Genomic DNA, 54,456 nt, shown 5'->3' on the forward strand with positions numbered 1-54,456 from the left:
AAAGGAATCAAACGTATAGCTTAAATTCGACATCAGCTCATCCCCATTCATTTCCTTTTGTTACTCGCCTAATGTCCATTGCGGGTTCCAAACCACTTCCCACAAATGACCATCGGGGTCTTGAAAGTAGCCAGAGTATCCTCCCCAAAAGGTATCATGCGCTGGCACAGTTATTGTTGCTCCAGCTTCACTGGCTTGATCCATAATCAGATCAACCTCTTCCTTGCTTGCAACATTATGACCTAAAGTGAACTCTGTTGCGCTTCGTGGCATAACCTCTAAATGGGTATCATGAGCGATATCTTTTCGAGCCCATATCGCCAGCCTAAGTCCTGGTTGCAAATCAAAAAATGCTACCGCACCATGTTCAAATTCACGTCCTATAATACCTTCTGTAGGAAATCCAAGACCATCGCGATAAAAATCGAGCGCGCGTTCCAAATCATCAACACCTATCGTAATAACGGTTACTCTAGGTTTCATGCCTGATCCTCCTCTCCCATTTATGAGTATTGAAATATATAAAAAAAACAACCTAAGATTTTGCTCATATCTTAGGTTGTTCAATGGCTGTCAGGAGCTGATCCCATAATTATACATCTCCCGTCACATATTTCAACACTTTATTTACTTCTTTTATAATGGATAAACAGATAGCGGATTCCGTAATACACAACTGCCATTAATAGAAATACGGCAACGGATACCGACCAATTAAGTCCACTGTTAGAGGAAGTTATAACAACATTGGATGGAAATGCATGATCTACAGCCATCGTACTGTCAAAGCTATGAACGATCTTCTTTGTTAGAAAATAGCCCTGTACGATTTGCCATATGAAGAAGATTGCCATTAAAACAAATGCTACGATAAGAGATTCCACCAATAATCTTACATTGAGCTTCATTACACTTCTCCTTTCAAAATTGATTCGAGCTCATGAGCATGCTGCCCTAGCCACTGTTCCATGTGCTCCAATTGATCAACGATAAATAGAAAATATTGCTCTATCTCTCGTCCGGAATAAGCCTGACCAATATAAATGTAAATTAGTGCAATATAATATAAACGTATCAAAGCTGGCACATATACTATTTCCACAGGTGTAAGCTCCATAAAACGCTTATACTCGCTCCAAAAAACAGCGATCGCTTCTAGAGGCTGGCTATTAACCTGCACGAGATGGGTGATGCATATAGCAGGCTCTAGCGCTCTTACGTCATAGGAGGCGAAATCAAAATCAAGCACTCCATTCATCTTTCTAGTCTCGGGGTCAATCAACAAATTGAACAGCAAGAGATCATGATGAACAACCTGTTTGGGCAGCTGGTCAAGTTTGGGTTGAATGTGCTTAAGCTCGTTCATAATTTCGATGATTTTGTCCAGCTTCTGTTGTGCAATGAAGAATGGTGGTTTTGATAGGAACTGTAGAACATGGTTATTATTAGCCAACGGGTGCAAGCTCTCCACCCTATTAAAGCTAATATGAGATGATGATTGTGCTGATGGTAGATACGCTTGAAGAGCTACAGAAACTTCACCTACAACTCGTCCGTATTCTTCAACATCCAATAAACGTTCTAAATCAGGAGCTGCCCCTTCAATAAAAAGCATCATTACTCCAAGCTGTCCATTAGATAATTCCACGTAAGTTGAATCGTTGATCGTCCGTAAAAAGAAAGGTACGTCAAATGATAATTGCTGCTGGGTTAAGAAGGCTGTCAGCTCAATCTCATAACGTAATCTATCAATCGTTTTAGTGCTTTTATCATAGATTCTAGCAATGTAGGATCGGTTATTTATATCGACTATCCGAGAATGATTCGTCAGTCCAAAAGGTACAGGGCGAAAAGCTTCTGGTTGAAGCTCGAAATAATGTGAGACCAACTCATTAAAAATGTCCATTAGATTACACCTTCCATGCATTGACTTCTCAGCCTCTTGAATAACTATTCTGAGTATTCGCTATACCAGTTAGGTCTCATGTACTCAAATCCATGATGATCCTCAATTACCCGATTAAGCCGTTCTAGCATTTGCTCTGTTTCCTCCGGCTTTACCTGCTGAATCCAAACGATAGAAGAAAACATGCACATGGCTTGATAGAGCGCATACCTTTTCCAAAACAGCTCGTCAGGCTCTTGCTTAAAGTAGCCTCTGATTAGTCCAATCGAAAATGGTACGCTGGTTTCTACACTAAACATTCCCAGCTTCAAAAACTCATGATCAGGGTCCCCCCAATCGAATCGATTAAAATCAATGACCCCGGCAAGTCTCTTCTCCTGCATAATTAAATTGCCTGCGTGAAAGTCGTCATGCTGAAACACATTTGGCCGATGCTTCATAAGAGCAAGATGATCCTCTATAAAAGACGCGATTGCAGTATCATATGGAATCCGCACACTGGAAAAGCGATACTTCTCCATATATCGTTGATGCTTTTTCAGCTTGTCCTCATACCAAGTAGAAGCAGCAGCTGGTTTCGTATAGAGGTGTATTTTGCGCAACTCCTCTCCCGCTTCAAATCCGACTTGATATTGCTCGCTGCTGCTGCAGCTTGGAAGCTCCTCTAATGCATCACGGCCCTCTATGTACGTGAGCAGCATATAACCGATTCCCTTAGATGGTATTGTTCCAAACTCAAGAGGCCTGGAACATTTTACAGACAAGCGCTTCATCTCGCTAAGTGCAGCATACTCGAGTTGTTTTTGCTCAATATGAATAGAATCAAACGTCCTAAGCAGGTATTTGTTCTGTCCATCTTCGACCACAAATTTGCGATCTTCTGAATATCCTTTGTAAATTGGCTTTATGACAAGCTCTTTGTTCCTTAAAAATGCAATCTCATGCTGTTGAATGTTCATATCTCACCCTCGCTATAATCAGATTAGGACAGCGCAACGAGCATTAGAATAACTAAAAGCACATATGCAGCAATTGCTATCCATTTCATTAGTCGATAAACTGCATGAGTACCATATTTAATGACCTGGTCTATGAGCACGTATATTCCTGCCGCTATTGCTCCATTCCAATAATAACCCCATATATTTACAATACTGCCTCCAAGCAATCCGAACGTCAGATGCAAGACAATATATAACGCTCTCGACCAACTGGAGGATAATTTTCTTAACAAAAACTCCAATAAAAAAGATACAGCATTCCCATAAAAGAATACGATGGGGAAGACAAAAAATGCAGCGTAAAATACGGAGCTCAAATAATCGCCCCATTCATTGCCGAGAAATAGAAGCGGAAAAATTAATGTAGATATTGAGGCGGAGCCTAATGAACTGATAAGTTTTCTAGTAATAATGGATTTCATGAAAGCACCTCTTGTTGTCTTATTGCGTATGACTGGGCAGCATATGGTCTTCAATTAATTCAATTGTACGTGGCCGAAGACGATACGCTTGTATCTGCTTCACCATATTCGGATATAAAACAATGTTATCCAAATTCTCAAGGGCTATCCACTTCACTTCAGTCTGTTGAAAATCTACTTGGTCAGGCAGTCTAGGGACAGCGCCATCTTTAAGTCTGCATTCAAACACAACATGTATCGTATGAAAATCCAGTGAATAGTCACCCGATTGATGATGAGGGGCCATCTCATATACGAATGCGATTGGGCCTACATCTACTTCTACCATAGCTTCCTCATATACTTCCCTTATTACACCTTCAATTAGTGTTTCTCCTTGTTCCGCTCCCCCTCCTGGAAGGTTGTAATGTACGCCGTTATGATCGGTGTATTCGATTAATAAAAGCTGCTCGTTTTCGATAATTAATGCGGTAGGCCTAACTCTAATATGATAAGACATCCTGCTCACCTCTATTAGCTGAATTTTGCTGTTTTAACAAGGAGACAAAAAAGCTCGCCTAACAAGCAGGCTGAGCTATTGTTACTATTTATTTCTATAAAGCCAATGCCCACCTTAATCGTTCTTATCTAAGGTAGGCACATATGAATGGATGTCAGCTACAAGCATTTTGTAGAAACTACTAAATATTAACTTTTTGTTATTTCTATAGTATCTTTCAATACACGATGAAAGTCAACAGGATTGTTGCTACTAATCACATACGTCGAACCATCGATCAGCTTCAGCTTAATGGCACCTGTACCATTAAATATATATCCTACAGCTTCTCCGTTCAAACGAATCCCCCAGCCACCAAATTGCTGAAGTGGATTCACCTCTTCTATAGTCAAGAGTTGAATCCGCTTCAGCTCGAACGTCTTTCGATAGAAGGGAATGATTCGAATGGTTAGCGTATCACTACCGACTTGGATACGAATACGGATCAGAGCAAGCAGCAGTGGTAGAAGCAAGCCAAATATACAGGCAAAAACTACTACTCCCGCGTTCGACATCGGTTTGCTTCCAACTGGCTTGCCTAATCCCAGTTGAACGTATACCATCCCCCAAAAGAACATGACGAACACTACACATATGATCCATGTCCATCTCGGCAACGTATGCGTTTCCTCATAGCGTATATCATTGCTCAACGATGAACACCTCCCCGTCTCCCTTGTGAAATTATTTTAACGCTTGAATGCTAGCTGAACGCTTTACGACCGAGATAGTATTTCCTTAATAAGCCGCTTCTGTACCTCTGGCATTCCTTCAGGCCAATCATCAAGGTCGCAAAACATAATGTCTGATATTTCAGAGCTTGGTACAAATGTCCCTTCTACGATCTTCCCTGTATAAATGAGATCAATACGTACTGGGTTCGAGCCATATTTCGCTTGAGCGATACCTGTAATGGTTACGTTTAATTTGGTTTCCTCATATATTTCACGCTTTAACCCTTCTTCAGGTTTCTCCAGCTCCATCCAGCCTCCAGGTATTCCCCAAGGTTCTTCACGATACACGTGCTTCAAGAGCATAATTTGACCTGATTCATTTGTAATAATACCTAGAACAGAAACAAGAAATTTATGCTGTGCTCGATATACGATCCAGTTTTTAAGTCTCTTAAAAGGAAAATGCTTATATAAATAAACCAGCCAATCACGAGGCAGTAAATTGATGATCCTTCCTAGCAAGCTATCACCGTCTTTCTATCATTTCTTCCGTTTGATCATCAACTAATTCCAGCAACCTATGCAATTAATGTCCTCTACTAATCCTATTTTTCATATTCGTATATGCTTAATTTGTGTAATCAACCGATCCATCTTCTTTCTTAGCTTGCCTCGATTGTCTGGCTGAAGCTCGATGCCGCATGCTTGAGCAATTTGATTAATGATTTCCTCTGTCGTAAGTTGATCCGTGTAGAGATGCGTTTGAAACATCTCGAGAGACAAGCTTGATATACATCGTTCGATCTGCTGTGCAGGCCACGATTGCTGGCCATCCCCTCTGCTTCTTAATCGCTTTAACAGCGTCTCCTTGCTTGCCAGTAGAGCGAAATGTCGGATATCAACATGTTCGTCCCTTAGCCTCTGAATGATCTCATCAAAATATTGAGGATTTACAATGGTCATTGGCACAATAATTACACCTTGAAATTCGCGGCTTAACGTTTGAAGCATGGATACATTCATCGCTCTCCACGCTTCATGATCTTGAAAATCATTCTTCCATAAGCGCTTTGGCATGTTTTTGCGCAGAAAATATCCAATATTTTCAGGATCATAAACATAAGAACCTGGTATCCTTCTATGCAGCTCGTAAGCCGTCGTTGTTTTGCCAGCACCGAACGCTCCATTAATCCATATGATCATCGGTTCCTCTCATCCCTCTCCATTGTTACTTGAACATCATTCTATTCCGTATAAACTCTCTTTTTTCTGCCAAACATGATAGATAAGATCAATGGTAACGCCTTACATTAAAAGTTTCAATCTTACAATAGGGAGAGCTGATTATGTCATCAAATTCAAACGAGACGCTATGGGATGCCAGTCACCGTCCTTGGCCGCTACCAAAGCTTCCATGGGTGATGCGACAGGACTGGCATCACGTCTTGTTCATTCATTATCCCATTCGAGTAGAGACGCTGCGCAAGCTCGTGCCAGCGAATTTACAGCTTGATATCTATGAAGGTTGGGGATGGATCGGCATTGTTCCTTTTTATACGGCGGAGGTTCGATTGCGCGGCATTCCATGGGCAACAGCATTTCCAGAAGTTAATGTAAGAACCTACATTACGATAAATGGAAAGCCTGGCGTATACTTTTTCAGTCTGGATGCCACGCATTTGCCTACTGTTCTGTTTGCAAGCACCTTTTGTTTCGTCCCTTATTATCATGCGAAGATTGAATTTCAGAATAAGGAGCAGCATTCATGCCGCTTTATATCCAAGCGTCGAATCCATGAATCTGTGATTCAACTGGATTGCAGCTACTCTCCTATTCCAAAAGCCAAGCCATCCCGTGCTGAAAAAGGGTCATTCGATGAATGGCTAACGGAGCGATACGGCTTCTTTACTACAACTTCGAAAGGTACGATTCTTCGCTGCGATCTTCTTCATCAGCCCTGGCAGCTGCAGCGAGTAAAAGCTGAGATTCATGCAAATACGCTTTTGTCCGAGCAAGGGATAGACGTGGAACAGGTCGATCCTGTGCTGCACTATTCCCAGGGCGCATCAGTCCGAATTTGGCCATTGCTTAAGGAGTGAATATCCCGTTGTTCGCCTACTTATCGTGTTTCTAATGTCCAGCAGGCTTAAGTCAATCGTCTATTGCCGTTTATTAGAATGTCTGCAGCTTCATACAGATTGGTGCATATTATATCAGCCTGCATCGTCTCTGGCAGTTGCCTGTTCAACCTATTCAGCCAGATCGTTTGGATGCCAACCTGATGTGCGCCGTATACATCATTCGTAATCGAGTCTCCAATGTGTATGACCTCATGAGGATGAAAGCCGCTTCTTTTCAATGCTTCATGAAACATCTCTGGACGCGGCTTATAGGACCTCACATCTTCGCTTGTAATAATTCCGTCTGCTGTTATATCATGATAATCCATTGCTTGAATAAGATCGGAGGTGTCAATATTGGACAAAATAAATACAGACACTCCCTTTAATGCTTGCAGAAATGGCATCGTATCATCATATCCTTTTGGCCTGCTCCAATGTTCAAACTGGCTGCGAATAAGCATTTCCGCATTGCATTCCGCTTGGAATTGATCAATGGTTTGCTGTAAGGAGCTTATCCCGATTGTTCGCTGAGTTTGAAAGTCCGCACCAAAGCTAATTCGGCATGTGCTCGAAAATTTTTCCCACCAATACCGCCCAATTTGTTCAGCGGTGCATGGCAGCTCCGTGCTTTGTTGAATGGCTTCACAAATTAGCGGTACGATCGCATCATCTTCATGTACCAAGGTTCCATAGAAATCAAGAAAAACAGCCTTATACAACTCTGCTCACCTCACGATAATGCTGTACTACCGGAAACGGATCATAGTAATGATGCAGGAGCTGCTTCCAGACCTGGTACTCATCCGATTGTCTGAAGCCAATCTCGTGATCTTCAATCGTTTCCCATTTTACGAGCAGCACATATTTATCCTCTTCCTCTATACACTTCTGAAGCTGATGATCAATGTAACCCTTCATACTCGATATAATAGCGGATGCTTCATGAAAAGATCGCTCAAACTGTCTGCTCATTCCTGGCTTAATGTTCAAAATCGCTACTTCCAGTATCATCTTTACCGCTCCCTTGTTTAATACCCATTTAATTGAACAGACTTCTGCACTACTTTTCGGCTAATATCGTAAACTCCCAAGGAATCGGTTCCTTTTTCCACCCGCGATGCTCATCAAATCTCTTCATTATAAATCCCGCACCTAAAAGAGCATTGATAATCTCACTTAACGTATAGAGTCGCAGTGAGGTATCGGGAAAGTCGAGCTGTTCCTGTTCGTCAAAGTATCCCTTATATGCCACATCTCCGCTTCTAATCGAAGTGTCAAAGTAATTAACTTCCCCATCTCCAATCAAGCATTTTCGCAATGGATGAAAGTCACTTAGAATAAGCTGTCCCCCATCCTTTAGCAATTGATAGAGGATCGTCATGAACTGCTCGATATCATGGAAATAATGGAGAATACCACCTTCCAAGTACAGGATATCGAATGCTTCTCCATGCTGCTGCATATCAATATCATAAATATCTGTCACGATATATTGGATGCTTGTCTGTGCTTCTGCTGCTAATTCCAATGCATAGGCCTTATTTTCCTCAGAGATATCGAAAACTGTAACCTCTGCTCCTAAGAGAGCAAGAGGAACGGCCTTTCGACCATTGGAACCACATAAATTTGCAATCTTCATTCCTTGGACATGCTCAAAGTATTGCTGATGCTTTTTCAGATTCCCGAGCGGGTCCTCCATAAGCTTCTTAGCCTTCTCCTCTGGCCTGCCATCTCGTTTATTCCAAAATTCATAAGCACGATATTCCCAAGCCTTTTTGTTAATACGACTTTGCTCTTTCATCTTTAACCCTCCCTATCATTTATTAGCATCTGCATCTAGGGCGCAATCAGATATGCCCTAGTCATTGCGCTGCTTATACATATAGTCCTTTACGCTTGATGATAGAATTAATAGGAGAATACTTGCTATAGAAACCATTAGCATGACGATTGTAATGATCGTTAGGTAGGTTGGAACTTTGGACACGATTTGCCCGAACATTAACGCAACAATAATTTGCAGCACATTCAATGAATTAATGACTATATATATCCACTTAGCAATATTGCCTCCAAAATAAATAAACACACAAAGAATCATCTGAATGACTAGGCCAAGCAAATTGTTAAAAATGCCATTGATTATGCTCAGTACAAGAACCGATGCATATAGGAGTAGATTTGCAACTACGATAGCCTGTAGAATGATCCTTCCTTTATTCTCTTGCTTTTGAATATAATCCAGTTGCATGATAAAAATGCCCCCTACATACTACCTTGTTAAATAAGTCTTTTGTACAACTTAGCGGACTATCGCTCAGCTTCAGAATGATTCTCGTAAAATATAATTCTGTTTCCAAATGGATCTGTTACAGTGCATTCATCGCTTCCCCAAGGCATACGCTCCAGGCCCGGTCTTGAATACTTATTTTGCTTTTCAATAAGGCTACGGTGATACGCTTCTAAGCCTGCCATTTCAATTCGTATTGCAGCTCCCGGACTACAGTCTCCATAATGCTCACTTACATGCAGCTTGATATCATCCTTTGAAAGCTGCATATACAAGGGCAGCTGCTCCTCAAAACGATGCTCCCAATCGATCTTAAACCCCAAATAACCCACATAAAACGACTTTGCCTTTTCTTCATCGAATATCCGGAGGATAGGCGTAATTCCTTGTAGTTTCATCTTAACGAACCTCCCAAGTTTTATAGTGTGTGACAGCTTTATTCAAGCATTCAGCCTGATTGATCAGGAACAGGCTATCCAGCATTAGTTTAGAGCATGACAGGTATGATTGATAAACGCATGGCAACAATGTTAGGGGGTGATTTCTATTGAAAAAGAAACTGTTCATGCTTCTATTCCTCTGTTTCGCATTGCTATCTTGTCTTGTACCCAGCTCTTCTGCTAAGACTGAGCTAAAATGTGAGCTGCTGGAGCAGGCGTTGCTGCAGCAATTACACCCGATCATTTATAAGACGCTTCAATCGCTATATAACGAAGCATATCCGCAGTTTGAAGAGGTTCGGATTATTCAAATTGATTCTTATGTAACGGGAAATACAACTGAGACTAATAGCAATCGCGAAGCATCTGCAAGCGGCGGGGCAAAGGTATTTCATATTGTCGTTCAAGCAAGAGCCGTTCATCATCAGCAGCTCATTCAACTCTATATGGATAATGAGCAGCATGGCTCAAACTACATCGTGTCAAAAATTAAACAAATCAAAATTAACTAGCAACAGGTCACGTTTTCGAGTTTATCGCTTTAATCATTAGAAAGTTCGGTCTTTTCATTAAGGTTTGATAGGAAGTGGGGTTAAGCTCTCTAAATTGTTCTGTAGGAATGGGCTCCACTAGCTGGACAAGGCTAAAATACTGATTTGTCGTATTGATAATATCTTGCAATGGTCTTCTGTAAAATTGAACTTCAATCAACTCATCGTTACGTTTCCAGTGATCAACTAGCAGTTCGGTGTCGTTATAGCAATTCGCACCTTGTATTGAAATATCCATTATAGGATGATGGACTGAAAAAATGAACACGCCATCACGCGTCAACACTCTGGAAAACTCCTCAAATGTTTTATGCCAGTCCTCTAGGTAATGAAGCGTTAAAGAGCTAACGATAAGATCAAATGTATCTGATTCAAAAGGCAATTCCTTAGATAAATCGACGCACAAAACCTCCGCATTTCCCTTCGTTCTTCGTTTTGTGGCTTCAACCATCTCAGGGCTAATATCTAGCGCTGTCGGAGCTGCGCCTTTGGATAATAAGTAGTCCGTATACCAGCCTGCCGCACAACCAGCATCCAAAACCTTAAGACCCTCCAGATTTTTTGGGAACAGATTTACCATAGCCGGTCTTTCGTAATACATATTGTAGGTGCTATATCGAATATCCTCGTGTTCATAATAAGTAGACAGCTTATCAAAGGCGTTTGTAACGTTTTCTTTCATACATATCCCTCTCTTGTTAATGGCCTTATAATTGTGTATAGAATCCGCCGCTTGGATACAAACACCCACCTTAGATAACATCTATCCGTGGTGGGTGTCTATGCTGGTTAGCTACAATTCAAATGTTTCTTTAATTTTACTTGCTACTTCTTCTGCACTTAGCTTGGAATTATTAATTCTCATGTAATTCGACCTTGCCAGCTCGCCTGGATCGGAATTGAGCCTATGATTATCCATCGTTTTAATTAGATTTTGCTCCGATTGTTCAACATTGCGCTTCGATGGTTTTTGCTCCAATCGATATGGCGTTTTATTGCGTCTTAATCTTTCATCCAGATCGGCTTCAAGCTCAACAAAGTAAATTTCAGCTCCATGCGATTCAAATATCGCACAGGTTTGCTTTACATAATCCCAATCTTCTTGCAGGTCGAATGCCCAGACGTAAGTAAAAATTAGACCATACTGATCGCTTTTTGCAAAGGATTCAAACAGTTCCTTACGCACAAGATTCGCCAATCTCCATGTTTCGTTGCCGAATCCAAAGAAAGGTTGAAACAGTTCGATCGACATATGGTTATGGAATAATTTCAAGTCAGTTATTTTCGTTAATTCATGTCCAACTGTCATCTTACCGACAGCTTGAGGTCCAAAAATAAGTATAAATTTCATCCTAATCACTCCATATTGATCGGCTAATTCAGTGATCTTGATATAGCTTTGAAGCTTAATTCTACTCATTGTAGCATAGATTACCATATTTATGCAGATCGTTTTTTATTGTAGAGTAGAACGCTCAGAATTCGTCTTCACATCCAATATCATTCCTGTACGTTTTGTCAAAGTTAGCATAAGTTGTTGATTTACCTCATATTTGCCTATTTCTGATTTTGTGATACGTATTCTACGTGCTTTCCCATTAGGCTTGTTCACTAATATAATGCGATTCTCTATATGCAAAATTTGAACAATCATTAGTTTTACATTTTTTGTTACTAAATCCGCCGTCAATAAGATCGTGTAAATCAGATAACCAATAAAGAAAGCACCAAAAAATACAATTAAGAAAACCCTCTCATAGTAAACGTTGATAGCAAGCTGAGATCCGGTTAGGATCAACATGCTAATACATGAGAACAATAGATATCGAACAGAGCTAATGTACGTTTTGAACATTAACGTACACCTCCTATATCGTATTATGCCCTGAATGAATCCACACCACCTGTTAATGTTGTATATGCTTAATCGATTTTAACAGCTGTAGAATTGTTATCGTAAACCCTAGGGAAATAATTGCAATAATTAAGGATACATGCAGAAATTGATCTGAAAGCAGTAATAAGCCATACCACTGCCCGATAAAGAGGATAATGAATGGAAGAGCCCAATAAACTGCAGCTTCAGTTGCGTTGGCATATACGCTAGTAATCGAAGAAAACAAGGTTAACCACCAGATGACCAAAAAGCTAAACAGTACTACGTTGCTTCTTTGCCTTCCTGCTGCATAAATCAGATAAATCCAGCTCGCTGCATAACATACCGTTACAACGACATTTTTACTGTTTACCGCAGTTCCCATGTGAAACTCTTTAAAATTAAGCAGCATACCTAACACAACGATCACAATAGACAGCATAACTAGGAGTACTTTTTTCATTGTTACCTCCTACAAGACTGAATTTAGTCCAATTTCCTTGCCCAATATTCCTCTATAGCGTGAAGCAGCAATTTTTTATTGAAATCAGGCCAGTTTATTTTTGTGAAACAAGTCTGTTCAAATTTTTAATTGCAGCTGCTTGTAGTTATTTTTCATATAGCTAAAGCCAGAGTAGACGGTTAACAATACTGCTAAAAGCATAATTGTATAGTCAACCGGGAAATCTGTAACAAAAGCAAATGGATAATTCCCCATCAATACAGCAGCTATACCACTCACTTGCAGAACCAGCTTTAATTTACCATGCTTGTCAGCAGCCAACGCGACTCCTTTAGATGCGGCTAATATTCGAATAGCTGAAACAAAAATCTCTCTTCCAATAATCGTCACCGCAATCCAGCTTGGAATAGCATGTTGCTCCACCATCATAATCAAGGCGACACTTACTAGGAGCTTATCTGCCAACGGGTCTAATAGTTTTCCAAAGTTGGTCACCAAATTGAATTTTCTAGCAATATAGCCGTCTAACTTGTCAGTAGCGGAAGCAATAATAAAGATTGCAACTGCCCAATACACCCCGTACTCGTTAACCTTACTTAAAAATGGGTATTGTTCCACCAGCCAAACTGGATATTGTAGGTACGCTACTATGAAGAAGGGGATAAGACAAATTCTTATCAGCGTGATTTTGTTGGCGAGATTCATTCCATTTCCTCTTCTTTCACAAGTTTTTGTTGCGTTTCTTTCAATCTTGATCCAGCTTTATGGTCAATGATCGGCTCAGACCAGCTGAATCCATCATGTTTATAACGAGGGATGAGGTGCATATGATAATGTCCTAAATCATTATAAATCCCGCCATTCTGACAAATCGTGATACCGTCTGGATTGAATACCTTCTTTAATTTCCGAGAGAGTCCCACAGAAGCTTTCATTATTTCTGTAAGCGTGATTTCATCAATTTCTTCAAGATCATGATAGTGGTTTTTAGGAAGGATGAGGATATGTCCTTCATTAAATGGGGCGATGTCGAGCACTACAGAAAGGTATTGATTTTCATAGACCACGTGTACATCAGGCTCAATCTGATGAGCAATTCTACAACCTAAACACTCCAAATATCTCAACACCTTTCGTTGTTAACGTTCTAAAAGAAGTTCTCTAAGTCGATTAGCATGCTCGATTGATATCTCGTATCCCTGATGAGTATTCGATGTATTAACCAGTAAGCCAAGCATCGTTCGATCTGTGCCTAATGATAAATGATAGGTTCCAATTTTTTGCTCTGCATTGATAAATTCAAGCTTATACTCAGCCACATAATTAAGAATACCAGGTCTTTTTTCAGCCTGATTGACGATGTCTTCAAACGTTGCAACTATCTCTTCATCCTGTGAAGTAAATTCCGTATCGAGCTTTTGTAGATATTTCACTTTAATAGTTTTGGTGTTATTGGTCTGAGAGGGTGTTTGATCTGAATAATTACTTGGTGTTTGAGCTAAATTGCTACTTGGTGTTTGGTCTGAACAACCACTTATTAAAAGCACACCTATGAGTAACACCACAACATATCTCATCGGTTCATCCACCCTTCTTAGCTTATTTACATTATCTCGAGGCCTTTTTCGTTATCAGTACGACTACATTCCCCACGGTTAATAAGAATGTCATGAGGGCTAAACTCATTAGTCCACTTAACGCAGTATTTTCTTTATTCGTCGATAATATATAATAAGACAACATCATTGAAGCGAAACAAATTACACCGAACAACCAGGTTAACCATACTCTTACCTGCTTCGATTTTTTCATCAGATGTTCCCTTCCTTTAAAAACTGCTTTATGGCTTGCTGAATCTCCATGCCAGCCGTGTTTCTAATATCATGTCGACTATCTTTCAATTCTATAGACGACAATAAATTGGGAAAGGTTTCCTTGTATCTTTGCAATTCTTCGCTTGGTAATCCTTTGAATCCAAATAGGCAATTTGAACTTCGCTTTTCGTCTTTAATACAGATAAATCCATCAAGAACTCACCCCATATCCGATATCACTTCGTAATGAAATACAACATGACCCGGCCTTCGATCTCTCTTCTTGGGCTGGGTCATGTTTCATTTAAGTTCGTACCAATATTATACATCTTATCATTGATGGGGCAAGGTTGTATAATTATTGTTCCGCTTCTTCATCTGCTCTATATTCTAGAATATCTCCTGGCTGACAGTCTAACGCTTTACATATTGCGTCTAATGTTGACACTCTAATCGCCTTCGCTTTTCCATTTTTCAAGATAGACAGATTAGCCATCGTTATTCCGACTCGCTCTGATAGTTCCGTTACGCTCATTTTTCGTTTTGCCAGCATTACATCTATATTAATAATAATCGCCATGTTATTCACCTCAGACCGTTAAATCATTTTCTGATTTAATATGAATGGCTTCTTGCAGGAGTCTTTGGAGAACAGCTGCGAACACTGCAATAACGACAGATGCAAAAATAACGATTAACCCCAGTAAAATAAGACCTGGTGCATCATCAATTTCTGCCAAAATATATAGCAGCGGTAAGTTAAGCACATATAAACCGCTTATGGTTAGCGCACACTGCTTAATACTTTTTAATGCCTTAACAGACAACTCTGAGAACGCCTTGTTTGTATCAATATAGGTAAGCAACCGCCATGTTTGATACAAAGCAATGTAAAATGCTACTGCCGATGCATACATCACTACATATACGGGATACTGTACGTACTCCCACTTCGGATAATTCTCAACAATTCCCCGTGTTATCATCGGTAACCAAATTACACATAAAGCAAGTACTGGTATCCCCATCAGAATCACAACGGTTTTCAAGAAAAGTGTTGATCCCCTTTTCAAATCGCGCACCTCACATCATTAATGTCATATTGAATTTAACACACTATTTATCGTTTATCAATAAATTTATATTAATTAATGATGTGCTATGTCATGACACTCGTAACAGCGTTGTATTTATTTTCGAACCGTTCCTTGAATAAGAACGACTGAATGTAACATCATTCGTTCCATATGCTCTATAATAATCCCGGCTTCCTGCACCATTTTCAATATATCTCTGTCTTGATGACAGCCTACGAATTTTACGGATAAGCGATCCAAGCGATGCTGAAACCATGCATAGATGGGATTCGAACTAATTCCGTGCTCTAACAAAAGTATTTTCCCACCTGGTTTTACCCATAACTGTAGATTGCTTAATACCTGATTTGGATTCTCATACGCGCATAATGACAGCGTAGATACGACTGTATCAAAGCTATTCTCTGAAAAATCCAAGCTCTCTACATCAGAAATCACTAGCTCACAACTTAAACTGTATTCCTCAGCGGCCTCTGCCGCCTTTTCAATCATTTTAGAGCTGAAATCGACTGCCGTCACATGAACATCCGAGGGATAGAACGGAAAGTTGTTCCCTGCCCCAACTGAAACTTCCAGCACCTTGCCCGTTGCGTGGCGCAATAATCTTCTTCGTTCACTTGCCAGCTGTAAGTTTTTTCTGCGCTTTTCATAGGATTGTGCTTGTCGATCGAATAGTCGAATACGATTATGATCGGCCAATTTACTGCCTCCTTTGCTCTAATAATAATGATCAAATACTGAAACGATGAGGCTTGCTAGTTTACACACTATTATAATCATGTCTCATTTACTCTAATTATGAATCCTTCCACAGTCTCGTTAGGTAAATATCTTCTTGCAGGAGGATATCCTTCACCTTGACTGCATCACATTTCCCTTTTTCTGATAAGCCTCTTGCTCGTTCCATACCAGCAATATAAGGTGATTCTGCATGTCTAACAAAATATACGTACGTATATATGATCATCACTTCCTTTTGAAGAGGTGCATGCGATCTATTTCTTGCGCTACTCTACCATTTATTGTTCATATCTTCTTTAGTTAATTCAATTAGCCGATATATTGCAGTTTCTGTATCTTTAGATTGCTGCAGCTGCTTGCGGAGCGTAACACTAATATCAAGAAGCGTAATTAATATTAACGTCATAAATATAAACCAGAGCATACCCTTCTACCTCCTGACTCAATTCTACAAACGTATTATCTCATCCTTACTTTTCAAATAGGTAAAGTTCTCCATTGTTTGGTTTGAAAAAATACTTCCCTTTATATCCTCTTCTTCTCAGTTCTCTTCTAAGTACCGTCATAAAGGCTCCATGACTGGTCACCAATACGTTACTGTATGGTGTTGACTCGATTTCATCTATGATTTCCTTTGCACGGAGCAAGGTCATCTTTTTTTCCTCTTGCGTAGGGTGATTAAGCAACCATCCTATTCTCCCTACTACAAGCCAAACAGAACGATGCAGCTTCAATCTCGTTGTTGTAATTGACCTGATATTAACTTCCCTCAGCAAAGCCGTCTTGACAATCTCACCGTCATAAAAGTGTACGGCTGTCTTCACTGCGCGTTGTTGGTCACTTGAATAACAGCAATCCCTCTTTGCGCGCTTAATATTATCGTGGATTGCAATGTCACACTGTTCATAATGTTCAACCCAACGGTCAAATTGTTGGGAGGTCATCAAAGCCCTTTCGTATCATCGACTACTTTAAAGTGTCTGACTAGACCGATCCTCATTATAATTCTCCTTACTGTAACGACTGGCACTAATGTGTCTAGCTTTCGATAGGCTTCTCTTTATAGTGTGAGATATCTCCATGCAAAACAATGGCCGGACGTTGATCTTCATATTCAATCTTGCATAGGCATGTTGGATATATATATGGGGGATTCCATATCTCTTTAAGTGGACGTCCTTCGAAATAGCTCATCAGTAGTTTAACGACTACCGTATGGGTTACAATCATAATAGTTTTTCCCTCATGTTTAGCAAGAATGTCATGTAATATGTGCGTTGACCTTGTTAAAACTTCTTGGTATGTTTCACTCCCAGGCACTGAGAAATGTTCTGGGTCATTCCAAAAGTTATGAAACTGTTCAGGGTAACGTGTCTTAAGTTCTGCTTGAATCTGACCTTCCCATTCACCTAAATTCATTTCTCTCAAATTTTCTGCTTCAATAATAGCTAGCCCCCGATTCGCTTTAATGATTTCTGCTGTCTTCACCGCTCTTGGACTTGAACTAGAATAAATTACGTCTATCTTTTCCCCCGACATCGCATCTCTGAGCCATTCTGCTTGAATGATGCCAAGAGAGGTCAAAGGAGAATCCTGATGCCCTTGCATTTTATGCAAGACATTCCACTCTGTCTGCCCATGTCTTGTTATGTATATAATGGTTTTCTGACTCATCTTGTGGCCTCCTTTTTTAATCTAAAATAAACGATAATACTTCCTTCGTATATTTTTCTGGTTCTTCTAATCTTGGAAAATGAGCACTTTTCTCGAACACGATGATTCTACTATCTTCAACCTGTTGTAAATAAGCATGTTGTTGCACAGTGCAGCACACAGGATCAAAAGCACCTGCCATAAGCAATGTAGGACAAGACAATAAGGATAGAACAGGAATTAAATTCTCGAATAGTTTTCCTTCTTCTTGCAGCTTGGAATGATGGATTTCATTTTGGCTCCACAAGTCTTCTGTATGTTCTTGGCTTTGAAAGATTTTATTATATTCGTCTGGAGTCAGTCCTTTAAAATATAAAAGATCCTTATCTTCACCCAAAAGTTGAAAAATCCTTCCCATTGCATTCCACATCTCATTCGGATTAAAATCCCCATTAAGATACTTATCACATTCTCTAGTCCCATCGGAATGAACATGTTCCATGAAATGCTGTCTTGCTTTAGATATAATAGATCTCGTCGAGCTTTGCGTATCAAAACAAGGCGTTTCAAATATAATCTTTTTAATAGCATTTGGGTATTTAACAGCATATTTCACCGCTAAAATCCCTCCAAATGAATGACCTAGCAGGTTCCATTTGCTTATCCCTAACTCAATTCTTAGCTCTTCAAGATCTTGAATAATATCATCAATCCCAAATTGCTCATTCTCATGAATAGGGTCAGATCGTAATACTCCTCTTTGATCTATTGCAATTACACGTAATGCACGAGATAGTTCCTTTGCCTGATAAAAACAGAAGTCAATACAACTTGCCCCAGGTCCACCATGCAAATACAGCAAAACTTCTTCAGCTTTTTCGTTATATTGTTCAACATAAAGCCGTGTCCCTCGAATGGAGTATAATGACGAATTCATAGTGACCTCCTGTGTAATTAATATATCGATAAATGGCAGAAGCCCGCCTAGGATAGCTCTATTTAGGCGGGCTTCTATGTATGTGAGCTTCATAACCTTTATTAATTTTTGACTCAAATCTTAACCGTATATAAAATATAGCGAATGTAATATTTATACGATTAAATAACGTAGACGTCTCATATCTGTATTAGCCAATTCAGTAGTAACATAACCAAAAAATGAAGAGGCTATAAATAGTAGCAGCAGATTTTCAAGCTATTTCTGCATAGTGTCCATACATTCTTCCACAAATGTCAACACTTCCTCAGAAAGTGGATACAAGCCACGAACGAACGGGATCAATCATCCCAGCTATCATTATACACGCCGTATTTAATACCATAGCAGTTATTCTAACCGCATTTGGCTAATGATGGACTAGCTACTGTTTTGAATTTAGGCGCATAGGTCACTCCTATACGCCTAATCTGTTTATATGGGAGAAGAACGTAACCCATCAACAAATCCAGCTATAAATGAAATAACAGGCACTAAGATATCCAACAGCTCATTGCCGTGATGATCTGTCCACGTGAGTTCTACATAAGATGACTCTAGTTCATCTCTTCCTAATTTATTCTCGCCAACAAAAGGATAAGCAAAGCATATAAGGCTTTAACCTTAATCTGAATTCACTCCTTATTTTAGGCGGTATTAATATTTCTTGGAGAGAAATATAATCCTCTCAATTTCTTCAAAACCATTTTTCTTGTAAAACTGTTCCGCAGGAATATCGCGATTCGTTAATAGCGTCATAGTTTCTATGCCTTCGCTTTTTAGCTCCTCGGCAAGATAATTCAACATGCTCGTTCCTATTCCAGATCGCTGCTGACTTGACTTAACACACATTTCATTAATAAAAAATTCGTCAGCACTCCACCAACGCTTGCTAACCCCAAAAATAAAGCCGTGTATAACTTCATGCTCCTCTGCAATTACCCCTTTGAAGCCTGGCGTATGAATATAATCATGTAAATAGGATTCGGCTTTTACTCGAGACCAGTTGTCATTCCATGGCTCGTTATTAAAAACCTCAATAAATAAATGAATGCATTGCTCAAAATCACGAGAGGAGTATTTTCTTATATTCACTAACATTCATCTCTTTTCAAATTAAATGGATACTAATAAGATTTCTCCTTACGCAACCTAATCGATTCTTTAATTAGGTTCACCAGCATTCGAACATAAACAGCAATACAAATGAAAAGGATTACACCGTAGAGTACATTTTTCAGTTCAACATTTGAGTTGCTTATCATCTTATGCAGATTTCCTATTAAAGCAATCGTTAAAACGGTCGTCACGCACATATACAAAATAAATTTCAGCTTCATAAGGTCACCTCGACACTAAATGCTATGCAAATCCCACTTTACCACTTCGTAATATATCCCGCTCTTCTCAAATAATATTCCGTAAATGAATTGAGATCTTCGACCGGCTCATCCAAAGAAAAGTATTTTAATTCATAACTTTCATCATCGTTCACTTTCGGAATTCCCTCGATCTCCTTGGCTTCAAAAACAGCCATAACATTGTATACCTCATCACCGTGCGGGTATCGAAAATACATATCCTTACCTGACAAAACTGTAATAAATTTAAATGATTTTGCAATCAGGCCCGCTTCTTCATAAAGCTCTCGTGCAGCCGCCTCTTCTAGTGATTCTCCTAGTTCTAACGAGCCGCCTATCGTTCCCCAGTCATTCGTATCCGTTCTACGTTGAAGCAGCAGTTCTCTGTCTTGATTGAAAACGAGTACACATGATCCTGCCATAATTAAAGGTCTTGAACCAACAACTTTTCTTAAGTCCATAATATATCCCATTGTATTCCCCTCTAATAGTTCAGTAGTTTTATTCTCCGTAAGCTCAGATTAGTGTTACATCCAAGTACTGATTGTTTTCTACAAGACTTTTTACTCTGCTTATGGTTTCTTTTCCTATAGGCAGATCGATTTGTCTATTAAGCAATATCCATCTAAGACAGGCTATTGCTTCAAACAATTCTAATTCTTCATAGGTATATGGATTCTGTTCGAGATATAAGGACCTGTAATAATCACTATATCTCTGCCCAACGTATATCCTGATTAACACCATGAACCATGCAATATCATACCTAGGGTCACCCAATTGACCATTGGTCCAATCAATTACGGTATACTTTCCTTGCGACTCTAACACATTTCCTAAATAAAAATCACCATGAATTAGTTTGTTTTGCTGTAGATCACACTTCCCTACGAGATTGGTCAAAACCATATGTATATCTGGATGTTTTTCGATGTCGGGATAAAAGTAAGCTATAAAATCATATTTATGAAGCTTCAGCTCTGAGTAATTTTCATGTGGAAAATCGTGAATAGTGGACAAAAGTTTTGCAAAATGAATAAAGGTATTCTTTTTCACTTTATTCACTGGTACTCCATCAAAGCTGGTTAATAGTACATAATTGGCTTCCTTATCGGTTCCCCAGCCCAAAGGCTGTGACACAGCTATGCCTTGTTGATACAGTACCTTCAGCAGCTTATATTGGCTCTCGACATTCGGCTTAGAGGACTTATTCCATGTTTTCAGCACATAACTATTCTCATTAATAGAAATTTTCCTTACTTCTGCTTCCAGCCCTGATTCTAGTGAGGTTACGTTAAGTAATTCACTGTATTCTAGCAGTGCTTCTACTTCTTGACTTTGTTCCTTCCAAGCAATGTCTGTAAGTATATTCATAGATTTAATCCTTTCGCGCTGTACGCCTATATACTTTTCTCTAAAATTGCAACATCCTTGTACATCGATTACATTCTAACCTTTATGCCATGATGTCTGCTGTACTCCATTATGTTTCGCTTGAATTGTTCAAGCTCATTGATTTCCTTGAGCGTTAGTCTAATATGAGAAAGCATTCCTTTTTTTCTCTTAATATCTACTACCCAATTCGTGAAAACAATTTCGTCTATATCATCTGGCATTATCTCTTGTTCCTCATAAATTATGTGATGGTCGCTCACTATAATAGTAGAGGTTCTCATCATTTCTTTTATCTTAAAAACAAATAAAATTAAAGAAGTAATGACTAGGATTACACCGAGCATATATTTGACTTTAGTATCAATAAACACATTTATGCCGATTAAAACCAATAAATTAACAACCATCCCCATCGATAAAGAAAAGCTCCTCCATGAAAAAATATTAGTAAGCTTAAACTCTGATTGATTGCGCTCGATTGTCATGGATTTACACCCTCCGACTATGTCAGATCACTGTTTCTTCATTATTTTCTCGTAAAAAGCTGATACCAGCTTATAACCCCCATATCCAATCGTAAATCCAAGTGCATTTAACAGATAATCATCAGTATCTAAGCTTCCCCTTTTGGTAAGGAGCTGCACTAGCTCTAGAATCACGATCCCTAATGTAAATATTCCGAGCGATCTACCATAACGGCACCTAAACACAATCGGTATCAGCACACCAAATGGCATGAAAACCCCAACATTTCCAAGTAAATTAATAATCCATGTACTCGTATTGAATTTATCAATGTCTAGATAAAGCTTTATCGTTTGGAACGGAACTAGATTGTACATGTAATCCGTTCCTACACGCCTTCCAAAAGCAAACAACATCCAGTAAGCGACTAAAAGCGTGTAGCCAGCTAATATTAGATGGTAGAGCATTCGCATCATCTGTACATTTCCTCGATTTCATGAGTTATATTTTCGGCAAATAATCTAGTAATTTCTCATTGAACACTAGCTACTCCATATGTGCTCTGTATCACCTTTTCGTAATCTTCCCACTTAAAATAAAAAGGTCCAATGTTAATCGGACGGCCTTCCGATTCCAGCTTGAAATCCTGCCAGATCACAACATCATCTTCTCGTACAATGTTCACGGAAATAAAACCGCACTCTTCATCTCCGCACCAAGGGCATACGAGTATAGGGTATCTGTAGTACATGTAAGTGTGCATTGTGTTTAGTAGAAAGTAGTCAATCATTCGTTTTTGATAGGCTTCACTTCCCCAGCCTAACGATGGGATTTTGTCGTATTTCTTTAGCATTTGGTAGAGTGAGTTTCCATCAATCAATAGATCTGTAAATTTTGTGTTTTTGTTGCCTTCTTGCGTAGGATCATTTTCATCGAATCGAGTCGATGCTTTCACCTGCAAATGATTTAAGTTTCTCATCGTATTTTGATTCTCCTTATGGGAGCAATTGACTGCGTATTATTTTTAATATTATGAAGCAAGTTCTTCAACTAATTGGATAAGCTGTTGCAGGTTTTGTATGGTGTAGGTTGGCTCTCGATCAGGAATGATCCACTCTGAAAACCCGCTTAACCATACTCCTCTAATACCAGCAGCTTCTGCACCTGCAATATCATTGATCGGCTGATCTCCCACAAAAATGGTGTTTTGGGGATTCGATTTCAATTTCTCCAATGTGATTTCGAAAATAAGCTTATCAGGCTTTTTGATACCAACCTCATCTGATATAACAATCGTATCGAAATAGCTCCGTATGTTAACCTGATCTATTTTGGAACGTTGCGAACGAATAGCACCATTTGTAATTAGGCCGAGCTTAATGCCTTTAGCTTTTAAGTAATCTAAAACCTCTATCGCTCCATCCATTAACACGGAGCACTGATGAAATTCAGAGAACCAGTACTCGAGTAACTGCTCAATTGTTGGCATTGGTTCTTTAAAGCGGAGTGAAGAACGTATTTCTTCGTATAATTCCTTTTTCTTTCTATAACCATCTCTATCCGCTTCAACCAAGTAGTTTATGATGGATTTCCTCTCTGTTTCATTTGATAGTTGAATGAACTTGTCGATGAAACGCTCAGCAAATACTAAAAATGCTGCTCTTCGATTTAAGAGCGTATTATCAAGATCAAGTAAGACAGTATCTACTTGCATATGCTCACTCCTTCCAAAGGGCTCGTATTTTTTCATACTAACTACTTGACCTCGATCATGATTGGTTCTGCGTAGATTCTATAATCTTTGTATTCACCCTTTACCTTTATTTGCAAAGGTGCTGCGGCGATAATTTTATATATTCCACGTTCCAGCTTTAATTTTTTACTTTCCTCATAGATCGCCAATCCTTTAATAGTATCCGGTGTACCTGGCATATCGATTCCATCCAACACAAGAGATACTTCACCCTCAACTCCATCTATTGTTATTTTGTTGGCTTCGGTATTATAGCTTTGAATTAAGATCAGATTTCTGCTTCGTAACACTTCAAAATTTGAGGAAGATTTATTCTCAAAAGTGGCCCTGACTTCAAACTCTTGCTCGGCCTTAATATCCTCTTGCGACAAAATCAATTTTAGTTCAAAGCTATCCTCGCTTGGATAATCGTCTGCAATATTAATGCTACAACCAGTAGATACTGTTAATAAAATAACAACCATGAAGATCCGTAATGCAGAACGCCTCATCATCTGAATCTTCCTCCTAACATTTATAACACGACACCTGCGAAGCAGGTTCTACTTCAATACACCAAGACCTTCCTTCACGACCTTTAAAAAGTGATCCTTATATTCCGGATGACAAGCTATTAAATACGGCTCGTCACTCATCCCTTCAAATACATTTCCATCAAAGTCCACGACGATTCCCCCTGCTTCCTTTACCATTAGAACACCAGAATACAAGTCGTCTCCCTCCGAGTTATACAATACAATTCCATCAATATCTCCTTTAGCCAGCATGCACCACTGTAAGGTTGGTGCCCATAAACGCATCATTCGTTTAAAGGATGTATCTACATGCATTCTTAGTCCTACAGCAGACTTATCATTTTGGACGATATGACCTTGAACCCAGCCTATCGTTCCTTTCCTTATCTCTTCCTTTTTCTTGACCTGAAGCCTTCTCCCATTGCAGAATGCTCCTTCTCCTTTGAGCGTTGTATATAGTCTATCTACTAATGGCTCATAGATCACTCCTAGTACGGGCTCTGATCTATACATCAGCGTAATCGATAATGAAAATACAGGTAGTCCAATGGCAAAATTATTGGTTCCGTCTAGAGGATCAATCATCCAAAGCCATTCACTGACTACGCCATTATCTCCGCTTTCTTCACTATGTATGTGATGATCTGGGAATACAGCCATAATTTCATCCAATATAATCTTTTCTGCTTTATGATCAACCTCGGTTACCACATCACCAAAGTTATCCTTCTCTTCTATATCAGTTACATTGTCAAAGTGTTCCTTAGCAAGCTGTCCCGCTTTCAATATTGCTTTAATCGCAACTTCTTTTGCTGTTTGAATAATACGTTCTTCCATCTTCTCATCACCTTTAATGTTTTTTATGCCTCTACAATAGTACAGACACCCGTCTTAGATAACTTTAACTTATCTTAGGTGAGTGTCTGTGTTAGTAGCATTTCTTTGCAATTTTTCCTTTAATTAAATCTAATATCTATCTCTTGAACGTACGCACCCGTTCCAGAGATATAAACATCCATTCCATTTCCAGTTCGATTTACATGAACATAAACTCGTCCGTCCTTCTCGATCTCCTGGCCTTGTTCTACTATAAATTCAACACTCTCTAGATGTTTGTTGAGATAGGTTAAGTAATAGGCGCCCATAACCCCTGATGCAGTTCCTGTCACAGCGTCCTCAATCGTTCCTGAATAGGGGGATGAAAAATGCCTTGCATGCATCATTGCTGCTGCATCAATTGTCTTGAACGTAAATGGATGTATGGAGGTTCTTGGTTTCTCTGTTAAAATCTCTGGGAACATGCGGTTATCAGGCTTCATGCTGAGAAAACACGATAGGTCCTTTAGAGGTACTAACAAAGTCCATGTACCCGTGCTCCCGTACACGATTGGCATCGTATCATCAATGTCTTGTACGCTTATACCGAGACTAGCCGCCAATTTTTGTACAGAGCCTGAAAAGGGACTAAACTGAGGTTGATCTTGCTTCATTGTCACGAAGAGCTCTTCGTTTCTAGTATCAAATTTGATAGGCAATATCCCTACTTTTGTTTCAATTGTGACGCTATTACAGTCATCATCAATTAGCCCCATCGTTTTCAAACTATACATAGCAGCTACTGTGGCATGTCCGCATAAATTTATTTCATGTCCCGGTGTGAAGTACTTTAATTGGTAATCTGCTTGATCTGAACGTAATATAAAAACAGTCTCATTAAACCCGACTAATTTGGCAATGGCCTGCATCTCATCTTCGCTCAAATCATCGGCTTCCCACACAACTCCAGCAGGATTACCTTTATTCGCTGTTGATGAAAATGCATCGAAGTGTAGTACTTTTCTAGTTTTCATAATTTCTCCTGCCTCCGTATTTATTTAGCTTTAATCGCTTCAAATGTGATCATCTGTCCAGCCACGGTAGGTTTATTCAAATAATGATAATCAGCTGATACGGTCGTTTCTTGAAATCCGTTTTTTTCGAGCAACATCTCGAATTCGTAACAGCCATACCAGCTTAACGGTAAGCGTTGTAGTTCGGAATTTATTAAATTTCCGTTATGCCATTTCTCATACTTTAGTAAGGATACGATTTTTTGTTCAAGCACATTAAGTTCAATTCGTTTATCTTCTAACACAATTACCTCATCGTTAGCGGTAGTCCATGTCTTCGTAATCGGAAGACTGAGCGTTAAATCAGTGGGAATAAACAAATCCATAATCAACCTGCCACCTGGCAATAAACTGGAGTAAATGCGTTCTAGTGTTAAATTTGCAAGCTCTCTACCCTCAATTAATTGAAAGGATCCTGCTGGAATGATAACCGCATCATATTGACACTTTAGAGCAAAGTCGTGCATTTCAGCTTTTATAAGTACTGGAGACAGGTCAAGCTGCTTGCATCTCTTTCTACATGAGTCCAACATAGCGTCTGAGTGGTCTAATCCATCAATTGAGATTCCCGCTTGAAGCAATGGAATCAAGACTCTCCCTGATCCACAACCTATTTCAAGCACATTGCCTCGAATATCAGATAATCGTTCAATATAATATTCGACGTCCCCATAAGAATAGCCTAGTGGTTTACTAAGATCGTACACTTCGGTGCAAAGCTCTCCATATGAACTATACATAAATCACTCTCCACATTTGTATTTGTATCTTGCTGCTCTGAAAATCTTGTCCGATCTTCGAGCGGCTGTCAATTCGTTTGAGCTACCTGTGTATTCAACTATTAATTTGTAATCATGGATTTCATCACTAAAATCAAATACCTTGTCCATATCTGTGTAGTAACCAATAGCTGTGCAACATCACATCTCTAGTTAAGATATCGCGGTTGTCCTGCAAATCTTTTATCGGCAATCAAGTTACCGCTTTCATCAAAGCCTCTAATTGTCCATGTCTCCTGTGTATACTCATCAACGACAAACATTGCGTAATGCCCCACAACTGATTTCCATTGATATATTTCCGGGTTTTCTTGAACCTCTGCCATACTCAGCTCATAACTTTCATCATAGCCTACATCTTCCATGTCATTACCAATCGCAATATATTTAATATTAGAGTCTGCAGCTACTTTAACTCCTATTACGAAACTGTCTGTTGGGGGATCACTGGTTCCATATCCAGTTGCTTCGAATGGCATGCCTTTCTTTACATCATGACCGTATGAACTTCCTCCAAAACGATAAAAAAATGCTAAATATCGTTCTAATCTTGCGACACCAAAAGTGTGATTGTCTTTATCTTCAAATAAAACCGCTTTTCCATAAATCGTTTCATGAGATTGTATGATCTTCACCTTGCCAGGGATAGCATGTATCCCAGTAAACCATACGTAAAGTCCGAAAATTAAAAACACGCTACATAACAAAATGATTAATACTTTTTTCATTGAAACCTCTCTTGGTTTAGCCTTTAAACATTTATTCTCTCGCTACTGTCTCTCAACTTTAATCTTAAGCAACAATACGGTTAAATCTTCTTCTATGATCTGATTGATTTGATCAGTATCCTGGTAATCATACGTTTTAATTATTTTATCCACTTCTCTGGTTACCCCTAGTACTTTTATTTCTCCTGACTGCAAGCCTAATTCTTTATCCCCGATTGCGAAGTCCCAAGCAATTGCTCTTGCAGTTTCAGTGTCAAAAATATTGTTCATTGTTCTTGGAGGAATGGATGCTCCAGATGAGTATAGAAAAAATAAGGGATCTTCTTCTGCTCGAGATTTAATAATTCCGAATCCCAGAGGTCCTTCGGTTACTTTTTGTAGAGATGAACCATATGACAGTTCTATCAACCGAAACGGTTCTGTTGGTTCTCCATGCTTATAACCTTCAACCCAAAGTGTCACCCAGCTTGTATCCGCCTCTGTTAGTCTCAAATTAAAATCATATAAAATCCCTAAATTTAATTCTTTAAAGGTTTTCTTATATTGAGAATTCTCATTAATTGAAATATATGCAATATTCGCATCACGTTTAGCTTCGTTGTTGCAGCCAGAGCAAAACGCCAATAAAAATAATAAAATCGTGAAAAAAGTGACTCGAGATGTTCTTGATATCATGCTTTCACCCACCTACCTATCTGCGCTGACAAGCTTCATTCTTTTTCCTTAAATGCAACAAAAAACGGAGCTGTAAAAATAACAATTAATGCTCCTATAAGATGGATTAGTATTTCGATTAGAAACTCCCATTCAACTTGTATGAGAAAGACCATTGGAAGTACAATCATAATTGATAGGAGACATCTAGATACGTTTGTTAAAACATAATGCTTCCCACACCGCATGCAAGTAACCGGCTTATAATACCACGAAAATGATTTTAATATTTGAGTGTAATCCATTCTTTTGTCGCACGCAGCACAAGATTTCATGTTAACCTCCTTCTGCCGCTAGAATCTTTAAAATATGATTTTTAATGTCCTCTGACTCGTTGCTAGTTAAATCAACACTTGAAAATAGATCATCATGATCGGGTGTATGTATGGTTAGTGGACCAGCAACTTCATATTTTTTATCATAGCTAGTCACATAATGATTAATTTTCAATTTCTCATAGAAGCTATCTACCACTACTGTTTTATTATAGTTATCATTCAGATCATAATAGTCCTCGACTGCTCTAACGTGAGTGATGATAATATGTTTATTTTCTTTAATATAAGTAATAGAATTTACTTTTGTATATCCAACTGGCTCGTATAAGCCATCGTTGTTCATTTCTAATTCTCTTGTGCTAAAGCTTTCAATCGTTTCCTTTTCGACAGCTACTGCATTTCCATTGTCTGATTGACAGCTAATTAAAAAAAGTGCACCTATCAGGTAAATTAAAAAAGCGTATTTCCTAATGTAGACCAACTTCTTCCTATGAGGCTTCATTAAATTGCATCATAATCATCCAACTTATTTTTCAACACATCCATTATTTCCATTTCATTTTTGCTAAAGGAGATAATCTTTTTCGTTCCATTCTCCAGATGCAGTTCTATTGCGGATTTTCCTACGTTACTGTAATTTAGGATAATATGAGACTTCAAACTTTTGTCGTTAGCATATTCTACTCGATCCCCATTAATGAGAAGGCTATGCCCATAAATGAGATCAGACATTGAAAGAATGAGGAGAAGCCAACCGAATATATAAGGTGTGCTTTCGAAAAAATAAGGAAATAACAATAATCCACAAATTAAGATGACAACTCTTATTCGATTCAGAACTTTTTGCACGTTATAGATCACTGCATGTCTATTTTTTCGTAAATAATAAAAAATCTGTGAAGTAATCAAAATAGAGATACTAAATAGATAAACAATCGTGTTTCCAATGGTCATCACTGTCGTCATTACGGTGTCGTGATTCAGCAAATTTGCTATATAAAGTAGAGGAAATACTAAAATACTAATACTGACAAAGACAATTGAGATTATTCCCAGGTCCTGTTTACCCATTGTTATATCCTTTCTTAATGAAGTTTACCGACATCTCGCCCATTTCGTTTAGGGCTGTGCCTAAACGTCCTAGAGGTGTGCTCCATCCTTATCAGGCTGCTGGTATATGGAAACCTCATTTTTTCTCAATATGAAATAACACATGCTTGCTTAATTCACTGCTTCGTTCTACTTTGGGATGGTCAAACATTTTAATAAAACTCATACCGATTTTATTCATTACATTTTTTGAAGGTACATTGATATCCGCTGTAAAACTATAAATTTCCTTAAATCCTAAAGTATCAAATCCATACGTTAAACAAGCTTTCGCCCCTTCAGTTGCATAACCACGTCCCCATGCTTCCTTTTTTAATCGCCATCCAATTTCAATACAAGGTGTAAAGTCAGCATCAAAGGTAGCCTTATGGAAGCCAATAAATCCTATGAATTCATTATTTTCCTTCGATTCAACGGCATACAAACCGAATCCGCAATCAAGAAATCCTGAAACAATCACTTCATAAAGCTCATTGGTCTCTTTTTCTGAGAGAGTTTTAGGAAAATACTTCATAACCTGTTCATCTGCATTCAGTTGACAGAATGGTTCCAAATCAGAGTCTTTCCAGTCACGCAATATTAATCTCGAGGTTTCTATATAAATCATTTCGTCGTCTCCTTACATTTACCGATTGGATTTTCAATACCTTCCTTCTTGTCTCTTACATTAATGGAAATTGGATAATTCGTTAATTGGGTTAAGGTTAATTCAATTTCTTGATCTGGTTGCAGCATGTCTTGAACTGCTTTATTGAACATTCTATATTTTTTCACTACACGTTTGTCGGTGACAACGGTTAGCAGTAGTCCATTATTTTTTAGTATTTTACCTATTACTATTTTTTCTTTTTTGGAAATTAAGTCGAATAATACTGCACTAATTAAAACGATATACGTTACAATCAGGATTATATTAATTATCAAATACAGTTGGAATCTTTTGACCTGAAAACTAAAGAGTACTTCTTGAAACGTGACCACAGTAACAGCGAGAAAACAAACAATTAAAACTATTAAGAACTTAACCATATGTTTTCGTGGATCTAATTCAATTTTTTCCATATTAATCCCCCTTCTGTCCAGGGTACGAAGATGGTTCGATGTCATTTTATATTCTAAATTCAATTCATTCAAATGGCTTAATTTCTTTAAGTCTGCCTGTTCCAGGAGTACGAGAATTCCAAACAAAGCTTATTACATACCGTTTATCTACTTCAACTAAATGAAACTCGTTATTTGTAACCCGAATCTTCTTATCATCAAGTAGCAGATAATGATGATTATTCTCTTTTACTTTTCCCTTGACCTCAAATATTCCAACCGTCGATATTTCATGAAATTGATATAAGGTAATCGCAACGATAGCAATAATGGATATTACTATTAATGTCGATTTAAATATTGTTTTTGCATTAAGCTTTTGTTTACCTCTTTTTCTTAAGTACTTGATGACAAGAATAAGATAAATAAGAAGTACAATGGGACCAAAGTATATTGCTATATTAAACGGCAAATACATTAATTCGTGAAGCGTAAAATTGAAATCTGTTATGGCTTGTACTCTGCCAAGCTGTGCTCCTATAAACGCAGAATATAAGAGACCAAGCAAGCAATATAAAGCAGTTTTTTGAGAATGATATAATTGTTGAATATCGTTCTTATCTTTATTTTGCTGAACCATTTGATCCCCTCCTCTGGTTTAGGATTCATTTACCTCTTACGTTCAAAACGATTTGACCTAACAACCCTATCAAAAAAGATAAGCTTACAAATAAGAAAAATGTGTTTACATTAAAGTATTGATTGTTAATATGAATAGATAGCCCTGAAGTAATTGAATCTATATAATGCCAGTCAATTTCTCCAAACTGCTCTTCATACACTTCTGATAAAATAATGCGATATTTCTGAAAACTAACCACTTGATAATATAGCCCAATTGCTTGATGACAGATAACAGCAAAAGCCAGTATAATAGCCGTCCTTGTATTTACTTTTTTTGGTTTTAACAGTTTGAACCATTGAAAGATTAATACTATAAATAAAATAAATAGAGGTACGAACAGTAATATAGCAGGATTACCGTTTCCGGAAGTCTGGCCAGGTGTTGTCGTCATAAAATATCCAAACATAAATAGAACAAAACTGATCGTTAACGTAATAAATAAAGATATTACTGCTTTCATCCTACCTCCGTGAATAACGTGTTAGACGCCTCATACACCTAGAGAAAATTTGTTATTAACCTTTTGCTTTCGGTTTCCCTCCACCAAAAACGATGACATATCCATCTAGATCCTTTACACCAAATTCAAGCCAATCTTGATCACCCATATTCTCAGGCACGGGATCATAAGCAATAATTGCATTCTTCGCTTTATATTCCTCATATATCTCTAAAACGCCATCATAATCGGTATAACAATAGGTATCCCAACCAGTAGGCGGACCTGCCCAATTTGCACTATTATAAACCGACCTTTTATTGGGATTAATATCTTCAGGATTAGATGCTTGTTGTAGCAAGAATCCCACCTGATCTCTAACCGCATGTCCCCAACTATCAACAGTAAATCCTAAACTATTCGTATAATAGTAAATTGATTTTTGCAGATCAGAAACAAGTCTCACTTGATTAGCACTTCTTAATCGTGAACTCATTTAATACCTCCATGTATTCGTAACATTTATATTGATAGTAGTTAATCTCAAGGTTAACACTACTCTAGCCACTGTATTGGTCCTATAGTCTGAAATACTGCTTCTGTGCTAGTAAGTGATTGAATAATTCTGTTATAAGTGAAATTCTTCATTGGTTTTGGTAAATCATCTATGGAGAAATAGCCGCATTCTAAAATTTCTGGTGAACTCGGGGTCGGCTTCGCATTCTCTTCATGTTTCGCAATAAAAACAAAGTGATGCATATCGTATTCTGGATCATAATAGACACCAGCTAGTCTTTCAATCATTACGTTCAATCCGATCTCCTCGTGTACCTCTCGTTTAGCTGTTTCTTCAGCCGATTCCTTATCTTCAGACTTTCCTCCTGGCAGATCCCAATTACACCTACCATAACTATGCCTTACAAGTAATATTTTTTCCTCATGATTTAAAATGATTGATGCTGCTCCGATTAATTTATTCATTATGAAGTACCCTCCTGTACAATAGCTTCATTCCAAGATATACCCATTTATGTATTTACCCATTATCTCATTAGACTTATTTGCAGCTTCTTGTCTATTAGTAGCAGGTACGGTAATCATTAGACCATCTGCTGCACTCCAACTAGATCCTGTATTTTCCTTTGGTTCTAATAGAGCAATAGTAGCGTTATTAAAATGTTTATCGAAATAGATTGTTCCAACTGAATGATGTTTTGCTGCACCTCTATCGTTATAGGCATAGATTATAACAGCTCCAAATTCCTTATAAAATTTAAGTTCAAGCTGTCGCTGATTTTGAGGTACTGGCAGCTCTTCACCCTCAAGCTCAACAATGCCTTTAAACGTTCGATCTCCTAATAAACTCCTATGAACTTTACCTTTAATCGTTACGTGTATAGGCTGCTCCAACGCATCATTACCTAGACGATATTTAATTCCTTGAGCGTTAATGGTCACATCCTTAGGGAAGTAAAAAACTATAGCTATTACAACAACCGCTAATAATATAAGAAAGATTAAGGTCCTTTTCATTTAAATTCTCCTTAGCTCAATTCTAGGAAATCATAATAAAATAAAAAACATGTTCTTTTGGATGTTGATCGCAACCACCAATTTTTTTGAACATGCTTTAAATATTGTCTATTTAATTTTAACACAACTTACCATATACTGGTTCATTAAACTAATCTTTTTCAAGTCCATCTCCATCCAGTCTAATTCCTGTTAGTCAATTGAGCTATTGACTTGCTTCGTTATACGTACTCTAGCCGCTCCATATATAAACCCAATCAAAAAGATTATTAGCATAAAAATATATGAAGTGACAATGATCTGAGTGGAATGTAAGACGTCTGTAAATAGCGCAACAAGCTTAGTCGGAAACATTATGGTAAATAAAATATAGTACTGTGAAATTCCAGCTAAAAAGAAATTGCGTTTTGAATCATCCACCACTATAAATTGCCAAATAAATAGCATAAATGAAATGATCCATATAATATTACCTATCAAAAAGCTAAATAATCGATTAAGTTTTAATTGCCCAAATTGCTTGCCCACCCAAAACCAATAGACGATAAAGCCAATATTTAAAATCCACATTATAATGCTAGAGATTGGTAAATACACAATTGTGGAATTAAATAGCCAGCCTACAAACAGCGGTAACATTACAAGAATGATGAGCTTATAGTGCTTAACGACTTCCAAACTCTCACCTCTTTATCAAAATATAAAAATAATGACTCCAGCAAACAGGAGTACAACGATTAGAACCGTGATAAATCCTAAAAATCCATACTTTAATGTATCTATATAAGGTTCTGGAGATCTATCTCCACAATGAGGACAAATATTTGCACTTGAAGAAACGGGCTTACCACACACACGACAACTAATTAGTTCTGCCATATTATCTCCTTATTGTTAACATCAGTTATTAATGTTTGGCGCTTAATACGTTCAATTCCTTTTGTAATCTTTCCCAGTATAATCAGCGGTAAATTAGTTGCCAGGGCTCACTTCGATATAAACAGTTTCCGCTTTGACAAGATATTCTTTAGATTCACTTGTATCTGGATTAGTTATATCAAAAAACGATGAAGCTACTAATTTATACATCCCTGGCTTTTCTAGTTTATATTTCTGTGGCTCAACTCGTTTATCGTTTCCTCTAAGTGTTACTTTTTTGATAGCACCCACTAGAAAGAGTTCCTCTTCTCCCTGCTCATATAAATTCATATGAATTAGACCGGTTTGACTAAATGTGGCTGATGAGCTTAGCTTGTAACTATGCTCGGAATGATTAATAAAGACCCCTTCAACTTCCAACTCTTCCCCAACGGTAAATTCTTTCTTATTTACTTCGACAAGGAGTTCAAATTGATCCTCGTCAGGAAAAACAAAAGAGTTACTACAGCCTACCAAATACAATAGTGTAGCTGCCACTAAAAAGGCTACGCATGCTTTTCTCATTATTTTGTACTCCCGGGTTTTTCACTCGAACCTTAACGATTCATAGAACCCTATTAAAATAATAGTTTATAAACGAAATACCCTATAATTACAACTAAAAGTAGAATACCCGTTCCTTTCCATCCCAAGCCTCCAACTAAATCGACTAAGCTTCCAGATTGAGCTCTGTTTATTCCGTCACTGAACGTTCCAAAAGGATTATGTTTCAATTCTTCTTGTCTTAATCGTTCTCTTTTCTCTTCGGGTGCTTCTTGTTTAGATTCCATTTTCTCTGCCTCCTTGAAGCTGTTAGTCACTCCATTTTAACATATGTTACCATATTCGACATATTCATCATACGTTTTATTCGATTGTCTCAATAGAGTTCCGTTATCTTTAAAATGAATCAGAGAATACTCCATTCTCAATTTTTTCATGCTATTAATTAGCAACAATTCAAAAATCTATTAATCGCTTTCCATTATCCAACGGACTGCTTTAGTAAAATCATCTGCGACATAATCAGGAGTAGTCTCTGCCCATTTATCCCTATACTTCAATAAAGAATCATTGCCCCACCCAGTCTTGACTAATATCTTCATAGCTCCTACAGCGTGTGCCGCTAGCATATCTGTGCTGCCAACATCTCCTATAACTACACATTTACTCAAATCAAGGCTATACCTTTGGGCAGCTTCAAGTAACATGCCTGGCTTGGGCTTCTTACAAAGACATGCATCATTGTCACTATGAGGACAAATAAACCAATCATCGAAGCCGAAATCTTTAAACTGTTGCGCAAACTCCTCTTTCGTTGCTTGATTTCTGGAAATTCTATGCTGGTTCGTAAATGCAAAAATTTTTATGCCTGCCTGTCGAAGCTTTTCTATAGCTTCAGCAACGCCATCGAATAATTGAAAGTCATTAGGATGGATAAAATGACCTGTGCCACCAATTGTACCATCTCGATCTATGAAAACTGCTTGGATCTCCTTCATATTATCTCTCCTCGTTTTAGTAACTGATTAGTTAGAAGCACCAATTGCTATGATCCGTTGTATGATTTCGGCAGTACTTTGAGGGTTCGCAATAACAAAATAATAATCTGCCTCTTTTTCATCTGGTAGAGCCTCTGTCATGTTTTTTGTCTCTTCAAAACTCCCATAAAACTTGAAGCGCTTCTCAATATCTCTTTACTTCTTTATAACACGTTCTTTTAGTACATCTATGGGCATTTCCTCTTGTCTACTTCTCTAATCTAATGCTTCAAGTTTTTTTGCTCGCTCATATGCTTTATGCAAAAACTCTTTAACCGACAAATGCTCATAATCCCAATTCATCGCCTCTATTGCAATCGGACCCGAATAATTCGCTGCCGTAATATTTTTCATAATGGTAGACCAATCAAGCGATCCGTCATAGGGTAACCCGTGTTGGGCATGACTTCCGTTATTATCATGTAAATGTATGGCCATCATCCGCGAGCCAAACATTGATAAAAAATCTTCTTCTGGATAATAACGATAGTGGTGTCCACAATCATAGCAGAACCCGATACGCTGAGAATCTACCTGTTCCAGCACGTATGCTAGGTTAGAATAGTTCCATAAATTCTCCAGTGCAACATTAACACCAAGTCGTTCTGCTGTTTCGGCTATTCTCTTCATTCTTTCCAGTCCTAATGTGTTACATCGATTCTCTTCGTTAGGCAGATGCACGACCATAGTCGGAATTTCAAATGTTGAGCAGTCTTCAATACATTGCAAGTAGCTGTCAAATACCGTTTCGCCATCAAGGTTGTCAAGCCAAAGGCTATTCTCGCCATGCACCGGTACATGGATATTTTCTATAAAAAGCCCCGCTTCTCGCGCAATTTGTGGTCCTTTTCGATAGTCGTTTTTTCCAAAACAGTCACGATCAAAACCATCACTCCACCATAATAAAACACCATCAAATCCAGCCTCTTGGATTAACTGAAAACGTTCCTTATTCGATAATCTACACCCAAACCAATCATAAATCGTAATCATAAGCTAATTCTCTCCTAACTTTTTGGTCAAGTAATAGCATTAGCAATCCATAATAGATTCAGCAAATGCAATACTCTCCATTAATTTTGGATACTCATCAATCGTTGCTCCGCTCTCTAGGCACCAGCATGTTCCCATGACCGTCTCAACATAAAGACATTTCCTTATAACTTCGTTGGGAATATTTAAGTTAGCTTCAAAATTAGAAATAATTCTGTTAATTTTAGTGTATAGCTCGGGAGTAATGTCATCACCAAATTCATTTAAGATAAACCTTGGAATATCAAATACTGGGTCGCCAATTACACCCTTTGGATCGATAATCATATAATCGCCACGACTACCTAATAAAATATTATCGTGGTGAAAATCGCCGTGAAGCAACATCCTGCGAGAGTATTCTTTGGAGATAGACAAACATATTTCTTTTGCTTTTTGCATATGCAAGTAAAACGCATGACAATCTTGTCGCGAACTCATATATTCTGTAATTCTGATTACCCATTCTGTGTATGTCGGGTAGATTTCTGAATTTGAAGGTTCTTTATGTAAATTTCGGTATATGTTCAGAAAAACAGAGAGCCTTTTATCTAGACAATCCTCATCCCTAAGAGGCGTACCTGGGTGTATCCACTCTGCCAACATAACATTATTGCTTAAATCAGCTTCATATACCTTACAGAATGGCTTGCCGTTATACTCAAGCAATGTGTTGTATTCCGTAAGTATTCCTCCTATAGCTGGCCCACCTATTTTCAGAAGAGCATCTCCATTGTCGTCAGAGTAACACTTAAACACTAGGTTAGCAGAATACGATTGTATTAGTTCAATGATAGAGAGGTTCCATTTAAACGAGTATGCACTGATATCTGTTAAGACCTTATTATAGAAAGACTTGCCAAATCGGTTGAAAATATTTTCAGTTTCGATTGAATTAAAACGATATGTTTTTTTCATCTTAAGAACATCACATCCATTGAGGTGGTTTTTAGGAAATATGAATTCGTAGTATAGTTATGTATAATATAGGGAGAGGTGAGAATATGAACTGGTGGATTGCTTTTTCTATACTGCTTGTAGCTTTAGGATTAGTGTTAATTTTTAATGGATTAAGGAAAAAATCGATGCTAAGTATGTTCTTTGGAATAACAAGCTTACTAGTACCGATTTTTTATTCGCTCGAATGGTTAAAACCCTTTGTACCATTTATCCCACTTGTTTCCATGGGGATTGCATATCCTATGAAGAAGAGGCTAACAACTGATTAAAATTACTCTTCTTTCTGGTCGTTCTGGATGCTCTGATTTTCTAGTTTCTTCAAAATTTCCTTTTGTACTTTTAACATATTAGATAATGCCATTAATATGATGCCCAGCATAATGAATGTGACGATTTCTCCTGTGAAAAATGAGACAATACCTAATATAGCGGCATAAATAACATATTGCAGATCCTTCATTGTTTTCTCCTTTTTAAATCGATTTAATTATCCCTATTCCACTATAAATTGTTTCCAATCACTCGAGATATTGATGAGATCTTCTTTATCCTCATTTAGAACCGAAAATTCAACATTTGTTTTCACCTTATAAACTCCTGGCTCTGTTATTAGAAATTGATAATATTCTATACTTCTTTGATCTTCCCCATTATTTCTATATTCTTCATACGAATCAATCGTCACTGTATAACCGACATCGTTTCGAAAAAGAACAGTATTACTAGGAAGAATTTGAACTCCATCTTCACCATAGATTTCATAGGTAAACATTGCTGAACCATGTGAAATATCTAGTGCTTTCTTTGAATTGTTTTGTAGATATCCAGTAATTTCAAATGCCTCGTCAACCTTCACATTCTTAATTTCGTCTATTCCAACGAAATAAATAGCTCCATCTGTTTTATTCGTACAACCGCTCAAAATTAACGAAAATAAAATACAACTTATAAGCATTTTTAGTCTTATCATTTGAACTCCTTTAGTTGACCACTGAATTCCTCGAAATAGATTCCCGTCAGCATTAAAATCTGACATACATTTGCCCTCCTAGTCTAGTAGAACCTCGTGCTTACATTCTGGGCATATACCATTAATAACCACCACATTGGAAGCACACCAGGGGCATTCAATCATAGTAACTCTTGAACCCCCATAAAAAAGATGTTCAATCCCTAATGCAAAACCGTTGAAGGTAGAAAAATCGTTTCAATAGATACTGTCTCGCTAGGATTGTCCGTAAAATAAGCGATTGTCGCTTGTTTTCCTTGAACTGTGACATCCATTACGACCTACTATCCTTACAGAGAATTCGCTGTAATAATCTGCATTACTTTGGTTATTGCATTATCATTTTCGCTCTTATTCATTCTCTCAATCATTTCGAACCTATTTTCAAATACACTATGAATTGCTTCCTTAAATGAAATATCATCCATGTCCTCTTCTAATAAAACTTCACAATAACCCGATGACTTAAAGGATAAAGCATTTAATACTTGATCTCCTCTACTTGCTTCTCTTGATAGAGGAATTAATAACATTGGTTTTTTTAGTGATAGAAATTCAAATATAGAGTTAGATCCCGCTCTTGATATAACAATGTCGCTCATCGCTAACATATCGACCAATTCACCGTATACATATTCAAATTGCTTGTATCCACGATATGTAAGGTATGATTGATCAATTTGTCCTTTACCACAAATATGAACAATCTGAAATCTGCTCAATAAATCATCCAAATTTCGCCTAAGTATTTCATTAATTCGTTGTGACCCGAGACTCCCTCCCATACACATGATGATTGGTTTGTTTCTTGTAAAATCACAAAACGTCATTCCTTTAATTGCACTGCCGCTCTTAAGCTCTTCTCTAATAATGGCTCCAACATATAACGCCTTATCACTCTTCATATGTTCTTTTGCTTCAGGAAAAGTCGCGCATATTTTTGAAGCAAAAGGCATAGCAATCCTGTTAGCTAAGCCAGGAGTGATATCTGATTCATGAATAATAATTGGTACGCGATTCATCCATGCTCCTAAAACAACAGGGACGGAGACAAAACCGCCTTTTGAAAAAACTACATCAGGCTTCATTGCTTTTATCAGTCGATATGCTTGATAAATTCCTTTAATAACACGAAATGGATCTTTTAGGTTTTCCAAATCCAGATATCGTCTTAACTTTCCTGTTGAAATGCTGAGGTACTCTACATTAGTAGTTTGCTTAATAAGTTCTTTTTCAATACCATGTGTAGAGCCCAAATACTTTACATCCCAACCCATATCAACAAACTTAGGAATCAAAGCTAAATTAACCGTCACATGTCCAGCAGAACCCCCGCCAGTAAACAATATTGTCTTTATTTCAATCACCTCGCAAGAATATGCTTTCATAGCTCTCTTCAGGAAATCGATGCTATATGCTATTCCTCACACCTATACTCGCTCTGTTTTCCAGTACCAATATTTATGACCCTGCGCTATAAGAACACGCTCTAACCATGTTTCAAAATTACAAAAAAACCTCCCAGAACATTCTACTGGGTTTACACTCTCACAAAGTAGTAAGTATTGGTCCTCACCTTTTTTCCAAAGATTCAAATCTATTAAGATTCTATCGTCACAAATATAAGCGATAGCAATCCTGCCATTATGCTCAATATTTTCGTTTGTCTTAATGACCTCATCAACGGAATATAGGATAGATTTTTTATCAAAAAATCATTCCTTTTAAGTTACTAGGTAGACGGTTGTATATTAAACCAAAAGCATGCTCCTTGTAGGTTTTCAATTAAATGAATATCAACCATACTTGCAGAACATGCTTACGATCATTGCTTATTCTATTTTAACATAGGTTTACATTTTTAGACGATTTTGACTTATCTTTTCGTACTTTTACTACAGCAAGTCTATTTTACTTTTTAGCTTCCAGCCATCAATGTTAAATCCTCCAGCTTTATTGAGCACATATTCGGTCAGCTCTTTGAACACTTTGATCTTACCTTCACGATGACTGGTCTCCATTGCATGTATATAGTGCTGACAAAAGTACATATCAGGAAACGGTTCCTTTAGATACTTCTGCAAATATATAGGGTCAGTAAAATAACGAGCTATCTGATAGTACGGAACCTCCTCAATACAAAGAATAGAACAATACTCGCGATACAGATTTTGGAGGGCATTATAATACACCATATCAAAATCACTTCTGCCTTCTTCATAACAATCTAATACATTGTCCAGCGTATCCCACAATTGGTACTTCTTAATTTCGACTACTGGAGCAGCTAATTTTTCATACTGCTTTTCCTTCCACATACGCGCCTCTTCGATTAGTTCTTGTACAATTCCAAGCTTATCTGAAATGACTTTTCCAGATAAAAATTGAACCATAGACATTGTACGGTGATCATTATAATCTTCGTTAAAGTAACTTCTAATTTGCTTAGGTGGATTTACAAAGTACTCAATTAGATATCCATGCTCATATTGATTTCCGCGCTCTCTCCAGTCAAGTTCATCTTTTATGATAATATGTACATCAATATCTGAACGTTTCGATGGGTTGCCAGTAACATAACTACCACAAACCAATATCCCTATAACCTCTTCTCTGTCTTTCCAATGATTAAGAAAGCTGTCTAATGCCGTTTCCCAAGCTGTCACGGAATCCCTCCCCCTTCTTGGTCCAAACGATCGCTTCCAGATTCAGGGCGAACCTCTTTATGGTTATTTTACAATCGCTTTTTTTATTAATCTCATACGGTCATTGCCCTTCCATTTCACTTTTCGCTTCTGGATCTTCATTTAATAGCCCTAACTTACCCTTGATTAGTTTTAAGTCTTCGTTTATTAGTTTAGTTTTTTGATAAGTTATCAAGCTACTTGGGCAATAATACCTATTCTTAAAATTATCAGTTTAATTCCGGTTCGATATAGTCTAGTGTAGGTTTGCCCCATCTTTTTTTCGTATATTTAATATAATATCTCTTATCCTCAAAAATTAAGTGTTGCAAAGTACTATGAATTTTTATTACTTGATTTCCCTGATCAGAGGTCTCAACGACAATCTCATTTACCCCTACTTCTTTAATGACTACAGTAGAGCTTGTACTTGTTGTACGTGAACTCCAGACTAATACACTAAAGACTACTAAAGTGATTATTATTTTTAAAATATTTTTTTTCATGTGCACCCCTTCCTCGAAGAGGAGAGTATCCGCATTTTACCCCAATCCCAGTTTCATAACTAGTACATTCGTTCTTCCCTGCAGTATTTATTTTTTCTATTAATATGATCTGTCCCTATCTTTTGATGATAAAAGGAGCATTTACTATGACCTCGCTCTCCTTCTCTTTTATAACTAATTTAAGCTCGTTTGTTTCTAGAAACAGCCTTTCGGGATTTTTCATAGAGACGAATAATTCGCCCTTACTATTAGGAATAAAATTCGTTTCTCCATCAATCTTGCCCAGCTTTATATCTACATTTTCTTCTGGACCAAAGATCAATATCACTTGCTCATCTTTAACTTCTACGGCTTGGCCGGTTGTTACTTCAATTGGCTCCCGTGTCTTTAGCTGAGAAGCCTGTCAAAGCCGTTATGAATAGAACTCCCCCAAGTATTAAAGTGATGAGTCGCACATCTTGTCATTCCTCTCTTGCTAAGTTGCTACTAGACAATATCTTTCTCAATCTATGTTTATCTAGTAGCCTTTTGTCATATACAATTGTGTATTGGCTTTCTAAATCAATCAATCGTGAAAGATCAAGTGGCACTGCTACAACTCTTTCTCTATTACTCAAATTCATCACAGTCATTTCTTTTTCATTAATGCTCTTAATCGTTACAACTTCTACGGTTGACGATCTGTACTCATTCCAAAACCAAACTAACGCTAACATAACGATTGTAACTAATATTGTATGTCGAAACTTCACTTCATTTCCCTTTCATTTCCCATTTTTTGCACTGCAAGGTGGCGGTAAGAAGAAAAACAATTAGTTTTTTCTCCATTCATCAAAGTGATCTATAACAAATTGAATCTCGCGCTCATAGTGTTCCAGGTGACCTTCATCAACCATTTTTTTGAAGGCAAGATTTCCTTCGGCAGCACCATTTCTTAACGTTTCGCATAATGTAGTCAATCGTTTTGTAATCCATTTTCGTAGGTCACTAGGAACAGGAATACCATACGATTCAAAAAACAAATTGATTCGCCGTTTGCGCTCTGCTGCATGTTGCTCTGATTGGTAAGGCACCGTTCCTCCAGAATTATAGTCAGGCATGAAGCTTGCGAGCGGTACAGATGTGTACAGTGTATACGCAATATCCCACATGCGCGGTCCAGGCCCCGCCATATCAAAATCAATCAATGCCACTGGAACTCCCTGTTTAAATACAACATTATATAACGCTGCATCATTATGACAAATCACTTCATGTTTCTCTTCACCAACATAGCTAAGCTGCCATCTGCCATTCGACTTGAGCAGCATTCCTTCAGTTGCATCGTGAAAATCTCGCAAGAGCCGTGCCAAGCCCACAAGTGATTCATCTGCCCACATATATGGTTGAAGATTTGGATAGTCGTTACCAGCAACTTCACCAGGAATAAACGTCAATATCTCTCGTCCGAATTCATCGATTTCAAGGAACCTTGGTGCTCCTTCAAATCCTTGCTTTTCTAGATGTTTGAGTAGTTCATGTACACATGTACTCCAAGGCCCTGTAGGACGGATAACAGTATCCGACCTCCGAACAATATGATTAACATTACCGCCTTTTAACACTTCTTCCTGACTCACTTTGCTTTATCCCTCGTTTCATTTTCGTTCCTTAGAAAATCCAGATGCAAGTAAAATAAACCCTACAAGAAGAAACAACCATACAAAGAAATTTTCGAACAAACCAATATTATTACCAGTACGATCTACTCCAATCCCTGTGATGGCATATCCTGTAGCGACAAGTGCAGATGAGATTTTTTCTGTAATATTTTCCATTGTGTAAATAATCCCACTCATAACAATAAGTATTATTCCTAATATCTTATTAATGTTTTTTCCCATATTTTTTAACTCCAGTCTTTTTTACTAAGTTAACTTACTCACAACTTTCACTTTAATTCTTTGATTAAATAAATGACTAAATCATCATCTACTATCACTGATTTACCAGGTTCTACTTGAACATTCTTATATGTTATTCCATTACCGTCCATTACATATCCTCTTGAGTTATACATTCTTTGAGCATTTCCATAGTCTTTATAAAGTCCTACTCCAATACCTATATATCTCGATGTGTGGGATACAATAGTCTCTAATTCATCAAACATTTTACTTGCAATCCTTTTTCTTCGATACTCCACAAATACGTTCAGATCATTAATCTCTGGTATATGATTATCTCTAAAATAAGGGTACTCTGAATTCAAAAGCACATGACAACAACCCGCAAGTTGGTCTGCATAATAGGCCATTAATGTAATCCTGCTACCTGCAATATTCTCTTGGAGACATCTCTGATAATAATCCCCTCGTTTATACCATTTATATTGTTCTGAAAATTTATGATCTAATAATTCCGCTTCTTGTGAAGTAGTCAACCTCTTAATATTTATTTCGCTCATAAATCCTCCATTTACGCTTGACGATTGGTGATATGTTAGCTACCCACATAGCTTTTCAAATACCAGTGCTACTCCATCTTCATCGTTAGTTGTTGTTATCTCATTCGCAAGATCTACCGCAAATATGAAATTTGTAGTGCTAGATTTTTTTATAATGTATTTCAATACTTTTATTTTTCAATACCAGTTTGTCTCTCTTTAATTCAATTTCATACAATGAGTCTTGTATTAGAATTTCTTTTTCAGTTCGCCATTGGTAATTCATATTTTTTTCTTTCTCATTATACTGCTTTTGTAAATCCCCTCCTTCTATCGATACTAAATTAAATGTTTTAGCATGAACATTGTTCTCCGTTACTTCCAAATGATTATAATGTCCTAACTTATCGTCACTTCCAACAATTTGGCTTACTTGTTCGGCTTCCCAAGCTCCGAGTAACATAGACTTATTATCTTGCATACAACTCGATAATAAAATTGGAACCATCAATAGGACCAGCAGTGTTATTATTTTAGGCATTAAAGCTTCCTTTCTCTACATAATAAAAAATAATCATCCCTGACATCTTTATTAGGTCGTTTATGTCATTATATTTTCACAATGTCTTTTGTTATCCCTTCTGTCAATTCCTCTACAATCTTTATGTCATCAATTTTCATAGACTCCAGCACTCTTACTGCTTTCTGAATAATTTATTCCTTTGTTTTGGTGTGAAAAGGTATTATTCAAAGAACGCATCATTTTTTAATGCATAATAGAGTTCATCAATACGATACAAAGAGTCCGGAGAATTTTTAACGATAAGACTAATCAATTGCGAACCCATCTCATAAAAAGTAATACGTCTGTAAGGCTCATCTCTTCCGCCATGATTTGTCGGAAGTCCAAGAGAAACTTTAATCTGATTCTCAATGTATCTTGCAAATCCCTCTTTCCATTCTTGCCAAACCATATATTCAACTTGTTCACAACTCAAGCATTCTTTCAGTTTTCTCCTGTTTAAATCTATAAGCTTGTTGTTTTTCTTATCTAGACTCTCAAATAATAACCTCGTGTTTTCTATGTATTGATTGTCCGAATAAGGAAACGCGTAATCTAATTCCCACGAATAATTTTCAGTATTAACTGATCGTTTAGCTAATTCAAAGGTCTCTCTTAATTGCATTTCGCAAGTATGATATTGATAACAATGGACAAACTCGTGAAATATGACTACTTGCTCATTAATCGTGTCGAATACTTCTCCAGTTACAACGACAACAGCTTGATTCCGAACACATTCTAATGGAAAAGCGGCTCTGACACCAACCGGTATATTCATAGTATCAGGTTCAACATGCGATAAATAATATCTACCTTTTTCATACTCAAAAATGTTCAGTTGCTTATTTTCAACAACCACTATTGGAAATTGTTCTTGTAGCAATGGATGAATCTGCTTCACCTTCTCTTGCAGTCGTATGAGTGTCTCAAACTTTTCTGTGTATTTTGATTCGATATCTCTAATCATCTATCCACCTCTTTTCCAAGTTATAATTATTAAGCGTTCTCACTCCTGCTTCGACTCACCGTAATTCCAAAGACCACGAGTTTTTATACCATTCGTTGTTGTCTTTGTCCCATACCCGTGTTCTAATCCATCTTTCCATTGCCCCTCATAAGTTTGACCGTTTTTCCAGACATATGTACCTTGAGCATCAAAAGCTCCGTACTTCCAATATCCTCGATAAACATCCCCATTTGCATATAGCTTCTCACCATAACCATGCTCAAGATCATTATTCCAATGTCCTATATACACTGTTCCATCCTGCCACGTATAAATTCCTCTACCATGCTTCAATTCCTTAACGAACTGGCCTTCGTATCGTTCACCATTTTCATAATGATTAATTACATAATTATCGAGTGATTTTAGGCTATCAATCCACTCTCCTTTAGAAATTGTTCCGTCAATATTTATAAGTTGAACAGGTAATTCTTTTTCTTTTTCTCGCTTTACAACCAGCGGGGGCGTTTTCTTTAAGACAGGATTAACAAATGAATTGGGGACAAATGCATCATTTACATATGACTTATAAAACCAGACCGTAACATCATACATTCTTAAAAAAACATGTTCGACCCTAGATAGATCAATGATTATCTCGCTTTCTCTACTGTCGAAAAGTTCAATCTCTCTTATTATGTGATACATGTCATCCTCAATCAGCTTATTCTTCCATAAGGAATGAATAACTCCATCCATATGGTGATCACTTGTGACTATCCCGGTATTTCCAACTATCATTTTAATGACGCCTCTCATTAACTTCTGAATATTTATCATTGCGGCAAAAGGGTCTATGGCGATCAAATCTTCTGCATTCGTTGCAAGAAGAAATAGTTCAGGGTAATTCCCCTTTAAAAAATCAAAATTAGAATAGCTCACCATACTACACCCTCTCATTCAATTTAACTTCTGTCGAATAACCTGGTGTTATCTGATGAATACGCCTCACCTTCTACGTAACACTAACGTTTCTTTTCGATAATTTCTTAAATACCGAGTATTCCTTATTGAACTTAATAAAACTTAATATCTCCTCGGCACATTCTGCTGGACTCAGCTCTTCAGTATTTACTTTAATGTCATATTCATCCATAAAATATACTTTGCTGAACTGTGAAGCTGCTAGCCCAATATCTCTATCTCCTCTTGCTTTCTCTCTTCTTTTGAGTTCTTCTTGGGAGCATATTACACCTATAAATAATGTTGGATGGTCAAAAAATTGATCAAGACACTCATTAAACCACTTGTCATTTTCGATTACAGTATCTACTACTACATTCAAACCCATTTCAGAAAACAATTTAATTGTCGAAAAGAACAACGAGGCTATAGGATCAAACATTATTTGTGCGATAACTTGCTGATCTACTTCTCTAGCAGGTTCAATATGTGAATATTTATTGAAAAAATCCTTGATAAAATCATCTATTGATAAATGATGAAAAGGAATTTCGCTCCGATTTAACAATTCAAGAGAAATACTAGTTTTTCCTGAGCTTGAAGTTCCGTTCAACAGCACAATAATACCTTTTTCCAAACGAATCATCCTCACTATAAGATTAAGATTTGCGTATCTTTCAGTTAACGTTCTTGCTTTCTATGTTACAAGCTGACTGAAGAGCTTATGCAGTGGCGTATAAGATAGTCAGTGACTCTGACAGCGTAGTCGAACTGGTTTACCGGAGGCTTGATTTAATCAAATATTCGTTTCCATTCTGTTATTATTGGTTTATTATCTATCAAAGCAATAGTATATTCAATTTCCTTAAACATCCCAAATTCATAAACCTCTCTGATTTTAGCGTATTCTTTGGTGAATTCAATCGTTACCTCACTTTCTTCGGTCCCCTTGCTAGGCACAAAGAAAATATAACCCGCATCTCCGTCGGGTATCTTCCAACCAGTTTCAGTTTCAATATAAAGTGAATCAACGATCTCCTTACTTAATTCAGGTGCAAAATATAACTCATACTGTTGAATGACCTGATCTTTCGAGGTTGTCTCTACTGGTAATTCTCTTACCTTCAGTTGAACTTCTTCAAGGAAGTTGTATACATCATCTTCATTCCAAGTTGAGAAATCAACTTGGTTATTGTTTCCTGTACAAGCAGTCATTAGAATTACAAATAATACGAGCAGGATTTTCTTCAATGTTTCATCTCCTACCTTTCTGTTGTTTCAAGCACATCAGCTATGTCTATATTTCAAAACCTAATGATTTATATCTGGTTTTGTTGGATAACCTAACTCTCCCATTAATTCAGTTAGAGCATCACTAAACTTATAGGATCTTATAATCATGCCGTCACCAAATCTCCTCTCAAGAATTATCAGTAGCTACTTAGTTCTTGCAATAACAACAGACGCCCACCTTAGATAGCTTTTATCTTAGGTGGGCGTCTGTGCTGGTGAGCTTGCTTCTTTGTAATACCTCCTCTTCAACCAAGGAGCTTCTTACAATTTCGGATTTATTCTTTTTTTACATGTTTTCATATTTCCCTAATTATTAACATCAATTCTTGTATATTCACCATACGGGGACTACTTCGAATAAACCTTCAATGCCTTTAATACGATTTCTTCATTTATTCCACTTTTTCTACTTATTCGATTTGCCCACTCCTCCATACTACCAAGTTCAATTTCTTTTTCCCTACCAGTTTTATAGCTAGTAAAGCTTTTGTAGTTGTCGAATTCCCAATGAGCAACTTGATCTACTAAAAATAATCGTTTTTCAACGAGTGGAGTTATTAACTTCCTCTGTGTTTTCTCTCCCGCTGCTAATAACTCATCATCAGAAATCGGAGTCAGGTCAAATCTTTGTTTACTATCCTTCCCATTTGGTCTTCTATAAGTTACAACTAAATGATTTGACTGAACATTCATCCTAATTTTAGAGCCTGGAAAGAAGCCCTCAAGGAATTCTTCAGTATATTCCTCGTGTTGTCGGTCGATCAATATAGGTTCAATCCATTGATCGCCCAGATCACATAAGTACGTACTACCTTCTTCATTAGCAACGACTACGGCCACATGCGAATGTGGAGTAAATATAGCATAGCAATTTAAATCATTCTTTCTAAACTCATCAATTAACCAAATGGCAAGGTCAAAGCAATTTCCCGATGTTCCATACTTCTCTCTATGCAACTTCATCAGCTCAACCGTTCTTTGCTTATTATCCAAAGAAATTTGGCTGTACCATGCCTTAGTTATCGTTTCCATTGGAAAGTCATTGAACTTCCTCCAAATTTGAAGAATATCCTTAGTCGCCTTCACTGTCTTCCCTCCATCATTAATTTCCTATAACGTTTTTGCATTAGCGAACCCTCACTGCCTTAAGTTACCGAAGGAAACGACTGAGATTCCGTTCTTAACGCCTATATAGTTAGATAATAATATTCATACTCTTTGATCTTTTCGTATCCATAATTTTCATATAATCTTTGTGCTGTTATATTCTCTTTTCCTGTTGTTAGTTCGATTCCTTTTGCCTTCATTTGTTTTGTATAGTGCTCAGCAGCCTCTAGCAACTTCTTTCCAACTCCTAATTTTCTGAAGCTCTCTTCCACATATAAATCATTTAATATAAAAGAACGTTGCATAGATATCGAAGAAAAAGAAGGATATAACTGTGTAAATCCAATTATTTTATGTTGTTCTGCTTCTATTGCCACAAATATAATTGATTCTTGACGCTCTAGCCGTTCTAATAAAAAATGTCTAGCTCCTTCAACATCGCTAGACTGCTTATAGAACATCCGATAGGCATTAAATAATTCTGCAAGTTCTTCTAGATCTGCAATGGTTGCTTGTTTAATAACTAAGTTTTGCTTCATTCCCTTTGTCCCTCTCCTTTTTGCTCATTAAATTTTTTTCGGGTTTCAACCTTGAGATACCCTCAAAATTCTTTCCAATTCTATTGCTACACCATCATGATCGTTGCTTTCAGTAATATTACTTGCAATATCCTTTAATTCTTTTATTGCATTCCCCATCGCAACTGACCACCCACATATTTTAAACAGTCCGATATCATTATGATCATCACCAAAAGCTATTACCTCTTCGTTTGGTATACCAAACCCGTCCAGAATTTTAGCGACACCAAGTTCTTTTGATGCCCTCTTAGACATGATCTGAATCAACTGTCCATTATCCGTTACTATTATGTTTAAATTGGTATTGAATTTCCCCCTGAGCATCTCTACATTTATATCTCCAGTTATCAATATTTTTGTAGCATCAAATTCTTTGAGATCTTCAAGAGATTTTACAATAGGATTTTCTTTAACACCGGTGACAATTGAGTGATCAATCTCCTTCAGACTAAACCATTCATCTTGTACTTCAATCCCTATCTCATTAATTGGGTTATCGTTAATGCAATGATCAATAACTTCTGCCGAGAGAACTGAAGGAATTGGTTCATGAATATTAATGCCAAGACTGGTACTGGAAACTAAGGCACCATTATAAAATACAAAAGAGCCAACATCTAATAATTCCTTGGGTAGAAAACTTTTTACAGCTCTTGGAGGACGAGCAGTAGCAAAAATTACGCGCATCCCTCGATTAAGACAAGTGATAATACTCTTGTAATTTCTGTCTGAAATCTTTTTTCCTGAATTAAGTAGTGTTCCATCTAGATCTAAAACCACTGCAGAATACATCATTGATTCACCTACTTATATTTTTATCCTCTACAGACGGACCGAGGGGCCAATGCCCCGAAGCGTGAACATGGTGTTATGAGAAGTTGCCTATTCTATGAGAGGCCTTCATACTATTAAATCAATCATCATGATTACATTGGCAAGGAAACTTAAGATAACTAGAAATCCGAAAAACGACAGGACTATTACAGGTTCTATCCCCTTCAACCTAAGATTTCTTTCTGCTCTTTCCCTAGTAGCCCAATAATATAGAAATACCATAAATAATTGACCCCACAACAAAGAAGATTCCAGCTTTGTTGTGTAAAATAAATCTATAATTATAATCAGTAACGTTATGAATCCAATTGGAAAAGCCACATAATCAAATTTTTTATAAAAGAGAATTCCAATGATCTTCATGGTGCTCCTCCTTACATCTTCCAAAAAGATATTGGGCAATTTCATTGAACGTTCTGCATTCACGAACCACCCACAATTTCAACGACCAAGGGATGACTACGTCACCCCGCAGCTTGAAGGCATTGTTTTTAGATCAGCGCCCTTCTAGGATAAGTCTACATATAATTATTTTTCTTGTTCCACTTTTGGATGTGGTACATATTGATATCCCAGAATTCATCATTAACTTCATAAATATCGCTATATTTAATGTTATGAGATATAACCCATAGATTACGTATAGTAGCGAACATTGGGATTGCTGAAAGTTCTGTATTATTTACTTCTCTTACCTTGGTATAGCCGTCTAAAAATAGTGTCCATAAGTCATCCGTGAATGCAAACTCCCAACGAATAGTACCTAAATCATATGCCAGGTAACCCGGTGCACAGCAATCAAAATCAAACAACGTTATATCTTTTTTATCAATATATTGATTCATGAAATGTAGATCTCCATGGCAACTGGCCCATGTTAGTTCTGATAAGGGTAGATGATTAATCTTCTTTTTCATTATTTCTGATAAATTCTCAAAATAATTTAAATCCTCAGGTCTGTATGACAACGCTGGTCTAATTATTTCAAGCGATTGATTTATAATATAATCGATGTCAAATTTATATGATCGCTCGTGAATGGAAGTGAATTTTTCTGCTATGTTATGAAAAGAAGCCATGTATTTACCGTATAAATGAGATGTTTCTTCTGTTGGATTTGGATAATTGCCCGCAGCAAAAGAGAATAAAACCATTACCCGATTCAGTTCTTCTTTTATAATTTCTGTGACAATCGTTCCATCTTTTTTTAAGATTGGATATGACACGTTCAAGCCTTGTGAATATAAAAAATTCAAAAAATCCAACTCATACAATATATCACGCACTGATCTTATATTTGGTTTATATATCCTTAAAAAGTAGTTGCCTTTATTCGTTGTAATAAAATAGTTATCATGAAAGCTTTTACCGTTAAACTTGCAATCAATAATTTCAAAATCATATAATCCCTTGATAGACATTATTACTTCTTCTTCAGGTATGATCACATTCGGCACTCTTTTACACTCTCACTTTAAAGTATTTGATTGTTTTGCATTTACGCTGATTTCACATAACGCTCTTGCATTAGCGAACCCTCACTGCCTTAGGGAACGTTGTGTCAAATCATTGATTCCGCAATGCTAAAAAAATCTTTCTGAGATCCTACCCCAATCATCTCATATTGAAGAGATTTGCCATTAGCATCTTCCTCAATCCAAATTAGTTGATTATTATCATTATTCGAGATAAAAAAGCCCTCATTCCCACGAACAACGACTTTTGTTATCTTGTCATGTTCGTCAGCTGATATATTAATGCGACTTTTTGTTGTCCCAAATATTTGAAGTATATATGTCCCGATATCAGATCGATAAACGATTTTGACACCAACTATAGTGTTATTAGGTTTCAAATCCCTAACTATTACATTTTTTCCCGTTTGAACACTCTCATTAGCCATATCATCTATTTCACTAGGTGATAAATTATCAAAACCGTAATAGACATTTATCTCTTCAACTGTGTGTTTCGGGAATAGCGGCTTCCAAGGTTGCAAACCATTCAATAGTTCATCGAAATTCCCATTCCATTTAATAGCTGCATAATTCGTCTGTTGAGTAAAGTTATTGCCGTTAGCATTTGCTGTATAAATGGCTTTCCCATCACCTGGTTTTAAGTCCAATATGATATTATCAATAACATTATTATTTTCCAGGGATTGAAATTCAATCTTACCAATCACATTTCCTTCCTTATTCTTAATCTCCATTTTTTTCTCCCTTTCATCATTAAAATTGCTTCCAGCTAGCAAGGGGCGTAAGCTCCGCAGCGTGAATGCATTGTTTCATAATCTACTTGCCATCTCTGAAATTATTCGATATCAAAATCTTAGATTCTCAATCTGCTTCTGATGTTGTTTATCATGGTGTACAAATATTTTTGCATATGAATCGATCGTATATTTTCTCTTTCCATTCCCTATCTTAAACGATATATCCGAACCGATGCTGTTAAGCAAAGATACTAGTTTTTTTCTTGTATCGCGAAACTCGTTCTTAAGTGAAGTACTATCTTGATAATTCTTAGCTAACTCAATAGCCACCATATTATGTGTATCATGGTCAATGAATTCAGGTAAAATAGCATTGTCTTTCATGTAAGGAATCATCTTCTCAATACTATATGTATCCCAATTTATCAAATGACTTATGACTTCCTTTACAGTCCATTTGCCTTCAGCAATAGGTACTGATAATAGTTCCTCGTCAATTGAGTCCACATAAAGAGTAAACTCTTCAAATTCTTTCAACGTTTTTGACATCTTGAATCTCCTCCGATAAGTTACTTTTATGGATTTCATGTTATATGATGCCATCCAGCTTAGGTTACATTCAGAATAATGTCCTTTAGTTCAATTAGATGTTTAATTCGATAGCTGGCCTTCGAGAAGTCATGTGTTTTCGTGAAATCGTTGTGGACAATAGCACATTCGATACCAGCTGCCACAGCAGAGGTCAACCCTCTGTTTGAATCCTCAACTACCAAGGTCTCTTCTTTAGTAGCTCCGAATCGCTTTAGGCCGATCAAGTATGGTTCCGGGTGCGGCTTTGTGCGCTCGTAGTCTTCGCGTACAAGGACGAACTCCATGAATGGTAATATTTGACGTTTCTCATGAATGAGTTGAAAATCAACACGTTTTGCAGTCGTCACGATGGCCATTCGGACGTACTTAGAAAGTTCTGCTAGAGTTTCTACTACGCCTTCAATTTCTATGGCTTCTGTTCTTAGGTATTCCTGATAATAAACGTTGCGGACCTCACGTTGCTTATTGATGGTCTGTTCATCAATACCTGCCGCCCTTGCTTGGGCCCAAGTGCCCAACGACTGGGTCATGTCGCGGAGGTATTGATCTTTATTTAAGGTAAATCCAATGTCAGCTAAAGCTCGCTCTCCCGCTTTGTAATACCAGAGTTCAGTATCAACCAAAACACCATCGTGATCGAAAAGTATGTACTTTTTAATTGAACTCACCATCCTTTGTCAGCAACCATGCAGCTATTTATAGGCTATAAACGCCGTTAATCAACCATTAGTGTATGGCACTCCCGTTTTGGACTCATTTAGTTTTGATGGTTTCATAAGGTGTGATACGAAGGTTCCTTCTTCTATGTATTCGCTCTCAAATGCTCCTGCATATTTATCTTCTCAATAACTCTAATTCCCTCTTCGTATTTCCAAATATGAATTCCTGTATCGCCAGTTGGAATAAATACATTTGAATCATACGGTAGATTTAAGAAACTTCTAAATAACATGCTAATAAACGAACCATGCGATACGATTGCAATCCTCTTCAAACTAGGATTCTCAGTTATAAATGACGACAATTTAGATATGAA

At 37.4% G+C, this 54,456-nt stretch carries 83 protein-coding genes (2 of these 83 running past the window's edge); 3 read left to right on the top strand and 80 right to left on the bottom strand.

Translation table 11 applies throughout. The annotated features are described in order from the left end of the window. The 10 genes from ACFP56_RS10285 to ACFP56_RS10330 form a co-directional block, all read right to left on the bottom strand. Nucleotides 1–33, bottom strand: the beginning of a protein-coding gene (locus tag ACFP56_RS10285; protein ID WP_379234026.1) for a class I SAM-dependent methyltransferase. The gene continues 780 nt to the left of window position 1, outside the view; the window shows 33 of its 813 coding nt (coding positions 1–33); its start codon is at nt 31–33; its stop codon lies beyond the left edge, outside the window. Between the two features lie 27 nt (nt 34–60). Next, on the bottom strand, nt 61–483 hold the full coding sequence (locus ACFP56_RS10290) for a VOC family protein (protein ID WP_379234028.1): 423 nt from the start codon (nt 481–483) through the stop codon (nt 61–63). A gap of 140 nt (nt 484–623) precedes the next feature. Beyond that, complete coding sequence (locus ACFP56_RS10295; protein WP_379234030.1) at nt 624–908, bottom strand: hypothetical protein; 285 nt, start codon at nt 906–908, stop codon at nt 624–626. Next, the gene (locus tag ACFP56_RS10300) at nt 908–1,906 is read right to left on the bottom strand and encodes a phosphotransferase enzyme family protein (RefSeq protein ID WP_379234032.1); all 999 of its coding nucleotides are present in this window, start codon (nt 1,904–1,906) and stop codon (nt 908–910) included. Before ACFP56_RS10300 ends, ACFP56_RS10295 begins: the two co-directional genes overlap by 1 nt. A 44-nt stretch (nt 1,907–1,950) precedes the next feature. After that, on the bottom strand, nt 1,951–2,865 hold the full coding sequence (locus ACFP56_RS10305; protein ID WP_379234034.1) for an aminoglycoside phosphotransferase family protein: 915 nt from the start codon (nt 2,863–2,865) through the stop codon (nt 1,951–1,953). Nucleotides 2,866–2,888: 23 nt separating this feature from the next. Next, nucleotides 2,889–3,329 carry a hypothetical protein gene (locus ACFP56_RS10310; RefSeq protein WP_379234036.1) on the bottom strand — a complete coding sequence of 147 codons (441 nt, stop codon included), beginning with the start codon at nt 3,327–3,329 and terminating at the stop codon, nt 2,889–2,891. 19 nt (nt 3,330–3,348) lie between these two features. Next, nucleotides 3,349–3,828, bottom strand: coding sequence for an NUDIX domain-containing protein (locus ACFP56_RS10315; RefSeq protein ID WP_379234038.1), 480 nt, complete (start codon nt 3,826–3,828; stop codon nt 3,349–3,351). A gap of 188 nt (nt 3,829–4,016) precedes the next feature. After that, complete coding sequence (locus ACFP56_RS10320) at nt 4,017–4,520, bottom strand: DUF6141 family protein (RefSeq protein WP_379234040.1); 504 nt, start codon at nt 4,518–4,520, stop codon at nt 4,017–4,019. 63 nt (nt 4,521–4,583) lie between these two features. Continuing rightward, on the bottom strand, nt 4,584–5,063 hold the full coding sequence (locus ACFP56_RS10325) for an NUDIX hydrolase (RefSeq protein WP_379234042.1): 480 nt from the start codon (nt 5,061–5,063) through the stop codon (nt 4,584–4,586). A 90-nt stretch (nt 5,064–5,153) separates the two neighbouring features. After that, nucleotides 5,154–5,744 carry an AAA family ATPase gene (locus tag ACFP56_RS10330; RefSeq protein WP_379234044.1) on the bottom strand — a complete coding sequence of 197 codons (591 nt, stop codon included), beginning with the start codon at nt 5,742–5,744 and terminating at the stop codon, nt 5,154–5,156. Nucleotides 5,745–5,887: 143 nt separating this feature from the next. On the opposite strand from ACFP56_RS10330, the gene ACFP56_RS10335 reads away from it, so the two are divergent. Further along, complete coding sequence (locus tag ACFP56_RS10335) at nt 5,888–6,640, top strand: YqjF family protein (protein WP_379234046.1); 753 nt, start codon at nt 5,888–5,890, stop codon at nt 6,638–6,640. Between the two features lie 47 nt (nt 6,641–6,687). Here ACFP56_RS10335 and ACFP56_RS10340 read toward each other — a convergent pair whose 3' ends face one another. Genes ACFP56_RS10340 through ACFP56_RS10360 form a run of 5 tightly spaced genes read right to left on the bottom strand, consistent with a single transcriptional unit; the run spans nt 6,688 to nt 9,352 of the window. Continuing rightward, on the bottom strand, nt 6,688–7,383 hold the full coding sequence (locus ACFP56_RS10340) for an HAD family hydrolase (protein ID WP_379234048.1): 696 nt from the start codon (nt 7,381–7,383) through the stop codon (nt 6,688–6,690). Next, entirely contained in the window at nt 7,376–7,675 is a 300-nt protein-coding gene (locus ACFP56_RS10345; RefSeq protein ID WP_379234050.1) for an antibiotic biosynthesis monooxygenase family protein, read from the bottom strand. The genes ACFP56_RS10340 and ACFP56_RS10345 overlap by 8 nt, the downstream gene beginning before the upstream one ends. A gap of 49 nt (nt 7,676–7,724) precedes the next feature. Next, complete coding sequence (locus tag ACFP56_RS10350) at nt 7,725–8,465, bottom strand: class I SAM-dependent methyltransferase (RefSeq protein WP_379234052.1); 741 nt, start codon at nt 8,463–8,465, stop codon at nt 7,725–7,727. Between the two features lie 57 nt (nt 8,466–8,522). Further along, complete coding sequence (locus tag ACFP56_RS10355) at nt 8,523–8,915, bottom strand: hypothetical protein (protein WP_379234054.1); 393 nt, start codon at nt 8,913–8,915, stop codon at nt 8,523–8,525. 59 nt (nt 8,916–8,974) lie between these two features. After that, nucleotides 8,975–9,352, bottom strand: a complete 378-nt coding sequence (locus ACFP56_RS10360) for a glyoxalase superfamily protein (RefSeq protein WP_379234056.1) — start codon at nt 9,350–9,352, stop codon at nt 8,975–8,977. A gap of 149 nt (nt 9,353–9,501) precedes the next feature. Between ACFP56_RS10360 and ACFP56_RS10365 the strand changes: the two genes are divergently transcribed. Further along, nucleotides 9,502–9,906 (top strand): hypothetical protein, encoded by a 405-nt coding sequence (locus tag ACFP56_RS10365; protein ID WP_379234058.1) that lies wholly within the window; start codon nt 9,502–9,504, stop codon nt 9,904–9,906. A 7-nt stretch (nt 9,907–9,913) separates the two neighbouring features. On the opposite strand, the gene ACFP56_RS10370 is transcribed toward ACFP56_RS10365, so the two are convergent. From ACFP56_RS10370 to ACFP56_RS10575, 42 genes are all read right to left on the bottom strand, one after another. Next, nucleotides 9,914–10,627 carry a class I SAM-dependent methyltransferase gene (locus ACFP56_RS10370; protein ID WP_379234060.1) on the bottom strand — a complete coding sequence of 238 codons (714 nt, stop codon included), beginning with the start codon at nt 10,625–10,627 and terminating at the stop codon, nt 9,914–9,916. A gap of 111 nt (nt 10,628–10,738) precedes the next feature. Beyond that, entirely contained in the window at nt 10,739–11,296 is a 558-nt protein-coding gene (locus tag ACFP56_RS10375; RefSeq protein ID WP_379234062.1) for an AAA family ATPase, read from the bottom strand. 556 nt (nt 11,297–11,852) lie between these two features. Next, nucleotides 11,853–12,284: a hypothetical protein gene (locus tag ACFP56_RS10380; protein ID WP_379234064.1), complete on the bottom strand. Its 432-nt coding sequence runs from the start codon at nt 12,282–12,284 to the stop codon at nt 11,853–11,855. A gap of 117 nt (nt 12,285–12,401) precedes the next feature. Further along, nucleotides 12,402–12,989, bottom strand: coding sequence for a CDP-diacylglycerol--glycerol-3-phosphate 3-phosphatidyltransferase (pgsA, locus tag ACFP56_RS10385; RefSeq protein ID WP_379234066.1), 588 nt, complete (start codon nt 12,987–12,989; stop codon nt 12,402–12,404). Next, nucleotides 12,986–13,402: an HIT family protein gene (locus ACFP56_RS10390; protein WP_379234068.1), complete on the bottom strand. Its 417-nt coding sequence runs from the start codon at nt 13,400–13,402 to the stop codon at nt 12,986–12,988. Before ACFP56_RS10390 ends, pgsA begins: the two co-directional genes overlap by 4 nt. Nucleotides 13,403–13,423: 21 nt before the next feature. Next, the gene (locus ACFP56_RS10395; protein ID WP_379234070.1) at nt 13,424–13,861 is read right to left on the bottom strand and encodes a hypothetical protein; all 438 of its coding nucleotides are present in this window, start codon (nt 13,859–13,861) and stop codon (nt 13,424–13,426) included. A 595-nt stretch (nt 13,862–14,456) separates the two neighbouring features. Further along, nucleotides 14,457–14,678 (bottom strand): helix-turn-helix domain-containing protein, encoded by a 222-nt coding sequence (locus tag ACFP56_RS10400; protein WP_379234072.1) that lies wholly within the window; start codon nt 14,676–14,678, stop codon nt 14,457–14,459. Nucleotides 14,679–14,688: 10 nt separating this feature from the next. Beyond that, complete coding sequence (locus ACFP56_RS10405; protein ID WP_379234074.1) at nt 14,689–15,171, bottom strand: DUF2975 domain-containing protein; 483 nt, start codon at nt 15,169–15,171, stop codon at nt 14,689–14,691. 117 nt (nt 15,172–15,288) lie between these two features. Continuing rightward, nucleotides 15,289–15,894, bottom strand: a complete 606-nt coding sequence (locus ACFP56_RS10410) for a class I SAM-dependent methyltransferase (protein ID WP_379234076.1) — start codon at nt 15,892–15,894, stop codon at nt 15,289–15,291. A 313-nt stretch (nt 15,895–16,207) separates the two neighbouring features. Continuing rightward, on the bottom strand, nt 16,208–16,360 hold the full coding sequence (locus tag ACFP56_RS10415; RefSeq protein ID WP_379234078.1) for a hypothetical protein: 153 nt from the start codon (nt 16,358–16,360) through the stop codon (nt 16,208–16,210). Between the two features lie 46 nt (nt 16,361–16,406). Beyond that, nucleotides 16,407–16,880 carry a histidine phosphatase family protein gene (locus tag ACFP56_RS10420; protein ID WP_379234080.1) on the bottom strand — a complete coding sequence of 158 codons (474 nt, stop codon included), beginning with the start codon at nt 16,878–16,880 and terminating at the stop codon, nt 16,407–16,409. 94 nt (nt 16,881–16,974) lie between these two features. Beyond that, nucleotides 16,975–17,610 (bottom strand): histidine phosphatase family protein, encoded by a 636-nt coding sequence (locus ACFP56_RS10425; RefSeq protein ID WP_379234082.1) that lies wholly within the window; start codon nt 17,608–17,610, stop codon nt 16,975–16,977. A gap of 16 nt (nt 17,611–17,626) precedes the next feature. Then, nucleotides 17,627–18,526 (bottom strand): alpha/beta fold hydrolase, encoded by a 900-nt coding sequence (locus tag ACFP56_RS10430; protein WP_379234084.1) that lies wholly within the window; start codon nt 18,524–18,526, stop codon nt 17,627–17,629. A 696-nt stretch (nt 18,527–19,222) separates the two neighbouring features. After that, entirely contained in the window at nt 19,223–19,660 is a 438-nt protein-coding gene (locus tag ACFP56_RS10435) for a GNAT family N-acetyltransferase (RefSeq protein WP_379234086.1), read from the bottom strand. Between the two features lie 283 nt (nt 19,661–19,943). Then, entirely contained in the window at nt 19,944–20,399 is a 456-nt protein-coding gene (locus tag ACFP56_RS10440) for an NUDIX hydrolase (RefSeq protein ID WP_379234088.1), read from the bottom strand. Nucleotides 20,400–20,442: 43 nt separating this feature from the next. Further along, a complete protein-coding gene (locus ACFP56_RS10445) occupies nt 20,443–21,300 on the bottom strand; it encodes an aminoglycoside phosphotransferase family protein (RefSeq protein ID WP_379234090.1) in 858 nt (285 codons plus the stop codon). Between the two features lie 68 nt (nt 21,301–21,368). Next, nucleotides 21,369–21,806: a hypothetical protein gene (locus ACFP56_RS10450; RefSeq protein WP_379234092.1), complete on the bottom strand. Its 438-nt coding sequence runs from the start codon at nt 21,804–21,806 to the stop codon at nt 21,369–21,371. Between the two features lie 27 nt (nt 21,807–21,833). After that, a complete protein-coding gene (locus ACFP56_RS10455; protein WP_379234094.1) occupies nt 21,834–22,262 on the bottom strand; it encodes a VanZ family protein in 429 nt (142 codons plus the stop codon). Between the two features lie 56 nt (nt 22,263–22,318). Further along, a complete protein-coding gene (locus tag ACFP56_RS10460; protein ID WP_379234096.1) occupies nt 22,319–22,765 on the bottom strand; it encodes an oxidoreductase in 447 nt (148 codons plus the stop codon). 51 nt (nt 22,766–22,816) lie between these two features. Next, the gene (locus ACFP56_RS10465) at nt 22,817–23,500 is read right to left on the bottom strand and encodes an HAD family hydrolase (protein ID WP_379234098.1); all 684 of its coding nucleotides are present in this window, start codon (nt 23,498–23,500) and stop codon (nt 22,817–22,819) included. 41 nt (nt 23,501–23,541) lie between these two features. Continuing rightward, nucleotides 23,542–24,033 carry a hypothetical protein gene (locus ACFP56_RS10470; protein WP_379234100.1) on the bottom strand — a complete coding sequence of 164 codons (492 nt, stop codon included), beginning with the start codon at nt 24,031–24,033 and terminating at the stop codon, nt 23,542–23,544. Between the two features lie 48 nt (nt 24,034–24,081). Then, the gene (locus ACFP56_RS10475; RefSeq protein ID WP_379234102.1) at nt 24,082–24,891 is read right to left on the bottom strand and encodes an inositol monophosphatase family protein; all 810 of its coding nucleotides are present in this window, start codon (nt 24,889–24,891) and stop codon (nt 24,082–24,084) included. 119 nt (nt 24,892–25,010) lie between these two features. Further along, the gene (locus ACFP56_RS10480) at nt 25,011–25,904 is read right to left on the bottom strand and encodes a PhzF family phenazine biosynthesis isomerase (protein ID WP_379234104.1); all 894 of its coding nucleotides are present in this window, start codon (nt 25,902–25,904) and stop codon (nt 25,011–25,013) included. 20 nt (nt 25,905–25,924) lie between these two features. Next, nucleotides 25,925–26,683 (bottom strand): class I SAM-dependent methyltransferase, encoded by a 759-nt coding sequence (locus ACFP56_RS10485; protein WP_379234106.1) that lies wholly within the window; start codon nt 26,681–26,683, stop codon nt 25,925–25,927. Nucleotides 26,684–26,871: 188 nt separating this feature from the next. Further along, on the bottom strand, nt 26,872–27,450 hold the full coding sequence (locus ACFP56_RS10490) for a hypothetical protein (protein ID WP_379234108.1): 579 nt from the start codon (nt 27,448–27,450) through the stop codon (nt 26,872–26,874). A gap of 42 nt (nt 27,451–27,492) precedes the next feature. After that, nucleotides 27,493–28,125 carry a hypothetical protein gene (locus ACFP56_RS10495; protein ID WP_379234110.1) on the bottom strand — a complete coding sequence of 211 codons (633 nt, stop codon included), beginning with the start codon at nt 28,123–28,125 and terminating at the stop codon, nt 27,493–27,495. 35 nt (nt 28,126–28,160) lie between these two features. Next, complete coding sequence (locus tag ACFP56_RS10500; RefSeq protein WP_379234112.1) at nt 28,161–28,439, bottom strand: TIGR04104 family putative zinc finger protein; 279 nt, start codon at nt 28,437–28,439, stop codon at nt 28,161–28,163. A gap of 1 nt (nt 28,440) precedes the next feature. Beyond that, nucleotides 28,441–28,944, bottom strand: a complete 504-nt coding sequence (locus ACFP56_RS10505; protein ID WP_379234114.1) for a hypothetical protein — start codon at nt 28,942–28,944, stop codon at nt 28,441–28,443. 684 nt (nt 28,945–29,628) lie between these two features. Continuing rightward, nucleotides 29,629–30,159 carry a GNAT family N-acetyltransferase gene (locus ACFP56_RS10510; protein WP_379234116.1) on the bottom strand — a complete coding sequence of 177 codons (531 nt, stop codon included), beginning with the start codon at nt 30,157–30,159 and terminating at the stop codon, nt 29,629–29,631. Further along, entirely contained in the window at nt 30,156–30,614 is a 459-nt protein-coding gene (locus ACFP56_RS10515) for a hypothetical protein (RefSeq protein WP_379234118.1), read from the bottom strand. The genes ACFP56_RS10510 and ACFP56_RS10515 overlap by 4 nt, the downstream gene beginning before the upstream one ends. Nucleotides 30,615–30,678: 64 nt before the next feature. Continuing rightward, nucleotides 30,679–31,233, bottom strand: coding sequence for a hypothetical protein (locus ACFP56_RS10520; RefSeq protein ID WP_379234120.1), 555 nt, complete (start codon nt 31,231–31,233; stop codon nt 30,679–30,681). Nucleotides 31,234–31,258: 25 nt separating this feature from the next. Beyond that, complete coding sequence (locus ACFP56_RS10525) at nt 31,259–31,738, bottom strand: hypothetical protein (RefSeq protein WP_379234122.1); 480 nt, start codon at nt 31,736–31,738, stop codon at nt 31,259–31,261. Nucleotides 31,739–31,793: 55 nt separating this feature from the next. Beyond that, complete coding sequence (locus tag ACFP56_RS10530; protein ID WP_379234124.1) at nt 31,794–32,213, bottom strand: VOC family protein; 420 nt, start codon at nt 32,211–32,213, stop codon at nt 31,794–31,796. A 59-nt stretch (nt 32,214–32,272) separates the two neighbouring features. After that, nucleotides 32,273–32,698, bottom strand: coding sequence for an NUDIX domain-containing protein (locus ACFP56_RS10535; RefSeq protein ID WP_379234126.1), 426 nt, complete (start codon nt 32,696–32,698; stop codon nt 32,273–32,275). Nucleotides 32,699–32,725: 27 nt separating this feature from the next. Further along, nucleotides 32,726–33,250, bottom strand: a complete 525-nt coding sequence (locus ACFP56_RS10540) for a hypothetical protein (protein ID WP_379234128.1) — start codon at nt 33,248–33,250, stop codon at nt 32,726–32,728. A gap of 192 nt (nt 33,251–33,442) precedes the next feature. Then, nucleotides 33,443–33,928 carry a hypothetical protein gene (locus ACFP56_RS10545; protein ID WP_379234130.1) on the bottom strand — a complete coding sequence of 162 codons (486 nt, stop codon included), beginning with the start codon at nt 33,926–33,928 and terminating at the stop codon, nt 33,443–33,445. Nucleotides 33,929–33,943: 15 nt separating this feature from the next. Beyond that, nucleotides 33,944–34,129 carry a zinc ribbon domain-containing protein gene (locus ACFP56_RS10550; RefSeq protein WP_379234132.1) on the bottom strand — a complete coding sequence of 62 codons (186 nt, stop codon included), beginning with the start codon at nt 34,127–34,129 and terminating at the stop codon, nt 33,944–33,946. A 93-nt stretch (nt 34,130–34,222) separates the two neighbouring features. Continuing rightward, entirely contained in the window at nt 34,223–34,693 is a 471-nt protein-coding gene (locus ACFP56_RS10555) for a hypothetical protein (protein ID WP_379234134.1), read from the bottom strand. Between the two features lie 53 nt (nt 34,694–34,746). Beyond that, entirely contained in the window at nt 34,747–34,959 is a 213-nt protein-coding gene (locus ACFP56_RS10560) for a DUF6366 family protein (RefSeq protein ID WP_379234136.1), read from the bottom strand. 180 nt (nt 34,960–35,139) lie between these two features. Beyond that, the gene (locus ACFP56_RS10565) at nt 35,140–35,670 is read right to left on the bottom strand and encodes an HAD-IIIA family hydrolase (RefSeq protein ID WP_379234138.1); all 531 of its coding nucleotides are present in this window, start codon (nt 35,668–35,670) and stop codon (nt 35,140–35,142) included. 255 nt (nt 35,671–35,925) lie between these two features. Next, nucleotides 35,926–36,702, bottom strand: a complete 777-nt coding sequence (locus ACFP56_RS10570) for a sugar phosphate isomerase/epimerase family protein (protein ID WP_379234140.1) — start codon at nt 36,700–36,702, stop codon at nt 35,926–35,928. Nucleotides 36,703–36,741: 39 nt separating this feature from the next. Continuing rightward, nucleotides 36,742–37,659, bottom strand: a complete 918-nt coding sequence (locus ACFP56_RS10575; protein ID WP_379234142.1) for an aminoglycoside phosphotransferase family protein — start codon at nt 37,657–37,659, stop codon at nt 36,742–36,744. An 86-nt stretch (nt 37,660–37,745) separates the two neighbouring features. Here ACFP56_RS10575 and ACFP56_RS10580 point away from each other — a divergent pair, with 86 nt between their 5' ends. Further along, entirely contained in the window at nt 37,746–37,970 is a 225-nt protein-coding gene (locus tag ACFP56_RS10580; RefSeq protein ID WP_379234144.1) for a hypothetical protein, read from the top strand. A gap of 2 nt (nt 37,971–37,972) precedes the next feature. On the opposite strand, the gene ACFP56_RS10585 is transcribed toward ACFP56_RS10580, so the two are convergent. The 23 genes from ACFP56_RS10585 to ACFP56_RS10695 form a co-directional block, all read right to left on the bottom strand. Further along, a complete protein-coding gene (locus ACFP56_RS10585) occupies nt 37,973–38,161 on the bottom strand; it encodes a hypothetical protein (RefSeq protein WP_379234146.1) in 189 nt (62 codons plus the stop codon). 33 nt (nt 38,162–38,194) lie between these two features. After that, complete coding sequence (locus ACFP56_RS10590; protein WP_379234148.1) at nt 38,195–38,737, bottom strand: hypothetical protein; 543 nt, start codon at nt 38,735–38,737, stop codon at nt 38,195–38,197. A gap of 263 nt (nt 38,738–39,000) precedes the next feature. After that, nucleotides 39,001–40,098: an undecaprenyldiphospho-muramoylpentapeptide beta-N-acetylglucosaminyltransferase gene (locus ACFP56_RS10595; protein ID WP_379234150.1), complete on the bottom strand. Its 1,098-nt coding sequence runs from the start codon at nt 40,096–40,098 to the stop codon at nt 39,001–39,003. 507 nt (nt 40,099–40,605) lie between these two features. Beyond that, a complete protein-coding gene (locus tag ACFP56_RS10600) occupies nt 40,606–41,376 on the bottom strand; it encodes a nucleotidyltransferase domain-containing protein (RefSeq protein ID WP_379234152.1) in 771 nt (256 codons plus the stop codon). Nucleotides 41,377–41,624: 248 nt separating this feature from the next. Next, on the bottom strand, nt 41,625–41,900 hold the full coding sequence (locus ACFP56_RS10605) for a hypothetical protein (protein WP_379234154.1): 276 nt from the start codon (nt 41,898–41,900) through the stop codon (nt 41,625–41,627). Between the two features lie 115 nt (nt 41,901–42,015). Continuing rightward, a complete protein-coding gene (locus ACFP56_RS10610; RefSeq protein WP_379234156.1) occupies nt 42,016–42,222 on the bottom strand; it encodes a hypothetical protein in 207 nt (68 codons plus the stop codon). Between the two features lie 490 nt (nt 42,223–42,712). Beyond that, nucleotides 42,713–43,519 carry an aminoglycoside phosphotransferase family protein gene (locus tag ACFP56_RS10615; RefSeq protein ID WP_379234158.1) on the bottom strand — a complete coding sequence of 269 codons (807 nt, stop codon included), beginning with the start codon at nt 43,517–43,519 and terminating at the stop codon, nt 42,713–42,715. Between the two features lie 18 nt (nt 43,520–43,537). After that, entirely contained in the window at nt 43,538–43,783 is a 246-nt protein-coding gene (locus ACFP56_RS10620; protein ID WP_379234160.1) for a hypothetical protein, read from the bottom strand. 47 nt (nt 43,784–43,830) lie between these two features. Continuing rightward, nucleotides 43,831–44,346, bottom strand: coding sequence for a GNAT family N-acetyltransferase (locus ACFP56_RS10625; protein WP_379234162.1), 516 nt, complete (start codon nt 44,344–44,346; stop codon nt 43,831–43,833). A 139-nt stretch (nt 44,347–44,485) separates the two neighbouring features. Further along, complete coding sequence (locus ACFP56_RS10630) at nt 44,486–44,866, bottom strand: hypothetical protein (RefSeq protein ID WP_379234164.1); 381 nt, start codon at nt 44,864–44,866, stop codon at nt 44,486–44,488. A gap of 202 nt (nt 44,867–45,068) precedes the next feature. Continuing rightward, the gene (locus ACFP56_RS10635) at nt 45,069–45,857 is read right to left on the bottom strand and encodes a hypothetical protein (protein ID WP_379234166.1); all 789 of its coding nucleotides are present in this window, start codon (nt 45,855–45,857) and stop codon (nt 45,069–45,071) included. A 39-nt stretch (nt 45,858–45,896) separates the two neighbouring features. Beyond that, entirely contained in the window at nt 45,897–46,781 is an 885-nt protein-coding gene (locus tag ACFP56_RS10640; protein WP_379234168.1) for an MORN repeat-containing protein, read from the bottom strand. A gap of 70 nt (nt 46,782–46,851) precedes the next feature. Beyond that, entirely contained in the window at nt 46,852–47,436 is a 585-nt protein-coding gene (locus tag ACFP56_RS10645; RefSeq protein ID WP_379234170.1) for a chloramphenicol phosphotransferase CPT family protein, read from the bottom strand. 155 nt (nt 47,437–47,591) lie between these two features. Beyond that, nucleotides 47,592–48,050, bottom strand: a complete 459-nt coding sequence (locus tag ACFP56_RS10650) for a hypothetical protein (RefSeq protein WP_379234172.1) — start codon at nt 48,048–48,050, stop codon at nt 47,592–47,594. 390 nt (nt 48,051–48,440) lie between these two features. After that, nucleotides 48,441–49,178: a hypothetical protein gene (locus tag ACFP56_RS10655; RefSeq protein WP_379234174.1), complete on the bottom strand. Its 738-nt coding sequence runs from the start codon at nt 49,176–49,178 to the stop codon at nt 48,441–48,443. Nucleotides 49,179–49,279: 101 nt separating this feature from the next. Then, nucleotides 49,280–49,738 (bottom strand): GNAT family N-acetyltransferase, encoded by a 459-nt coding sequence (locus ACFP56_RS10660; RefSeq protein WP_379234176.1) that lies wholly within the window; start codon nt 49,736–49,738, stop codon nt 49,280–49,282. 45 nt (nt 49,739–49,783) lie between these two features. Further along, complete coding sequence (locus ACFP56_RS10665; protein ID WP_379234178.1) at nt 49,784–50,572, bottom strand: HAD family hydrolase; 789 nt, start codon at nt 50,570–50,572, stop codon at nt 49,784–49,786. A gap of 108 nt (nt 50,573–50,680) precedes the next feature. After that, nucleotides 50,681–50,977, bottom strand: a complete 297-nt coding sequence (locus tag ACFP56_RS10670) for a hypothetical protein (protein WP_379234180.1) — start codon at nt 50,975–50,977, stop codon at nt 50,681–50,683. A gap of 155 nt (nt 50,978–51,132) precedes the next feature. Next, on the bottom strand, nt 51,133–52,071 hold the full coding sequence (locus ACFP56_RS10675) for a phosphotransferase (protein WP_379234182.1): 939 nt from the start codon (nt 52,069–52,071) through the stop codon (nt 51,133–51,135). Nucleotides 52,072–52,175: 104 nt separating this feature from the next. Beyond that, nucleotides 52,176–52,826 carry a hypothetical protein gene (locus tag ACFP56_RS10680; RefSeq protein ID WP_379234184.1) on the bottom strand — a complete coding sequence of 217 codons (651 nt, stop codon included), beginning with the start codon at nt 52,824–52,826 and terminating at the stop codon, nt 52,176–52,178. A 111-nt stretch (nt 52,827–52,937) separates the two neighbouring features. Next, nucleotides 52,938–53,378 (bottom strand): DinB family protein, encoded by a 441-nt coding sequence (locus tag ACFP56_RS10685; RefSeq protein WP_379234186.1) that lies wholly within the window; start codon nt 53,376–53,378, stop codon nt 52,938–52,940. A 59-nt stretch (nt 53,379–53,437) separates the two neighbouring features. After that, a complete protein-coding gene (locus ACFP56_RS10690) occupies nt 53,438–54,091 on the bottom strand; it encodes an HAD family hydrolase (RefSeq protein WP_379234188.1) in 654 nt (217 codons plus the stop codon). Nucleotides 54,092–54,222: 131 nt separating this feature from the next. Next, nucleotides 54,223–54,456, bottom strand: the 3' portion of a protein-coding gene (locus tag ACFP56_RS10695; protein ID WP_379234190.1) for a histidine phosphatase family protein. It continues 387 nt past the right edge of the window; the window shows 234 of its 621 coding nt (coding positions 388–621); its start codon lies off the right edge, out of view; it ends in the stop codon at nt 54,223–54,225.

Source organism: Paenibacillus septentrionalis (assembly GCF_042659865.1).
In the GTDB taxonomy this organism is placed as follows: domain Bacteria; phylum Bacillota; class Bacilli; order Paenibacillales; family Paenibacillaceae; genus Pristimantibacillus; species Pristimantibacillus septentrionalis.

Excerpts from the sequence above, each read along its gene's own strand:
- ACFP56_RS10290 (WP_379234028.1), bottom strand. The coding sequence starts at position 483 with ATGAAACCTAGAGTAACCGTTATTACGATAGGTGTTGATGATTTGGAA.
- ACFP56_RS10295 (WP_379234030.1), bottom strand. The coding sequence starts at position 908 with ATGAAGCTCAATGTAAGATTATTGGTGGAATCTCTTATCGTAGCATTT.
- ACFP56_RS10300 (WP_379234032.1), bottom strand. The coding sequence starts at position 1,906 with ATGGACATTTTTAATGAGTTGGTCTCACATTATTTCGAGCTTCAACCA.
- ACFP56_RS10305 (WP_379234034.1), bottom strand. The coding sequence starts at position 2,865 with ATGAACATTCAACAGCATGAGATTGCATTTTTAAGGAACAAAGAGCTT.
- ACFP56_RS10310 (WP_379234036.1), bottom strand. The coding sequence starts at position 3,329 with ATGAAATCCATTATTACTAGAAAACTTATCAGTTCATTAGGCTCCGCC.
- ACFP56_RS10315 (WP_379234038.1), bottom strand. The coding sequence starts at position 3,828 with ATGTCTTATCATATTAGAGTTAGGCCTACCGCATTAATTATCGAAAAC.
- ACFP56_RS10330 (WP_379234044.1), bottom strand. The coding sequence starts at position 5,744 with ATGATCATATGGATTAATGGAGCGTTCGGTGCTGGCAAAACAACGACG.
- ACFP56_RS10335 (WP_379234046.1), top strand. The coding sequence starts at position 5,888 with ATGTCATCAAATTCAAACGAGACGCTATGGGATGCCAGTCACCGTCCT.
- ACFP56_RS10345 (WP_379234050.1), bottom strand. The coding sequence starts at position 7,675 with ATGATACTGGAAGTAGCGATTTTGAACATTAAGCCAGGAATGAGCAGA.
- ACFP56_RS10350 (WP_379234052.1), bottom strand. The coding sequence starts at position 8,465 with ATGAAAGAGCAAAGTCGTATTAACAAAAAGGCTTGGGAATATCGTGCT.
- ACFP56_RS10355 (WP_379234054.1), bottom strand. The coding sequence starts at position 8,915 with ATGCAACTGGATTATATTCAAAAGCAAGAGAATAAAGGAAGGATCATT.
- ACFP56_RS10360 (WP_379234056.1), bottom strand. The coding sequence starts at position 9,352 with ATGAAACTACAAGGAATTACGCCTATCCTCCGGATATTCGATGAAGAA.
- ACFP56_RS10370 (WP_379234060.1), bottom strand. The coding sequence starts at position 10,627 with ATGAAAGAAAACGTTACAAACGCCTTTGATAAGCTGTCTACTTATTAT.
- ACFP56_RS10375 (WP_379234062.1), bottom strand. The coding sequence starts at position 11,296 with ATGAAATTTATACTTATTTTTGGACCTCAAGCTGTCGGTAAGATGACA.
- ACFP56_RS10380 (WP_379234064.1), bottom strand. The coding sequence starts at position 12,284 with ATGAAAAAAGTACTCCTAGTTATGCTGTCTATTGTGATCGTTGTGTTA.
- pgsA (WP_379234066.1), bottom strand. The coding sequence starts at position 12,989 with ATGAATCTCGCCAACAAAATCACGCTGATAAGAATTTGTCTTATCCCC.
- ACFP56_RS10395 (WP_379234070.1), bottom strand. The coding sequence starts at position 13,861 with ATGAGATATGTTGTGGTGTTACTCATAGGTGTGCTTTTAATAAGTGGT.
- ACFP56_RS10400 (WP_379234072.1), bottom strand. The coding sequence starts at position 14,678 with ATGGCGATTATTATTAATATAGATGTAATGCTGGCAAAACGAAAAATG.
- ACFP56_RS10415 (WP_379234078.1), bottom strand. The coding sequence starts at position 16,360 with ATGCTCTGGTTTATATTTATGACGTTAATATTAATTACGCTTCTTGAT.
- ACFP56_RS10420 (WP_379234080.1), bottom strand. The coding sequence starts at position 16,880 with ATGACCTCCCAACAATTTGACCGTTGGGTTGAACATTATGAACAGTGT.
- ACFP56_RS10425 (WP_379234082.1), bottom strand. The coding sequence starts at position 17,610 with ATGAGTCAGAAAACCATTATATACATAACAAGACATGGGCAGACAGAG.
- ACFP56_RS10430 (WP_379234084.1), bottom strand. The coding sequence starts at position 18,526 with ATGAATTCGTCATTATACTCCATTCGAGGGACACGGCTTTATGTTGAA.
- ACFP56_RS10440 (WP_379234088.1), bottom strand. The coding sequence starts at position 20,399 with ATGGGATATATTATGGACTTAAGAAAAGTTGTTGGTTCAAGACCTTTA.
- ACFP56_RS10445 (WP_379234090.1), bottom strand. The coding sequence starts at position 21,300 with ATGAATATACTTACAGACATTGCTTGGAAGGAACAAAGTCAAGAAGTA.
- ACFP56_RS10450 (WP_379234092.1), bottom strand. The coding sequence starts at position 21,806 with ATGACAATCGAGCGCAATCAATCAGAGTTTAAGCTTACTAATATTTTT.
- ACFP56_RS10455 (WP_379234094.1), bottom strand. The coding sequence starts at position 22,262 with ATGATGCGAATGCTCTACCATCTAATATTAGCTGGCTACACGCTTTTA.
- ACFP56_RS10460 (WP_379234096.1), bottom strand. The coding sequence starts at position 22,765 with ATGAGAAACTTAAATCATTTGCAGGTGAAAGCATCGACTCGATTCGAT.
- ACFP56_RS10465 (WP_379234098.1), bottom strand. The coding sequence starts at position 23,500 with ATGCAAGTAGATACTGTCTTACTTGATCTTGATAATACGCTCTTAAAT.
- ACFP56_RS10470 (WP_379234100.1), bottom strand. The coding sequence starts at position 24,033 with ATGATGAGGCGTTCTGCATTACGGATCTTCATGGTTGTTATTTTATTA.
- ACFP56_RS10475 (WP_379234102.1), bottom strand. The coding sequence starts at position 24,891 with ATGGAAGAACGTATTATTCAAACAGCAAAAGAAGTTGCGATTAAAGCA.
- ACFP56_RS10480 (WP_379234104.1), bottom strand. The coding sequence starts at position 25,904 with ATGAAAACTAGAAAAGTACTACACTTCGATGCATTTTCATCAACAGCG.
- ACFP56_RS10485 (WP_379234106.1), bottom strand. The coding sequence starts at position 26,683 with ATGTATAGTTCATATGGAGAGCTTTGCACCGAAGTGTACGATCTTAGT.
- ACFP56_RS10490 (WP_379234108.1), bottom strand. The coding sequence starts at position 27,450 with ATGAAAAAAGTATTAATCATTTTGTTATGTAGCGTGTTTTTAATTTTC.
- ACFP56_RS10495 (WP_379234110.1), bottom strand. The coding sequence starts at position 28,125 with ATGATATCAAGAACATCTCGAGTCACTTTTTTCACGATTTTATTATTT.
- ACFP56_RS10500 (WP_379234112.1), bottom strand. The coding sequence starts at position 28,439 with ATGAAATCTTGTGCTGCGTGCGACAAAAGAATGGATTACACTCAAATA.
- ACFP56_RS10505 (WP_379234114.1), bottom strand. The coding sequence starts at position 28,944 with ATGAAGCCTCATAGGAAGAAGTTGGTCTACATTAGGAAATACGCTTTT.
- ACFP56_RS10510 (WP_379234116.1), bottom strand. The coding sequence starts at position 30,159 with ATGATTTATATAGAAACCTCGAGATTAATATTGCGTGACTGGAAAGAC.
- ACFP56_RS10515 (WP_379234118.1), bottom strand. The coding sequence starts at position 30,614 with ATGGAAAAAATTGAATTAGATCCACGAAAACATATGGTTAAGTTCTTA.
- ACFP56_RS10520 (WP_379234120.1), bottom strand. The coding sequence starts at position 31,233 with ATGGTTCAGCAAAATAAAGATAAGAACGATATTCAACAATTATATCAT.
- ACFP56_RS10525 (WP_379234122.1), bottom strand. The coding sequence starts at position 31,738 with ATGAAAGCAGTAATATCTTTATTTATTACGTTAACGATCAGTTTTGTT.
- ACFP56_RS10530 (WP_379234124.1), bottom strand. The coding sequence starts at position 32,213 with ATGAGTTCACGATTAAGAAGTGCTAATCAAGTGAGACTTGTTTCTGAT.
- ACFP56_RS10535 (WP_379234126.1), bottom strand. The coding sequence starts at position 32,698 with ATGAATAAATTAATCGGAGCAGCATCAATCATTTTAAATCATGAGGAA.
- ACFP56_RS10540 (WP_379234128.1), bottom strand. The coding sequence starts at position 33,250 with ATGAAAAGGACCTTAATCTTTCTTATATTATTAGCGGTTGTTGTAATA.
- ACFP56_RS10550 (WP_379234132.1), bottom strand. The coding sequence starts at position 34,129 with ATGGCAGAACTAATTAGTTGTCGTGTGTGTGGTAAGCCCGTTTCTTCA.
- ACFP56_RS10555 (WP_379234134.1), bottom strand. The coding sequence starts at position 34,693 with ATGAGAAAAGCATGCGTAGCCTTTTTAGTGGCAGCTACACTATTGTAT.
- ACFP56_RS10560 (WP_379234136.1), bottom strand. The coding sequence starts at position 34,959 with ATGGAATCTAAACAAGAAGCACCCGAAGAGAAAAGAGAACGATTAAGA.
- ACFP56_RS10565 (WP_379234138.1), bottom strand. The coding sequence starts at position 35,670 with ATGAAGGAGATCCAAGCAGTTTTCATAGATCGAGATGGTACAATTGGT.
- ACFP56_RS10570 (WP_379234140.1), bottom strand. The coding sequence starts at position 36,702 with ATGATTACGATTTATGATTGGTTTGGGTGTAGATTATCGAATAAGGAA.
- ACFP56_RS10575 (WP_379234142.1), bottom strand. The coding sequence starts at position 37,659 with ATGAAAAAAACATATCGTTTTAATTCAATCGAAACTGAAAATATTTTC.
- ACFP56_RS10580 (WP_379234144.1), top strand. The coding sequence starts at position 37,746 with ATGAACTGGTGGATTGCTTTTTCTATACTGCTTGTAGCTTTAGGATTA.
- ACFP56_RS10585 (WP_379234146.1), bottom strand. The coding sequence starts at position 38,161 with ATGAAGGATCTGCAATATGTTATTTATGCCGCTATATTAGGTATTGTC.
- ACFP56_RS10590 (WP_379234148.1), bottom strand. The coding sequence starts at position 38,737 with ATGTCAGATTTTAATGCTGACGGGAATCTATTTCGAGGAATTCAGTGG.
- ACFP56_RS10595 (WP_379234150.1), bottom strand. The coding sequence starts at position 40,098 with ATGAAAGCATATTCTTGCGAGGTGATTGAAATAAAGACAATATTGTTT.
- ACFP56_RS10605 (WP_379234154.1), bottom strand. The coding sequence starts at position 41,900 with ATGAAAAAAAATATTTTAAAAATAATAATCACTTTAGTAGTCTTTAGT.
- ACFP56_RS10620 (WP_379234160.1), bottom strand. The coding sequence starts at position 43,783 with ATGGGAAAAAACATTAATAAGATATTAGGAATAATACTTATTGTTATG.
- ACFP56_RS10625 (WP_379234162.1), bottom strand. The coding sequence starts at position 44,346 with ATGAGCGAAATAAATATTAAGAGGTTGACTACTTCACAAGAAGCGGAA.
- ACFP56_RS10630 (WP_379234164.1), bottom strand. The coding sequence starts at position 44,866 with ATGCCTAAAATAATAACACTGCTGGTCCTATTGATGGTTCCAATTTTA.
- ACFP56_RS10635 (WP_379234166.1), bottom strand. The coding sequence starts at position 45,857 with ATGATTAGAGATATCGAATCAAAATACACAGAAAAGTTTGAGACACTC.
- ACFP56_RS10640 (WP_379234168.1), bottom strand. The coding sequence starts at position 46,781 with ATGGTGAGCTATTCTAATTTTGATTTTTTAAAGGGGAATTACCCTGAA.
- ACFP56_RS10660 (WP_379234176.1), bottom strand. The coding sequence starts at position 49,738 with ATGAAGCAAAACTTAGTTATTAAACAAGCAACCATTGCAGATCTAGAA.
- ACFP56_RS10665 (WP_379234178.1), bottom strand. The coding sequence starts at position 50,572 with ATGTATTCTGCAGTGGTTTTAGATCTAGATGGAACACTACTTAATTCA.
- ACFP56_RS10670 (WP_379234180.1), bottom strand. The coding sequence starts at position 50,977 with ATGAAGATCATTGGAATTCTCTTTTATAAAAAATTTGATTATGTGGCT.
- ACFP56_RS10680 (WP_379234184.1), bottom strand. The coding sequence starts at position 52,826 with ATGGAGATTAAGAATAAGGAAGGAAATGTGATTGGTAAGATTGAATTT.
- ACFP56_RS10685 (WP_379234186.1), bottom strand. The coding sequence starts at position 53,378 with ATGTCAAAAACGTTGAAAGAATTTGAAGAGTTTACTCTTTATGTGGAC.
- ACFP56_RS10690 (WP_379234188.1), bottom strand. The coding sequence starts at position 54,091 with ATGGTGAGTTCAATTAAAAAGTACATACTTTTCGATCACGATGGTGTT.